Annotated in this window: 52 protein-coding genes, 4 tRNA genes and 2 pseudogenes (1 of these 58 cut by a window edge); 33 read left to right on the forward strand and 25 right to left on the reverse strand. The window is 62.6% G+C overall.

The window, feature by feature from the left end:
- The 3 genes from CQW31_RS31485 to CQW31_RS31735 all read left to right on the forward strand — a co-directional run.
- A partial coding sequence (locus tag CQW31_RS31485) for a hypothetical protein (protein ID WP_218254803.1) occupies positions 1–309 on the forward strand: 309 nt, incomplete at its 5' end.
- Positions 285–638, forward strand: coding sequence for a hypothetical protein (locus CQW31_RS20795; protein WP_054883516.1), 354 nt, complete (start codon positions 285–287; stop codon positions 636–638). The genes CQW31_RS31485 and CQW31_RS20795, both read left to right, overlap by 25 nt.
- Positions 639–839: 201 nt before the next feature.
- Positions 840–1307 (forward strand): hypothetical protein, encoded by a 468-nt coding sequence (locus CQW31_RS31735; protein ID WP_249342004.1) that lies wholly within the window; start codon positions 840–842, stop codon positions 1305–1307.
- Positions 1308–1527: 220 nt separating this feature from the next.
- Here the strand turns inward: CQW31_RS31735 and CQW31_RS20805 are convergent, their stop codons facing one another.
- The 4 genes from CQW31_RS20805 to CQW31_RS20820 all read right to left on the reverse strand — a co-directional run bounded on the left by CQW31_RS20805 (position 1528) and on the right by CQW31_RS20820 (position 3457).
- Complete coding sequence (locus tag CQW31_RS20805) at positions 1528–1983, reverse strand: hypothetical protein (RefSeq protein ID WP_099815292.1); 456 nt, start codon at positions 1981–1983, stop codon at positions 1528–1530.
- Positions 1984–2199: 216 nt separating this feature from the next.
- Positions 2200–2649, reverse strand: a complete 450-nt coding sequence (locus tag CQW31_RS20810; RefSeq protein WP_054883518.1) for a hypothetical protein — start codon at positions 2647–2649, stop codon at positions 2200–2202.
- Positions 2650–2753: 104 nt separating this feature from the next.
- Positions 2754–2996: a hypothetical protein gene (locus tag CQW31_RS20815; RefSeq protein WP_082433381.1), complete on the reverse strand. Its 243-nt coding sequence runs from the start codon at positions 2994–2996 to the stop codon at positions 2754–2756.
- Positions 2997–3181: 185 nt separating this feature from the next.
- Entirely contained in the window at positions 3182–3457 is a 276-nt protein-coding gene (locus CQW31_RS20820; protein WP_054883519.1) for a pyocin activator PrtN family protein, read from the reverse strand.
- Between the two features lie 159 nt (positions 3458–3616).
- On the opposite strand from CQW31_RS20820, the pseudogene CQW31_RS20825 reads away from it, so the two are divergent.
- Positions 3617–3823: pseudogene (locus tag CQW31_RS20825) on the forward strand (phage portal protein); the annotation flags it as partial.
- 117 nt (positions 3824–3940) lie between these two features.
- Here the strand turns inward: CQW31_RS20825 and CQW31_RS20830 are convergent.
- The gene (locus tag CQW31_RS20830; RefSeq protein WP_099815293.1) at positions 3941–5695 is read right to left on the reverse strand and encodes a phosphoethanolamine transferase CptA; all 1755 of its coding nucleotides are present in this window, start codon (positions 5693–5695) and stop codon (positions 3941–3943) included.
- Positions 5696–6053: 358 nt separating this feature from the next.
- Between CQW31_RS20830 and CQW31_RS20835 the strand changes: the two genes are divergently transcribed.
- The 9 genes from CQW31_RS20835 (at position 6054) to CQW31_RS20875 (ending at position 16304) form a co-directional block, all read left to right on the forward strand.
- Entirely contained in the window at positions 6054–6653 is a 600-nt protein-coding gene (locus tag CQW31_RS20835) for a DUF2491 family protein (protein WP_099815294.1), read from the forward strand.
- 12 nt (positions 6654–6665) lie between these two features.
- Positions 6666–7091, forward strand: coding sequence for a DUF350 domain-containing protein (locus tag CQW31_RS20840; protein WP_054883523.1), 426 nt, complete (start codon positions 6666–6668; stop codon positions 7089–7091).
- Between the two features lie 16 nt (positions 7092–7107).
- On the forward strand, positions 7108–7842 hold the full coding sequence (locus CQW31_RS20845; protein WP_099815295.1) for a DUF1190 domain-containing protein: 735 nt from the start codon (positions 7108–7110) through the stop codon (positions 7840–7842).
- 2 nt (positions 7843–7844) lie between these two features.
- A complete protein-coding gene (locus CQW31_RS20850; RefSeq protein WP_099815296.1) occupies positions 7845–9002 on the forward strand; it encodes a glutathionylspermidine synthase family protein in 1158 nt (385 codons plus the stop codon).
- Between the two features lie 256 nt (positions 9003–9258).
- Entirely contained in the window at positions 9259–9741 is a 483-nt protein-coding gene (locus CQW31_RS20855) for a formate dehydrogenase subunit gamma (RefSeq protein WP_054883526.1), read from the forward strand.
- Positions 9735–11294, forward strand: a complete 1560-nt coding sequence (locus CQW31_RS20860) for an NADH-quinone oxidoreductase subunit NuoF (protein WP_099815297.1) — start codon at positions 9735–9737, stop codon at positions 11292–11294. Before CQW31_RS20855 ends, CQW31_RS20860 begins: the two co-directional genes overlap by 7 nt.
- Complete coding sequence (gene fdhF / locus CQW31_RS20865) at positions 11291–14161, forward strand: formate dehydrogenase subunit alpha (RefSeq protein WP_099815298.1); 2871 nt, start codon at positions 11291–11293, stop codon at positions 14159–14161. The genes CQW31_RS20860 and fdhF overlap by 4 nt, the downstream gene beginning before the upstream one ends.
- On the forward strand, positions 14158–14361 hold the full coding sequence (locus CQW31_RS20870; protein ID WP_054883529.1) for a formate dehydrogenase subunit delta: 204 nt from the start codon (positions 14158–14160) through the stop codon (positions 14359–14361). The genes fdhF and CQW31_RS20870 overlap by 4 nt, the downstream gene beginning before the upstream one ends.
- A gap of 137 nt (positions 14362–14498) precedes the next feature.
- Complete coding sequence (locus tag CQW31_RS20875; RefSeq protein ID WP_099815299.1) at positions 14499–16304, forward strand: ABC transporter ATP-binding protein/permease; 1806 nt, start codon at positions 14499–14501, stop codon at positions 16302–16304.
- Positions 16305–16425: 121 nt separating this feature from the next.
- On the opposite strand, the gene CQW31_RS20885 is transcribed toward CQW31_RS20875, so the two are convergent.
- The gene (locus CQW31_RS20885; RefSeq protein WP_099815300.1) at positions 16426–17130 is read right to left on the reverse strand and encodes an SOS response-associated peptidase family protein; all 705 of its coding nucleotides are present in this window, start codon (positions 17128–17130) and stop codon (positions 16426–16428) included.
- Between the two features lie 143 nt (positions 17131–17273).
- Here CQW31_RS20885 and CQW31_RS20890 point away from each other — a divergent pair, with 143 nt between their 5' ends.
- Positions 17274–17660: a LexA family protein gene (locus tag CQW31_RS20890; protein WP_371858389.1), complete on the forward strand. Its 387-nt coding sequence runs from the start codon at positions 17274–17276 to the stop codon at positions 17658–17660.
- Here CQW31_RS20890 and CQW31_RS20895 read toward each other — a convergent pair.
- The 3 genes from CQW31_RS20895 to CQW31_RS20905 form a co-directional block, all read right to left on the reverse strand.
- Positions 17657–18859 carry an MFS transporter gene (locus CQW31_RS20895; protein ID WP_099815302.1) on the reverse strand — a complete coding sequence of 401 codons (1203 nt, stop codon included), beginning with the start codon at positions 18857–18859 and terminating at the stop codon, positions 17657–17659. The genes CQW31_RS20890 and CQW31_RS20895 overlap by 4 nt on opposite strands.
- A gap of 229 nt (positions 18860–19088) precedes the next feature.
- Positions 19089–20372: an arsenic transporter gene (locus tag CQW31_RS20900; RefSeq protein ID WP_054883534.1), complete on the reverse strand. Its 1284-nt coding sequence runs from the start codon at positions 20370–20372 to the stop codon at positions 19089–19091.
- A 155-nt stretch (positions 20373–20527) separates the two neighbouring features.
- A complete protein-coding gene (locus CQW31_RS20905; RefSeq protein ID WP_099815303.1) occupies positions 20528–21103 on the reverse strand; it encodes a biliverdin-producing heme oxygenase in 576 nt (191 codons plus the stop codon).
- Positions 21104–21243: 140 nt separating this feature from the next.
- Here CQW31_RS20905 and CQW31_RS20910 point away from each other — a divergent pair, with 140 nt between their 5' ends.
- Complete coding sequence (locus CQW31_RS20910) at positions 21244–21783, forward strand: histidine phosphatase family protein (protein ID WP_054883663.1); 540 nt, start codon at positions 21244–21246, stop codon at positions 21781–21783.
- A 19-nt stretch (positions 21784–21802) separates the two neighbouring features.
- On the opposite strand, the gene CQW31_RS20915 is transcribed toward CQW31_RS20910, so the two are convergent.
- The 4 genes and pseudogenes from CQW31_RS20915 to CQW31_RS20925 form a co-directional block, all read right to left on the reverse strand.
- Complete coding sequence (locus tag CQW31_RS20915) at positions 21803–22588, reverse strand: sulfite exporter TauE/SafE family protein (RefSeq protein WP_099815304.1); 786 nt, start codon at positions 22586–22588, stop codon at positions 21803–21805.
- A 172-nt stretch (positions 22589–22760) separates the two neighbouring features.
- Entirely contained in the window at positions 22761–23501 is a 741-nt protein-coding gene (locus CQW31_RS32195; RefSeq protein ID WP_371263233.1) for a methyl-accepting chemotaxis protein, read from the reverse strand.
- 117 nt (positions 23502–23618) lie between these two features.
- Positions 23619–24647 (reverse strand): annotated as a pseudogene (gene mcpA, locus CQW31_RS32200) (methyl-accepting chemotaxis protein McpA); the annotation flags it as partial.
- A gap of 144 nt (positions 24648–24791) precedes the next feature.
- Entirely contained in the window at positions 24792–25670 is an 879-nt protein-coding gene (locus tag CQW31_RS20925; protein WP_099815305.1) for a LysR family transcriptional regulator, read from the reverse strand.
- A 98-nt stretch (positions 25671–25768) separates the two neighbouring features.
- Here CQW31_RS20925 and CQW31_RS20930 point away from each other — a divergent pair, with 98 nt between their 5' ends.
- Positions 25769–26197, forward strand: a complete 429-nt coding sequence (locus CQW31_RS20930; protein WP_054883539.1) for a PACE efflux transporter — start codon at positions 25769–25771, stop codon at positions 26195–26197.
- 118 nt (positions 26198–26315) lie between these two features.
- Here CQW31_RS20930 and CQW31_RS20935 read toward each other — a convergent pair whose 3' ends face one another.
- From CQW31_RS20935 to folD, 8 genes are all read right to left on the reverse strand, one after another.
- On the reverse strand, positions 26316–27380 hold the full coding sequence (locus CQW31_RS20935; protein WP_099815306.1) for a hypothetical protein: 1065 nt from the start codon (positions 27378–27380) through the stop codon (positions 26316–26318).
- A gap of 87 nt (positions 27381–27467) precedes the next feature.
- Complete coding sequence (locus CQW31_RS20940; RefSeq protein ID WP_054883541.1) at positions 27468–28148, reverse strand: GntR family transcriptional regulator; 681 nt, start codon at positions 28146–28148, stop codon at positions 27468–27470.
- 16 nt (positions 28149–28164) lie between these two features.
- Positions 28165–28869: a FadR/GntR family transcriptional regulator gene (locus CQW31_RS20945; protein ID WP_099815307.1), complete on the reverse strand. Its 705-nt coding sequence runs from the start codon at positions 28867–28869 to the stop codon at positions 28165–28167.
- Positions 28870–28913: 44 nt separating this feature from the next.
- Positions 28914–30224: a C4-dicarboxylate transporter DctA gene (locus CQW31_RS20950; protein WP_099815308.1), complete on the reverse strand. Its 1311-nt coding sequence runs from the start codon at positions 30222–30224 to the stop codon at positions 28914–28916.
- 302 nt (positions 30225–30526) lie between these two features.
- On the reverse strand, positions 30527–35329 hold the full coding sequence (locus CQW31_RS20955) for a dermonecrotic toxin domain-containing protein (protein WP_099815309.1): 4803 nt from the start codon (positions 35327–35329) through the stop codon (positions 30527–30529).
- A gap of 66 nt (positions 35330–35395) precedes the next feature.
- Positions 35396–35887: an Lrp/AsnC family transcriptional regulator gene (locus tag CQW31_RS20960; RefSeq protein ID WP_054883545.1), complete on the reverse strand. Its 492-nt coding sequence runs from the start codon at positions 35885–35887 to the stop codon at positions 35396–35398.
- Positions 35888–35962: 75 nt separating this feature from the next.
- On the reverse strand, positions 35963–37027 hold the full coding sequence (locus CQW31_RS20965) for an ornithine cyclodeaminase (protein ID WP_054883546.1): 1065 nt from the start codon (positions 37025–37027) through the stop codon (positions 35963–35965).
- A 203-nt stretch (positions 37028–37230) separates the two neighbouring features.
- Entirely contained in the window at positions 37231–38085 is an 855-nt protein-coding gene (folD, locus tag CQW31_RS20970; protein WP_054883547.1) for a bifunctional methylenetetrahydrofolate dehydrogenase/methenyltetrahydrofolate cyclohydrolase FolD, read from the reverse strand.
- Between the two features lie 270 nt (positions 38086–38355).
- Here folD and CQW31_RS20975 point away from each other — a divergent pair.
- The 11 genes from CQW31_RS20975 to CQW31_RS21025 all read left to right on the forward strand — a co-directional run bounded on the left by CQW31_RS20975 (position 38356) and on the right by CQW31_RS21025 (position 48092).
- A tRNA-Arg gene (locus CQW31_RS20975) sits at positions 38356–38432 on the forward strand.
- Between the two features lie 43 nt (positions 38433–38475).
- Positions 38476–38551, forward strand: a tRNA-His gene (locus CQW31_RS20980).
- A 57-nt stretch (positions 38552–38608) separates the two neighbouring features.
- A tRNA-Leu gene (locus CQW31_RS20985) sits at positions 38609–38693 on the forward strand.
- Positions 38694–38729: 36 nt separating this feature from the next.
- A tRNA-His gene (locus CQW31_RS20990) sits at positions 38730–38805 on the forward strand.
- 258 nt (positions 38806–39063) lie between these two features.
- A complete protein-coding gene (locus CQW31_RS20995) occupies positions 39064–39363 on the forward strand; it encodes a DUF6388 family protein (protein WP_054883548.1) in 300 nt (99 codons plus the stop codon).
- Positions 39364–39611: 248 nt separating this feature from the next.
- On the forward strand, positions 39612–40925 hold the full coding sequence (gene tig, locus CQW31_RS21000; RefSeq protein WP_054883549.1) for a trigger factor: 1314 nt from the start codon (positions 39612–39614) through the stop codon (positions 40923–40925).
- A gap of 91 nt (positions 40926–41016) precedes the next feature.
- Complete coding sequence (clpP, locus tag CQW31_RS21005) at positions 41017–41658, forward strand: ATP-dependent Clp endopeptidase proteolytic subunit ClpP (protein WP_003259400.1); 642 nt, start codon at positions 41017–41019, stop codon at positions 41656–41658.
- Positions 41659–41766: 108 nt separating this feature from the next.
- The gene (gene clpX, locus CQW31_RS21010; RefSeq protein ID WP_054883550.1) at positions 41767–43050 is read left to right on the forward strand and encodes an ATP-dependent Clp protease ATP-binding subunit ClpX; all 1284 of its coding nucleotides are present in this window, start codon (positions 41767–41769) and stop codon (positions 43048–43050) included.
- Between the two features lie 165 nt (positions 43051–43215).
- Complete coding sequence (lon, locus tag CQW31_RS21015; protein ID WP_099815310.1) at positions 43216–45612, forward strand: endopeptidase La; 2397 nt, start codon at positions 43216–43218, stop codon at positions 45610–45612.
- A gap of 152 nt (positions 45613–45764) precedes the next feature.
- On the forward strand, positions 45765–46037 hold the full coding sequence (gene hupB / locus CQW31_RS21020) for a nucleoid-associated protein HU-beta (RefSeq protein ID WP_054883552.1): 273 nt from the start codon (positions 45765–45767) through the stop codon (positions 46035–46037).
- Positions 46038–46220: 183 nt separating this feature from the next.
- Positions 46221–48092, forward strand: coding sequence for a SurA N-terminal domain-containing protein (locus tag CQW31_RS21025; RefSeq protein WP_099815311.1), 1872 nt, complete (start codon positions 46221–46223; stop codon positions 48090–48092).
- Between the two features lie 167 nt (positions 48093–48259).
- On the opposite strand, the gene CQW31_RS21030 is transcribed toward CQW31_RS21025, so the two are convergent.
- Complete coding sequence (locus CQW31_RS21030) at positions 48260–49300, reverse strand: patatin-like phospholipase family protein (RefSeq protein ID WP_099815312.1); 1041 nt, start codon at positions 49298–49300, stop codon at positions 48260–48262.
- Positions 49301–49467: 167 nt separating this feature from the next.
- Between CQW31_RS21030 and CQW31_RS21035 the strand changes: the two genes are divergently transcribed.
- The 3 genes from CQW31_RS21035 (at position 49468) to CQW31_RS21045 (ending at position 51413) form a co-directional block, all read left to right on the forward strand.
- The gene (locus CQW31_RS21035) at positions 49468–49746 is read left to right on the forward strand and encodes a hypothetical protein (RefSeq protein ID WP_054883555.1); all 279 of its coding nucleotides are present in this window, start codon (positions 49468–49470) and stop codon (positions 49744–49746) included.
- 14 nt (positions 49747–49760) lie between these two features.
- The gene (locus tag CQW31_RS21040) at positions 49761–50540 is read left to right on the forward strand and encodes a CHAD domain-containing protein (RefSeq protein ID WP_099815313.1); all 780 of its coding nucleotides are present in this window, start codon (positions 49761–49763) and stop codon (positions 50538–50540) included.
- Positions 50541–50615: 75 nt separating this feature from the next.
- Positions 50616–51413 (forward strand): acyl-CoA thioesterase II, encoded by a 798-nt coding sequence (locus CQW31_RS21045; protein WP_099815314.1) that lies wholly within the window; start codon positions 50616–50618, stop codon positions 51411–51413.
- A gap of 3 nt (positions 51414–51416) precedes the next feature.
- On the opposite strand, the gene CQW31_RS21050 is transcribed toward CQW31_RS21045, so the two are convergent.
- The 3 genes from CQW31_RS21050 to CQW31_RS21060 all read right to left on the reverse strand — a co-directional run bounded on the left by CQW31_RS21050 (position 51417) and on the right by CQW31_RS21060 (position 54237).
- Complete coding sequence (locus tag CQW31_RS21050) at positions 51417–51785, reverse strand: Mpo1-like protein (RefSeq protein ID WP_099815315.1); 369 nt, start codon at positions 51783–51785, stop codon at positions 51417–51419.
- Positions 51786–51872: 87 nt separating this feature from the next.
- Positions 51873–53351: a methyl-accepting chemotaxis protein gene (locus tag CQW31_RS21055; protein ID WP_054883559.1), complete on the reverse strand. Its 1479-nt coding sequence runs from the start codon at positions 53349–53351 to the stop codon at positions 51873–51875.
- Between the two features lie 88 nt (positions 53352–53439).
- Positions 53440–54237 carry a TatD family hydrolase gene (locus CQW31_RS21060; protein WP_099815316.1) on the reverse strand — a complete coding sequence of 266 codons (798 nt, stop codon included), beginning with the start codon at positions 54235–54237 and terminating at the stop codon, positions 53440–53442.
- 158 nt (positions 54238–54395) lie between these two features.
- Here CQW31_RS21060 and CQW31_RS21065 point away from each other — a divergent pair, with 158 nt between their 5' ends.
- From CQW31_RS21065 to greB, 3 genes are all read left to right on the forward strand, one after another.
- Positions 54396–55802, forward strand: coding sequence for a transglycosylase SLT domain-containing protein (locus tag CQW31_RS21065; RefSeq protein ID WP_099815317.1), 1407 nt, complete (start codon positions 54396–54398; stop codon positions 55800–55802).
- A 205-nt stretch (positions 55803–56007) separates the two neighbouring features.
- Positions 56008–56316: a hypothetical protein gene (locus tag CQW31_RS21070; RefSeq protein ID WP_054883562.1), complete on the forward strand. Its 309-nt coding sequence runs from the start codon at positions 56008–56010 to the stop codon at positions 56314–56316.
- Between the two features lie 11 nt (positions 56317–56327).
- Positions 56328–56716: the 5' portion of a transcription elongation factor GreB gene (gene greB, locus CQW31_RS21075; protein WP_054883563.1), read on the forward strand. It continues 85 nt past the right edge of the window; 389 of the gene's 474 nt are visible here — the first part of the coding sequence; it begins with the start codon at positions 56328–56330; its stop codon lies off the right edge, out of view.

Genomic DNA, 56716 nt, shown 5'->3' on the forward strand with positions numbered 1-56716 from the left:
CAGGCACTCCGGCAGCAACGTGACTTGCGTCCGAGCCTCACCTTCGATGAATCGCTTCATGACCGTCCCCGCCAGGATCTCGACGGTCAGAAGGTTAGACAATCGCAGGCGTTTTCACACAGCCTGGACCCGAAGCTGCCGTTCACGAAGGGCAGAAATCGGCAAGGAGCGGCCACACAATTCGCAGCCATCCCGGTAATGACTCTGCGCGGCCACCTCAATGTAGGTATGCTTGCGATCCAGTCCGAACTCATCGGCTCGGCACGTACACAGGAGGAGATGAGATGTACGGCTTTGCCAAGGATCTGAAGATCGAAGGTATCCTAGGAGAGGAAATACGGCAGATTCGCATGGGGCGATACGACGTTCAGTTTCTATTTGGCTCAGGCAGCTGCATCGCTGTCCAGAGCCTGATAGAGGTATTTCATGGCGACGAGCTAATTGCAACTTGGTATGAAGACGTCAATTGGACTAGCAGTAATTTCCAAAGGCTCCTGAACGTCTCCGTGACCAGCTACAGCGTGATTGATGAGAGGGTGTTGGAGATCTGCCTAAGTGAAGAGTTCAGACTACGTCTGCACGATAACTCAGAGCAATTCGAAAGCGTGCAAATTTACCCTCAGCACATCGTTATCTAAATAGACCCACCATCAGGGTGGATAGCGCCAGCCCAAAAGGCAAGGCGTAGCGACGGTCCGCTTCGGGTAGAAAGTGGTCTAAGTGACCGGCTGCTTTCGACCCAAAGCGGCCCTTCACGCGGAGGGCCACTATCCGCCAAAAGCAGACATGCGCACCTGGCAAAAGTAAGCTCTACAGACTTCAGGGATTCGAGAGCTGGCATGAGTAATTTGCTATCCATCACAAGCCACAAATCCAACTACAGTCTCGGCTTCTACCCGACGTTTGCCGTTGACGGAGTACCTTTAGAGGTTTGGCTATCTCAGCACAATCGGGAAGCTGAGTTACACCTCGTATCAGCGCATTCAGGCTTGAGCGACGATGACGACACCTATTTGGTATGGGATCGGACCTATTCCACAGCGCCGGGCTGGGAAGCCTTGGTCCCCCTGCTTGTTTGCTCTGATGACTTGGACCTGACATGTACCGTCATTGTTGCTGAGCAGCACGCCGATGAGCACCATGTCCATTGGCGCCGATTTGGTTTGCTGAGGGAATTAATAACTTTGCAATGCCCTGCCGTTGATTGGTATGACTCGATACCGAGCCTGACTTTCGAGCGCTCCCGTTTCGAGAGTGTGCTGGATGCGTTCAGGAAACAAGAGAGCATCAAAATGGACTGGGACTAACGCGGGTTGCTGTCTGCGCGAGCGACCACACTCGACCTTAGCTGCCATCGCCGAGGGCAGCAAGCGGCCAGAAGCGACCGGCCTCGAGTGAACAGACTATCCTAGAGGCTTGTAGGCGTATACGAAACTAGGGAGCGATTCTGGTAGCCATTCGCAAGTGGTCGCCTCGCCCAAGATCGGGTATGTAAGACCAAGTGGCAGCTTACTAACACGGCCCAAATCAAATCTCAGACGCGGCTTTAACGGCGCGCTCATAGGAAGCAGAGCCGAATAAAAAAGGCCCAACACCAAGGATTATGCGAGGCTCTTCATATCCGTTTTCGTAAGCGAACTCCTCCCAGATGATCTCGTCACCAGAGCTGCGAATGTGCACTGAATATGCTCCGCACTCGATGTCTCCACATTCAGGGCAAATGTAGATGATTACCCGATTGGACCTTGTCTCGGGCAGGCCGCTTCGGATCAAGCTATTGGCAAAGCGAAGATTTTGTTCTGGATATCCCGATACAAAACCACTCATATAGTCAGAGTGCCCACCGTCAGCGCTTACTAAAATTTCCAATAGAGAACGCTCGTCGATTCTAAAGTCGGCAAAATAACGCTCAACGCTAGTACAACCGTTCGATGCGCCTCCAGAGCGAATCGCATCCTGAAAAGTTATGGTGTTGCGGTGCATGCCTTGTTCCTTACTTCAATATGGTCACGATTACACACATTGGGCGTGACTCACGCAAGTGCAGAGGGCACCGACGACTGTCCGCTTGGACGTTTTTTACCTGCCGCGACGGGCTGCTATGGGTTGATAGCAGTCGTTCGCGACTGGTCTCTTTCGACCCTTAGCGGTCATAGCAGCAGGCTTGGCCAAGTCTTCAGAAAGCTTAGCTATCCCAGCCTAATCGCTGCTACTGCCCATCAAAATCCATCTTTTCCCACCCTGCTGAATATCAAAAGCGAAGTCCCAGAACACTGGGTATGCCGGATGGCCCTTGGTTAGCCAAAATGAAGTGAGGGTGCTGGCCTGGTCTAGGCGCACATGCGTGAATAGGTCCTCAAGAAGGCATAGGATTTCGGAGCGTTTTGCATCCAGATCCAGTGGGCCGTAACCGCCATCCCCGGCGTGTAGCAGTTGCTCGGTAACCTCACTGCGAGCCTCGCTTGCGGTCACGCAGGACTGCCCGCAGATGATCACTTGGTTACCGGTGGAAAAAGCGAGTTGCTCTTCAAGCGTTCTATCCAAGTCAAAGGGCCCATAGGTGTTGACCCAGACCGAATAGTTAAAACCCTTCAAGAGATGCTCAAGTCTGAGGATTTCGTTTGCACGTAAATCTTGGGTGATACGCATACTGGCTCCTTTAATAAAAGCTTTGAAGGCTACCTGAGAGCTTTCAAGGCGTTCTGGCTCCAGGCCACTCGCAAACACACAACAGAAGCCGAATTGCTCTTCAGTTACTCGTAAATTTTTCCGCAGTAAAGAAATGTAGCGAACTGCGCCCACGGGTTGGAAGGTGAAAGCCCTTGGCGAATACCAAATTCACTGACTTCGGCCCAAGCTATTGCGGCATCCAGGAAAGCTTCAACATTGGTATTCTCCCAAGCATTGTTTGCGCGCTTATCAGCTGCTAGGGCGTGGACAAAAGCCAAGAAGGTCGTCGCGTCCATAACCTCGGCCAATTGTTCATGAAGGTCCACGAGTTTCTCCCTCGCTAAGGTATACGTAGGTAGGCATTGTCTTTCATACAATGAGTAACCGCTATGGGTTGTTAGCTGCCCTCGCCAAATGCCGGTCCGGATTGATCGTCGACGATGTCGACCGGCACCGGCACCGGCACCGGCACCGGCACCGGCACCTGGCCAGGCGAGGTGCAATCTCCCGGTTAGCCGGCCCGCAGTGTCTTGTTCAATTGCGCACACTCCTTGCGGGCAGCCTCCCGCTGCTGATCCAAGTAATGCGCCAGGTCGGCAATATGAATGCCTCGTGCGCTCTTCTGGCTTGCCTCGAGCCTGGTGATAGGAAGCTTGATTTGTCCGGCAAGAACCTTCCGCTGAAACATGTCAGGGGTCAGGTGGGTGAAGTAGTCGGTGCACACTTGGTCGATTGGGATGATGGCGAGTCCGTTGTATTGCGCCATTAGCATGAATGCAGTGTTCATGGCTTGCGCCCTCGCATGATGATGAAGCCAGCTGCTTGACGGGTTTTAGAGCATTGGTCGTGATTGCCCTTCACGCGAGCCTTACCGCAGATGTCGCAAATGAACGACATGGCTGACTCGCCTCTACCATGGGGGCAAGGGACTGTGAGCGGACGTTATATGTCCCTCGGCCGTTCGGGCATCTTGGTGCCCGAACGGATCAAGGCCAGCTATGAAGGCGCCGCCGAGGGACGGCGCTCGTCGGGGTGGGATGCGCCGGATACCGGTGTGAACAGCCTGATCATGCCGGCCTTGCGCAACCTGCGTTCCCGCTCCCGCAGCGCGGTGCGCAATGACCCATATTCGGTTTACGTTTCCTCGGTTAGAGGCGAATAAGGTTCTGGCTGAGGCCAACAAGCCCGTTGAGTCGTTTTGAGGAAAGGCCGATGGCGTGATCTGGGACCTCGCCATCAGCCTTCAGAACGGTGGATACCCGTCCGCTCGCTACGGCCGGGAATTGGCCGCAGTCTGTTGAGCCTGGCCCGCCGTGTCCTGCGGCAGCTGGTCGAACTCATGCAACCCATCCTTGCGGTACGGGTCGCCAATCCAGCGCGGCATTGGCGTGAACTGCGTGCTCACCAGGCTCTTGGCCGGCTCGTACCGGTCGTAGCTCAACCCTGCCAGGTCCGACAGCGTATGAATCAGGTGCGAGCTGCTGTAGGCACGGTTGGCCATCGACTCCAGGTCACGCGGGTGCTCGGCCTGCCAGCTCGGTGAGGTCCACAGCAGGAACGGCACGGTGTACATCGGCCGGGTCGGCGCGCCTTCGTTGCGGCCCAGGCGGTCGTGGTTGCCGGAGCTGTAGACGTCTTCGCCGTGGTCGGACAGGTACAGCAAGAAGCCGTTGGGCGTGGTCGCCGAATACTGTTTGATCAGGCTCGACACCACGAAATCGTTATAGCGCACGGCATTGTCGTAGAAGTTGTAGGTTTCTACCTGGTCATCGGTCAGTGCAGCCGGCGCACCTTTGCGATCAGTGAAGTGCTGGTAGGCATCCGGGTACCGGTAGCGGTAGTCCATGTGCGTGCCCAGCAGGTGGACGATGATGAACTTCTTCGGCGCCGGGTCTTTGAGGGCCTTATCGAACGGTGGCAGTACCACTTCGTCGTACTGGCTGGCGTTCTGGTTGCGCTGGTTGTTCAGGTACACCTGCTCGTCCGTCTGCTGCGAGAACGTGGTGAGCATGGTGTTGCGCTTGGTCATGGTCTGCTGGTTGGTGATCCAGAAGGTCTTGTAGCCTGCCTGTTTCATCAGGTTGATCAGCGACGGGTCGGTGAGGAAGCGGTCGGGGTGTTCCTCGTCGCCAAAGGTGAGGATTTGCTGCATCACCTCGATGGTGTAGGGGCGCGGGGTCACCACGTTGCGGAATACGGTCAGGCTCTTGTCGGCGGCCAGGGCATCCAGGTTGGGGGTGGTGTCGCGGTTGTAGCCGTACAGGTGCATGTGTTCGCGGGTAGTCGACTCGCCAAGTACCAGCACCAGGGTGCGCGGGGCGTCGCCGCTGCTGTCCTGCAGGTTCTGCAGGGGCGGCAGGGCAGCGTTCTGCGCCAGCAGTTTCTGCATGTTGTTCAGCTGCTGCAGGTACTGACGGTAACCGACCACCAGCTGCCAGGGCACGGCAGGCTCCATGCGTTGCTGCACTTTTTCCACGGCGTCGGCGAAATTGCGTTCCTGGGTGACCATCTGCTTGTAGAACGGCAGCACCAGGTTGACGACCAGCAACAGCACCACCACCGGGATGCGGCTGCGCAGGCGCAGGGTGACCGGGCGCACGCGGGTCCACAGCAGCACGGCGCCCACGGTGTAGGCCAGCAGGCCGAGCATCAGGCCAATGCTGAAGTACTGGCTGAAGTATTCGCCCGCTTCGGCGGTGTTCGACTCGAACATCACGAAGATGACGCTTTGCGAGAATTCCTGGTGGTAGATGCCGAAGTAGCTCAAACCCACCAGCGAGGCGGCCCACAACACCACGCCGATCACGGCGGCGAGGGTGCGGGTGAGGCGTGGCAGCAGCAGGACCGGGACGAACCACAGGGTGCTGAGGAACAGGGCATCGCGGAAGCCAGCGAAACCGGTGGTACCGCTGAACAGCAGCAACGCCTGGGTGACGCCGGAGAAATACCAGAAGAACAGCAGGAGCCAGCCCAGGCCGGCCCAGTCCACGCGCTTGGGCGTGGATGGGGATGCGGTGTTTGCCACGTGTGCCTCGTAACCATGGCGGCAGCCAGAAAAGGGGGCTGCCGGAAAGGCAGAGACGCTAGAGGGCGGATCGTGAAAATTACGTTAACGGAGTATGGAAAAAGTCTTAACGAATCGTTGCTCAAGACCTACTCCCACCGGCATCGTGAATGGTCTGAAGCGCTGTGCAAGGCTCAGGGCGCTGTCGCTTGGGCTGCGCAGCACGCTGGGGCATCGCCGGCAAACCGGCGCCCAGGCCAGTAGTTACACCACATTTCCAGCGAAAAGAATGCTCACACCGTCAGTATTGGCCCAGGTATTGAAACCCGTTAAGGTGTCGCCCCCAGCAAGGAACGCCGCGACCCCCAGGGAGTAATTGATGTCGCTTTTCAATCGGGCCAGCCCGCCTTTCGACCTGCGTTTTGGCAGTACCTTCACGCCTGCTCCAACGCTTGAGCCGTTGCTCGACGGTTACTCTGAAATTCAGCTCCCCGGCCCGGAAACGGTATGGGCCTGCGGCGAGGTCGACCTTGGCCAGTCCGTACGCCTTTTGCGTTATTATCTGGACGACGAAGATTACTGGCTGCAAGTGCTGATGCACGGCAGCCAGCCGGGCGATACCGTGCTGTTCGGCTACCACAGCGCCATTGCCGTGCGCGACGATGCGCACCGGCAGGCGCTGGTTGGCTGCCTGTCCAAGGTCGGCCTGCCGATCTACACGCACGAAGGCTGCCTCTACTCCCGCCAATGGGGCCAGGCTCAAGGGCAGGCTGAACTGGTCCCGTTCCATGAGCAGGTGGTCAGCCCGCAGGCGCGCTATGGCGTCCAGCACCTGTCGATGCTTTATGCCCGCGACACGGGCCTGCCCGACCGTCGCGAATTTCTGCTGTTTTCCCTCGAAGAAGATGAGCACGGTGCGCTCACCTTCACCACCTCGCTGGGTGTCACCCTGTTCCCCACGGACTTCAACGTAACCTGACAAGGATTCACCATGCTCGACGCGCTTCGCCTGTCACTCAATGCTTCGGCGGTGACCGGTTTCATTCTCTATATCAGTGTGGCGCTGCTGCTGTTCTGGCTGTTCCAGTTCATCTACACGCGCATTACGCCCCACCGTGAGTTTTCGCTGATCCGCGAAAACAATCCGGCGGCGGCCATCGCCCTCGGGGGCTCGCTGATCGGTTTCTCGCTGCCAGCCAGCAACATCATCGCCTACAGCGTGAGCATCCTTGACTTCGTCGCCTGGGTGGTGATCGCAGCCGTGGTGCAGTTGCTCGCCTTCGGCCTCACCAGCCTGGTGCTGCGCGACCTGTCCAGGCGCATCGCCAAGGGTGAACTGGCTGCGGCCATATACGCGGCCAGCGTGGCAATCAGCGTGGGCTTCCTCAACTCGGCCTGCATGACGCCGGCGGCCTGACATGCAAGGAGCCCCCATGAAGCCCCCTGTTCGACGCAGCTCCGTCAAGCTGGTGCTGGCCGGCTCGCTGCCACTGGCGCTGACCGCTTGCGGCCCGCAGGAAGAGCTGTACACGGTCACCCAGCAAAGCAATTACGACAGCGTTGCCGCCTGCGTCGCCGACCAGGTGCCGGAACCCGCCTGCAACGATGCCTTCAAGCGGGCGCTGGCGGATTACAAGCGCAATGCACCGACATTTTTCACCCAGGCGGAGTGCGAGGCGCAGTTCACCCCGGACGGTTGCCAGATCACCGTTGGTGGGCGCTACATGCCGCGCATGAGTGGCTTCGAGCTGCAGACCAGCGCTGAGGTGACGCAGTCTCAGCTCGACGCGGGCTATGCCCAGGGCGGTGGCTATGGCCATGTGGCCACCGCCGCAGTGGCTGGCATGCTGCTTGCGCAGATGGGCAACAGCGCCAGCCGTCACTACAACGCGCAACCGTTGTATGCCTACCGCGACGGTACAGGCCAGCGGCACGGCTTGCTTGGGCAGCATTACGGTGCCACGGGTGGCGGTATTCAGCGGGTGAAGCAGGACGAAGAGAGCAACAGCTCATCGAGTGGCGGAGGGGGTGGTGGCGGCTACGGCGGCTCAAGCCGCAACGAGTCGCGTTCGGCGACTTCAGCCTCGGTCACGCGTGGTGGCTTTGGCAGCCAGGCCACTGCGCGCAGTGGCTGGGGCGGCAGATCCGGCAGTTTCTTCGGGGGCTAGGCATGCGCAAGGTCGAACTGGCGGAGCGTCCCGACTGGCGCACGACAGCCCTGCGCGAGGGCTTTGCCTTTCACACGATCGACGGTGAGCGTTACTGGGACGAGCGTGGGTACTATCAATTCAGCGAGGCCCAGGTGATGCATGACCTGCACGCCCCGACCGCAGAGCTGCACGCGATGTGTCTGGACGCGGTAGGGCGCATCGTCGAAAGCGAAGCGCTGATGGCGCGCCTGGCAATCCCGCCAGCCTTCTTCGACCTGGTACGCCGCTCATGGCTGGAGGGGCAGGCGCACCTCTACGGGCGCTTCGACTTCAGCTACGACGGCAAAGGCCCGGCGAAGTTGATCGAGGCCAATTACGACACGCCCACCTCGCTGTACGAAGCCGCAGCATTTCAGTTGATCTGGCTGGAGGAGCAGCTTCAGCGCGGCGTTCTGCCCGCCGAGGCGAGCCAGTTCAATACCCTGGCCGAAGACCTGGTCCAGGCATTTGCAGCGATGCCTGGGCATGCAGATTTCTATTTTTCGACCATCTCCGGTTCGCTGGAGGACCGTGGTACCACCGACTTCCTGCGCAAGATGGCCGAGCATGCCGGCATCCGTACCCGGCATATCGACCTGGAAGACATCGGCCTGGACGGCGATGGCCGCTTCGTCGACCTGCAGGGGCGGGCAATTGCACGGCTGTTCAAGCTGCATGCCTGGGAGCACATGTTCCACGAGGACTTCGGCCAGGCGATTGGCGGGTGCGACACGCAGTTCGTCGAGCCGCCCTGGAAGGCGTTGATTTCCAACAAAGGCATTCTGCCGTTGCTTTGGCAATGGCATGAAGGCCACCCGAACCTGCTCCCGGCGTTTGTCGACCACAGCCCGCACCTGCCGGTGCCCAAGGGCTGGGTACGCAAACCGTATTTCTCGCGGGAAGGGGCCAACGTGGATATCCGCACTGCCGAGGGGGAGCGGGTTTTCGAGGACGGCCCATACGATGATGCGCCTTACATCCTGCAGGGTTTTGCTCCGCTGCCGAAGTTTGGCGACAGCTATACCCTGATCGGGTCCTGGGTGGTTGGGGGCAGGGCTTCGGGGATCGGCATCCGCGAGGATGATTCGTTGATAACCAAGGACAGTTCACGGTTCCTGCCTCATGTGGTGATTGGCTGAGAGGCCAGCAAACACCTGCAAGAATCCTGAGGTCGGTTTCAGGATGCGCCTGGTCGCTCGCACGCAACCTAACGGCGTCACAACTGCCATGCTAGTGGGATGCCCATGAGCCCAGTGCGCGCAGACGCACGGCCATCGGCAAGGAGGCCACCGCGCCCACGCCACCGTGACGTGGCCGGTGTGCCGCAGCAGAACACGCCGGATACCTGCCCTTCACAATAATTCAGGCAGGGTCCGTGATGCCGAGGTCCGCTGTATGCCTGATGAACTGCTTCACCTGCCGGTAATCCAGAACATCCTGACCCGCGAGAAGGACGCTCCCGGCGCGCTGTTGCCGATCCTTCACGCCATCCAGGACGCTGTCGGTTTCATCCCCGAAGCTGCTGTTCCTGAAATCGCCCATGCCCTTAACCTCAGCCTCGCCGAGGTGCGCGGGGTGATCAGCTTCTATCACGACTTCCGCACCTCACCGCCTGCCCGTCACACCCTGCGCCTGTGCCGCGCCGAATCGTGCCAGAGCCGTGGCAGCGAAGCCCTGGCTGCGCAGCTGCGCGAACAGCTGGCGCTGGATGACCATGGCACCAGCGCCGACGGTGCCATCAGCCTGCGCCCGGTGTACTGCCTGGGCGCTTGCGCCTGCTCGCCGGCGCTGGAGCTGGATGGCCAGGTGCATGCAAGGCTTACCCCTGAGCGCCTGCGGGCGTTGGTGAACGGTTGCCTGGAGGGTGAAACATGCTGAAGTTGTGCATTCCCTGTGACTCGGTCGCCCGCGCAGTCGGTGCCGATGAGGTCGCCGATGCAATCCAGGCCGAGGCCGCGCGCCGCCAGTTGCCCGTCGATGTTCAACGCACCAGTTCGCGTGGCCTGTATTGGCTGGAGCCGCTGCTGGAGTACGAAAGCAGCGAAGGGCGCCAGGGCTTCGGCCCGGTCAGCCCGGCAGACGTGCCGTCGCTGCTTGACGCCCTGGCGGGTGAACCCGGCGGCCATTCGCTGGCGCTGGGCCCGGTCGAAGCAATCCCTTACCTGAAAACCCAGCAGCGCCTGCTGTTCGCCCGCGCGGGCATCACCCGCCCGTTGTCGCTGGACGACTACCGTGCCCACGGCGGTTTCAAGGGCCTGGAAACGGCGGTGGCGATGGACGGCGCCGCCGTGGTCGCCACCGTGCTCGACTCCGGCCTGCGCGGCCGTGGCGGCGCGGCGTTCCCGGCCGGCATCAAGTGGCGCACCGTGCGCGAGGCCAGTGCAGCGCAAAAGTACGTGGTGTGTAACGCCGATGAAGGCGATTCTGGCACCTTCGCTGACCGCATGCTGATGGAGGGCGACCCCTTCCTGCTGATCGAAGGCATGATCATCGCCGGCCTTGCCGTCGGGGCCGACAAAGGCTACATCTATGTGCGCTCGGAGTATCCCGACGCCATCCGCGTGCTCAACCAGGCCTTCGCCATCGCCCGCGACGCTGGTTATCTGGGCAGCGACGTGGCCGGCAGCGGCCAGGCTTTCGACCTGGAAGTACGGGTGGGTGCCGGTGCCTATATCTGCGGCGAGGAAACCGCGCTGCTCGAATCCATCGAAGGCAAACGCGGCATCGTCCGCGCCAAGCCGCCGTTGCCCGCGCTCGAAGGCCTGTTCGGCCTGCCGACACTGGTGCACAACGTGCTTACCCTGGCCTCGGTGCCGACCATCCTGGCCGAGGGCGCGGCGTTCTACCGTGATTTCGGCATGGGCCGCTCGCTGGGCACCATGCCGTTCCAGCTGGCCGGCAACATCCGCAACGGTGGCCTGGTGGAGCGCGCTTTCGGCCTGACCCTGCGCGAACTGGTGGAAGGCTACGGCGGCGGCACCGCCAGCGGCCGGCCGCTCAAGGCCGCCCAGGTCGGCGGCCCGCTCGGCGCCTGGGTACCGCCCAGCCACTTCGATACGCCGCTGGACTACGAGGCCTTCGCCGCCATGGGCGCGATGCTCGGCCATGGTGGCGTGGTGGTGGCCGACGATACACTGAACATGGCCAGCATGGCGCGCTTTGCCCTGCAGTTCTGCGCCGAGGAATCCTGCGGAAAATGCACCCCGTGCCGGATCGGCTCGACCCGTGGCATGGAGGTGGTCGACCGGCTGATTGCGAGCAGCGACTTCACCGAGCGCCATGACCAGGCGCTGCTGCTGCGCGACCTCTGCGACACCATGCAGTACGGCTCGCTGTGCGCCATGGGCGGCATGACCGCCTACCCGGTGGCCAGCGCCCTCAAGTACTTCCCCGCCGATTTCGGGCTGACCACCACGGAGGCCGCACAGTGATCAACTATTTCGATCCAGAGACCGACCTGGGCACGCCAGCCCGTGACAGCGACGTGCAGGTCAGCCTGAACATCGATGGCCGCAGCATCAGCGTGCCGGCCGGCACCTCGGTGATGCGCGCCGCCGCCATGCTTGGCACCAGCATCCCCAAGCTGTGCGCCACCGACAGCCTCGAAGCCTTCGGCTCGTGCCGCATGTGCATGGTGGAAATCGACGGCATGCGTGGCTACCCGGCCTCGTGCACCACGCCGGTCAGCGAGGGCATGGTCGTGCGCACGCAAACCCCGCGCCTGGCCGACCTGCGCCGCAATGTGATGGAGCTGTACATCTCCGACCACCCGCTGGATTGCCTGACCTGCTCGGCCAACGGCAACTGCGAACTGCAGACCGTTGCCGGCCAGGTCGGTCTGCGCGAGGTGCGCTACGGCTATGACGGCGCCAACCACCTGGCGGAGAAGAAGGACACCTCCAACCCGTATTTCGACTACGAACCCAGCAAGTGCATCGTCTGCAGCCGCTGCGTGCGTGCCTGCGAAGACATCCAGGGCACCTTCGCCCTGACCATCACCGGGCGCGGTTTCGAGTCGCGGGTAGCGGCAGCCGGTGGCGACAACTTCCTGGCCTCCGAATGCGTGTCGTGTGGCGCCTGCGTGCAGGCGTGCCCGACGGCGACCCTCACTGAGAAGAGCCTGGTCCAGCTTGGCCAGCCCGAGCGTGCGGTGATCACCACCTGTGCCTATTGCGGTGTTGGCTGCTCGTTCCGCGCCGAGATGAAGGGCGACCAGCTGGTGCGTATGGTCCCGGACAAGAATGGCGGCGCCAACCACGGCCACGCCTGCGTCAAGGGTCGCTTCGCCTGGGGCTATGCCACCCACCCCGATCGCATCACCAGGCCGATGATCCGCAAGCGCCTGGAAGACCCATGGCAGGAAGTCAGCTGGGATGAGGCGGTCACCTACGCCGCCAGCGAGTTCCGCCGCATCCAGCTCAAGTACGGGCGGGATTCCATCGGCGGCATCACCTCCAGCCGCTGCACCAACGAAGAAGCCTACCTGGTGCAAAAGCTGGTGCGCACGGCGTTCGGCAACAACAATGTCGATACCTGCGCCCGGGTTTGCCATTCGCCGACCGGCTATGGCCTGAAGCAGACCCTGGGTGAGTCGGCTGGCACCCAGAGCTTCGATTCGGTGATGCAGGCCGATGTGATCCTGGTGATCGGCGCCAACCCAACCGACGCCCACCCGGTATTTGGCTCGCAGCTCAAGCGCCGCCTGCGCCAAGGCGCACGGCTGATCGTCATCGACCCAAGGCGCATCGACCTGGTCGACTCGCCCCACGCCCGCGCCGAACTGCACCTGCAGCTGCGCCCCGGTACCAACGTGGCCATGCTCAATGCCCTGGCCCATGTGATCGTCAGCGAGGGGCTGCTGGCCCAGACGTTCATCGACGCCCGCTGCGAAACCGAGGACTTTGCCCGCTGGCGTGACTTCGTCAGCCTGCCGGAAAACGCCCCGGAAGCCCTGGGGCCCGTATGCGGTGTGCCCGCCGAGCAGATCCGCCGCGCCGCCCGGTTGTACGCCACCGGTGGCAACGCGGCGATCTACTACGGCCTGGGGGTGACCGAACACAGCCAGGGCAGCACCGCAGTCATGGGCATCGCCAACCTGGCCATGGCCACCGGCAACATCGGCCGTGAAGGGGTAGGGGTGAACCCGCTGCGTGGGCAGAACAATGTGCAGGGCTCGTGCGACATGGGGTCGTTCCCCCACGAGCTGCCGGGCTACCGGCATATCTCCAACGAGGGGGTGCGGGCCGAGTTCGAGCAGGCGTGGGGCGTGACCTTGCAGCCCGATCCGGGCCTGCGTATTCCCAACATGTTCGAAGCGGCGCTCGATGGCAGTTTCAAGGCGCTGTACTGCCAGGGCGAGGACATCGCCCAGAGCGACCCCAACACCCAGCATGTCACCGCTGCCCTGCGCGCCATGGAATGTGTGGTGGTGCAGGACATCTTCCTCAACGAGACGGCCAAGTTTGCCCATGTGTTCCTGCCGGGCAGCTCGTTCCTCGAGAAGGACGGCACCTTCACCAACGCCGAGCGGCGCATCTCGCGGGTGCGCAAGGTCATGGAACCGCTCGCCGGCAAGGCCGACTGGGAGGCTACCGTGGCCTTGGCCAATGCCCTGGGCTATCCGATGGACTACCGCCATCCATCCGAGATCATGGACGAGATCGCCCGCCTGACCCCGAGCTTCCACCGCGTCAGTTATGCCGAGATCGACCGCCACGGCAGCCTGCAATGGCCGTGCAACGACGCCGCCCCGGACGGCACCCCGACCATGCACATCGAGCAGTTCGTGCGCGGCAAGGGGCGTTTCATGCTTACCGGTTATGTGCCCACCGACGAGAGGGTCAACAGCCGTTACCCGTTGCTGCTGACCACCGGACGCATCCTCAGCCAGTACAACGTCGGCGCCCAGACCCGGCGCACCAGCAACACCGCGTGGCACGATGCCGACCGGCTGGAGATCCACCCCGACGACGCTGAAAGCCGCGGCATCCATGACGGCGATTGGGTCGGCATCGGCAGCCGTGCAGGGCAGACTGTGCTGCGTGCCAAGGTCAGCACGCGGGTGGCCCCGGGGGTGGTGTACACCACCTTCCATTTCCCCGAGTCCGGTGCCAACGTGATCACCACCGACAACTCCGACTGGGCCACCAACTGCCCGGAATACAAGGTCACGGCGGTGGAAGTGGTGAAGGTGTTCCACCCATCGGAATGGCAGAAGCGCTATCAGGACTTCAATGACCAACAGCGGCGTCTGCTCAAGGAGCGCCGCACACAGGAACAAGCCGAGGTGCGCCGATGAGCAGTGACAACCTGGTCAAGATGGCCAACCAGATTGCCCACTACTTCGACAGCGAGCCAAACCGGGCGCAGGCGGTGCAGGGCGTGAGGCAGCATCTGCACAGCTTCTGGACGCCGGCGATGCGCCGGCAGCTGGGGGAGTGGATTGCCGAGCATGGCCAGGAAGGGCTGGATGCCAAGGTGGTAGAGGCCCTGGCCTAGCGCCTGTCTGTTCCGGCCTCTTCGCGGGCAAGCCCGCGAAGAGGCCGGCACAGGCAAAATGAAATGTCCGTCATTTATGCAAGACGAATCCCGCCGCAATGCTACGCTCGCGGAAACCCTCGTCACGGATATCTTCTATGGACATGAACTGGCACCAGGCCCTGCAAGAGAGCCTGAGCTGGCTTGCAATCGCCTCGTTCATCACCCTCATCGGCTTCACCGCTGCTGCTTTCCTGGCCGTGCGCTACACGCGCTGGGGCAGCCAGTTCTGGCAGCTGGCGGGGCCTTACTTCACCTTCCGCCGCAGCTGGCGCCCGCTGCTGGTGTTCGGCCTGCTGCTGGTGCTGACGCTGTTCTCGGTGCGCCTGAACGTGCTGTTCTCGTTCTGGTACAACGGTTTCTACAGCGCCCTGCAGGCTCTCGACCAGACGGCCTTCTGGTACCTGCTGGGGGTGTTCGCGGTGCTCGCCACCATCCATGTGCTGCGTTCGCTGTTCACCTTCTACGTGACCCAGGCGTTCAGCATTCAATGGCGGATGTGGCTGACCGAGCGCCTGACCGGCGACTGGATGAAAGGCGATGCCTATTACCGCGGCCGTTTCCTCGCCGAGCCGGTGGACAACCCCGACCAGCGTATCGAACTGGACGTCAGCGCGTTCGTCACCCATTCTGTTTCGCTGGCCCTGGGCGCGGTCAGCGCGCTGGTTTCGCTGGTGGCCTTTACCGGCATCCTCTGGGGCCTGTCGGCGCCGCTGACAGTGGCGGGGTACGAGATACCCCGGGCGATGGTGTTTGCGGTGTATATCTATGTGCTGATCGCCACCTGGATTGCCTTCCGCCTCGGCCGGCCGTTGATCCGCCTGAATTTCCTCAATGAAAAACTCACGGCGAACTTCCGTTATGCGCTGATGCGCCTGCGCGAGAACGCCGAGAACATTGCCTTCTACCAGGGCGCTGCGGTCGAACGGGCAACCTTGCTCGGGCGCTTCGGCGCACTGATCGGCAACGTCTGGGCGCTGGTGTTCCGAAACCTGAAGTTCAGCGGTTTCAACCTCGGCGTCAGCCAGGTGGCGGTGGTGTTCCCGTTCATCCTGCAGGCGCCACGTTTTTTCAGCGGGGCGATCAAGCTCGGTGACGTGATGCAGACCTCCCAGGCGTTCGGCCAGGTGCAGGATTCGCTGTCATTCTTCCGTGAGTCCTACGACACCTTTGCCCAGTACCGCGCCACCCTCGACCGTTTGACCGGCTTCCTCAATGCCAACGACCAGGCCAGTGCGCTGCCACGGGTGCTGACCGAAGACCAGCCACGCGCCCTGGATATCATTGGCCTGCAGGTGCTGCGCCCGGACGGGCATGCGCTGATTGCCGACCTCGACCTGCGCCTGCAGGGCGGCCAGGCGCTGCTGATCAAAGGGCCGTCGGGCAGCGGCAAGACCACCTTGCTGCGCGCCCTGGCAGGCCTGTGGCCGTATGCCAAGGGCGAAGTCCGGCGGCCGTTGGGGACCCAGGCGTTGTTCCTGTCGCAGCGGCCTTACCTGCCGCTGGGCGACTTGCGTGCCGCCATTGCCTACCCGGCCGACAGCCAGCCGGAGGATGAAGCGCGCATGCAGCAGGCCCTGCGCGAGGTCAACCTGGCGCACCTGGCCGAGCGGCTGGCGGTGAGTTGCGACTGGTCGAACATTCTCTCGGTCGGTGAGCAGCAACGCCTGGCGTTTGCCCGGGTGCTGTTCAACCGGCCGCAGGTGGTGTTCCTCGACGAATCCACCTCGGCGATGGACGAAGGGCTGGAGCATGCGATGTATGCGCTGTTGCGTAAGGAGATGCCCGAGACCTTGCTGGTGAGCGTGGGGCATCGCAGCACCTTGGCCGACTTCCATACCCACCGGCTGGAAGTGGATGGGCAAGGCGGCTGGTCGCTGCGCCAGCAGGAGGTTCTGGTTTAGCCAGTGCTGGCCTCTTCGCGGGCATGCCCGCTCCCGCAGGTGGTGCACAGATCTGGAGTTCTGCGCTGTATCTGTGGGAGCGGGCGCGCCCGCGAAGAGGCCATCACAGGCATCAAAAACTTCAAGGCTGATGCTCGGCATCCAGCATGACGATCAGCTCAGCCCCTTCACTGCGCACATTCCCCACCTCCTTGCCCACCGCAAACCACTCGAACGCCGCCACCGGCAAGCACTGCTCCCGCGCCAGGCGCTCGGCCTTCTCGGCAGGTACCTCGGGGTCAATCCAGGCTCGCGCATGCTCCGGGCTCAGCACCAGGGGCCGGCGGTCTTGGATATCGACCATCCCCGCATCGCTGGCGGCGGTGATGATCACGAAGCCATCGCCTTCGTTAGGCTCCTGCCCGGCACGCACCTCGGCCAGTGCCGCCATGAACATCGGGGCCTGGTTTTTCAGGCGAATGAAATAGGGTTGTTTACGCTCGGGGTCATGCGGGTCAGCCACCCACTCGTACCAGCCGTCAGCCATCACCAAAGCCCGCCCTTGCGGCCAAAGGGCCTTGAAGAACTTGCCGGAGGTCACCGTCTCGCCCCGCGCGTTGATCGGTGCCGGCCGCTTGCCCGTGGCCCAGAACGGCGCCCAACCCCAATGGCAGGGGGCGATGCGCAGGCCATCGGTGGCCTGATGCAGGATCAGCACGCGGCTGCCGGGGGCGACGTTGTAGCGGCCGATCGGCACGTTGTCGTACCCGCTGATCACGTCCTGTTCGGCGTCCAGTTCACGCAGGTAGTCGGCCAGGCCCTGGTACTGGGCGAAGCGTCCACACATGGCATCTACCCCCACTTGTCGAAATATCCTGCGGCGAAATTGACCGGATACCTGCTACGGCGTTTACTGTATATGCATACAGATAAACATCAAGGCCGTCGCATGACTTTCATCCTGGCTCCCATCACGGGCGCCAGTGTGCCGTGCCGCGCTATCTGTTCCGTGTTCCGGCGGGCTTTGCGTCACCTGCCGCCGACCACATGGAGCAGCCCATCTCGCTGGACGAGCTGCCCAACCTGCGGGCACCGCACATTTATCTGGTCAGGATAGACGGCGACAGCCTGCAAGGTGCCGGCATATTTGATTGCGACCTGGTGCTCGTCGACCGTTCGATCGAGGCGCGCCATGGCCATATCGTGATTGCCGCAGTCAACGGCGAGCCGCCGTGCAAGCGGCTGCAGTACGTCGCCGGGCAATTGCTGCTGCGCTCGGAAAACCTGCGCTGTGCGCCACGCTACCTCATGGAGGGTGACGACTTCATGATTTGGGGCGTGGGGACGTTCAGTTTGCGCAGCCATGACCCGGCTTAGCGCAGCAGCATCACTCCGACGAGGGTGGCGCCGGCAAAACCCGCCCCGACCAGGAAGGTCGCCTGGAACCCGGCGCCATCCCACAGCAGCCCGGCCACCACACTGGCGCCCAGCAGTGCCACCCCAGTCAGCAAGTTGAACAGGCCGAACGCGGTGCCACGCAGGCTGGCCGGTGCACGGTCGGCAATCAGCGCGGCGAAGATGCCCTGAGTGAACCCCAGGTGCAGGCCCCAGGCGGCAACCCCGAGCGCCAGCCCGGCCCAGCCTGGCAACAGGGCCAGCAACAGGTCAGCGGTGATCAGCAGGCCCAGCCCTGTCATCAGCACGCCACGGCGGCCGACGCGGTCTGACAGCGCGCCGGCCGGGTAGGCCGACAGCGAATAGGCCAGGGCCATGAGCACCAGCACCGCGGGCGCCCACAACGGCGCCAGGCCCATATCCTGGGCGCGCAGCAGCAGGAAAGCCTCGCTGAACCGGGCCAGGGTGAACAGCATGGCCAGGCCGCTCAGGCGCCAGTAGGCCGGGCCCAGGCGCGCCAGTTCATGCCATGCCAGCGGCGAGCGCACCGGCCGCGCGCTGGGTGCTGTCTCGGGCTCACGGACGAAGGCAACGAGAATGTACACGGCGACGAACGCCGGGATCACCGCCACCCAGAACACCGTCTGGAAATGGCTCGCCGTCAGCCACATCAGCCCGATCGCCAGCAACGGGCCGAGGAAAGCCCCCACGGTGTCCAGCGCCTGGCGCAGGCCGAATGCCGCGCCACGCAGTTCGGCCGGCGTCACATCGGCGACCAGCGCATCGCGCGGGGCGCCGCGGATACCCTTGCCGATGCGGTCGACGAAGCGCGCCGCAGTCAGCCACTCCAGGCCGGAGGCCAGCGGGAACACTGGCTTGGTCAGCGCGCCCAGGCCATATCCCAGCACCGTCAGCAGCTTGCGCTTGCCGAGGCGGTCGCTGAGTGCGCCTGAGAACACCTTGGTGATCGACGCGGTGGCCTCGGCGATACCCTCGATGAAGCCAACGGCGACCACTGACGTACCGAGCACGGTGACCATGTACAGCGGCAGCAGGGCGTGGATCATTTCCGAGGAGATGTCCATGAACATCGACACGAAACCCAGCGCCCAGACGCTACGAGGGATCTTCGGCAGGGCCTTGGCGGTGCTGCCTTGTTCGGACTTTTCGGCACTGTGCATCGGGAGCCTCGATGGAGTTGTCACAGCTCGAAACTGTAGGACTGCGTGCGCAGGATGCAAATTGGATGAGTGGCTTGAGGCATCGGCAAGGCGTTGTGATTAACTGTATATAGATACAGTATTGATAATATTTGCAATGAAGCCCGCAACGTACGCCCATCGTCGTGCTCAGCAACAATGACGGCTGTGTCGTCGCTCGCGGTGCCGAGGCCAAGCCTGCCCGGCGATCTCAAATGCTCAGCCGCACTGCCAGCGCCGCCAAGGTCACCAGCAGCACCGGCACTGTAAGCAGCACGCCAACCTTGAAGTAATACCCCCAGCCAATCGTCACTCCCTTGCGCGCCAGCACATGCAGCCAGAGCAAGGTCGCCAGGCTGCCGATCGGCGTAATCTTCGGCCCCAGGTCGCAGCCGATCACGTTGGCGTAGATCATTGCCTCGCGTACCACGCCGTGCGCCTCGCTGGCGTGGATCGACAGTGCGCCGATCAGCACGCTGGGCAGGTTGTTCATCACCGAGGACAGCAGCGCGGCAATCAGCCCGGTTCCCAGTGATGCCGCCCACAGGCCATGCCCGGCCAGGCCATTGAGCACGTGGGTCAGCGAGTCGGTCAGGCCGGCATTGCGCAGCCCGTAGACCACCAGGTACATGCCCAGTGAGAACACCACGATGTGCCACGGCGCCTCACGCAGCACGCGGCGGGTCATGATGACGTGGCCGCGCGCAGCCACCGCGAACAGCACCAGCGCCCCCGCAGTGGACACGGCGCTGACCGGAATGCCGAGCGGCTCCAGCACGAACAACCCGGCCAGCAGGCCCACAAGCACTACCCAGCCGACGCGGAAGGTAGCGCGATCGCGGATGGCCAGGGCCGGTAGCTTGAGGTCCTCGGCAGTGTATCGGGCCGGGATGTCACGGCGAAAATACAACCCCAGCACCAGCAGCGTGGCCGCCACCGCCACCAGGTTCACCGGCACCATCACCGACGCGTAGGCATTGAAACCGAGGCCGAAGTAGTCAGCTGAAACAATGTTCACCAGGTTCGACACGACCAACGGCAGGCTGGCGGTGTCGGCAATGAAACCGGCACCCATGACGAAGGCGAGGGTCGCTGCGGGGGAGAAACGCAGGGCCAGCAGCATCGACATGACGATCGGGGTGAGGATCAGCGCTGCCCCGTCATTGGCGAACAATGCCGACACCGCAGCCCCCAGCAGCACCATGAAGGCGAACAGCCTGCGCCCGTCGCCGCGCGCCCAACGTGCCACGTGCAGCGCTGTCCATTCGAAGAAACCCGCCTCATCCAGCAACAGGCTGATGACGATCAGGGCGATGAAGGTGCCGGTGGCGTTCCAGATGATCGCCCATACGGTGGGGATGTCCTGCACTGAGACCACCCCGAACAACAGCGCCAGCACGGCGCCAAGGCTGGCGCTCCAGCCGACGCCGAGGCCCTTGGGCTGCCAGATGACCAGGGTCAGGGTGAACAGGAAGATCAGTGCGGCTGGGAGCATGGGCAAGGGATTCGTTGAGGGAGAGGGTCGACGTGAAGCGTCTGTGGGTTGTACCTGAAATCGTACCTTTCAACTACAAGGATCTGACCGGCCAATGGATGGCCAGGGTCGCTCGCGAGCATGCTGAAGACACCGGTCAGGGCAAGCGGCAGTCGCTAGTGCAAGACACCGCGATGGTCCAGCCACGCTTCGAAGCGGGTAAAGGTGTCGATGGCGGCCTGCATGGTAGCGGCCTGTTCTGCAGCCGGTGCCCGGCCAAGCCGCTCCAGGAAGCTTCGCCAGTAGCTGCCGGTCCGTTCGCCATACACGTCGAGAAAGGCTGCACCGCTGTCGTGGCCGATGCCCAGGCGCTCGGCCATCGCCCGCTTGAGCACCTGGCCACCCAGGGTCGAACCCTCCAGCACGTACATAACACCCAGCGCGCTGGCCTCGTCGTGGATGGCCGGCAGTGCCTGGCACAGCGGCAGGGCGCCGATGTCGGCTTCGCTCAGGCCCAAGGCCAGCAGGTCGCGGGCCAAGGTTGGGGCCTTGTGGCGCTCTCGTCCCTGGTAATCGCTCAAGCGATGTTCCAGGGGAAAGTGAAAACCGTAGTAGGCCTGCAGCAGGCGCCGATAGTCAGCGCTATCGAAGCTGGGACTGAAGAACGGCAGGCGCGCCTCCAGCATCTTGTGGCAGTCACGGGTGCCTTGGCGCAGGGCAAGTAGCAAAGGGCTGGGCGTAGTGGTGGGCATCGATCTGGCTCTGGTGGCATTTCGCCTAGGTAGGAGTGGCGATGCTAACTCGACGTTCCGCCCTGGCGTGACTTTGTTGCGGTAAAAAAATGGCTGGCATGTTAAACCAGTCGGCCTGACTTTTAATGAAGAACGCCTTGGTGAAAGCCGTACGCCTGACCTTGCTCTGCCATGCCCTGACCCCGGCCCAGAAAAGCGGGCGCCTGGCGCAGCCCGACGACGGCATTTTGCCTTCGGCCCTCGAGTCCTTGGCGTCTACTCCCGGCATGCAGCTGCTGGCTGCGCCTGAGCGGCGCGCGCAGGAGACGGCGCTGTGCCTCTCGTCGCAGGTGCAGTGCGTACCGGCATTGGCCGATTGCGCCCTTGGCCATTGGCAGGGTTTGCCACTCAAACAGTTGCAGGCCGAGCAGCCTCAGGCGTTGGCGCTGTGGCTCGCCGACCCGCTCAGTGCGCCCCCTGGCGGTGAATCGTTTGCGCAGGTGTGCGAACGTGTAAAGGCATGGTTGACGGCCTTCGACGGGCCGGGTGAGTGGCTGGCGGTCACTCACCCCTGGGTGATCCGCGCCGCACTGGTGGCGGTGCTGGAATGCCCGCTGGCTGCCGCGCAGCGGATCGATGTGCTGCCGTTGTCGCGGGTCGAGTTGAGCTTTGCCGGGCAGTGGCGCTTGCGTCTGGGTTGAGCAAGCGCCGGTTGCCAGGTCAGAACACCAGCTTGTAGCCGATCAGCAGCAACATGGTCGCCAGGCAAGGGCGCAGGACGCGATCAGAGATGCGCCCAGTGAGGTGGCTGCCAAGGTAGATGCCCGGCAGCGAGCCCAGCAGCAGGTAACCCAGCAGCGGCCAGTCCATGTTGCCCATGCCGGCGTGGCCGATACCGGCAACCAAGGTCAGGGGGACGGCATGGGCGATTTCGGTGCCAACCAGGCGACGGGTGGCCAGGAAGGGGTAGAGCAGGAACAGCGCCACGGTACCCAGGGCGCCGGCACCGATCGAGGTCAGGGTGACCATGACGCCCAGCAGTACGCCGGTCAGCACAGTGAGAACGTTCAGGCTGCGGTCGCTGAGGTGATAGTGGTCACCCGCATGACGGCTGGCGAACGCTTGCAGGCGCGACTTGAACAGGATTGCCAGGGCGGTGAGGATCAGCACCACCGCCAGGCCCTGCTTGATAATGGCGTTCAGCGCCGTGGTGTCGGTGTGCAGGCTGCTGAGGAACCACAGGGTCAGGGCTGCCGCCGGTACGCTACCGAGGCTGAGCAGGCCGGTGATCTTCCAGTCGATGTTCTTCTGCCGGGCATGCACCCAGACGCCACTGCCCTTGGTGATCGCCGCATACAACAAGTCGGTGCCCACGGCAGTCGCCGGGTTGATGCCGAACCACAGCAGGATCGGGGTCATCAGTGAGCCACCACCGACGCCGGTCATGCCGACGATGAAACCCACAACCAGTCCGGCAATGGTGAAACCGAAAGAACCTACATCCATACGCTACTCGACTGCCCAGCTTTGCCCGTTATCGGATGCGTGCCAGCATATAGGGAGTTTTTATAGCCAAATAGACTTGTTCGTTATTAGGTTATAACCGGTTCTTGGGTTGATGCAGGCGTGCGCTGGCGAAAGCCCTCGTCGGCAAGCGCCGACGAGGGGTTACACGTCATCAGATGCGGAAGCTGCCTACCAGCTGCTTCAGGCGCCCGGCCTGTTGAGCGAGCGCATCGCAATGCTGCAGGGTCTGGTTGAGGTTTTGCACCCCTTGCTGGTTCAGCGCGTTGATCTGGGTGATGTCCAGGTTCAGGCTCTCGACCACTGCGGTCTGCTCCTCGGTAGCGGTGGCCACCGATTGGTTCATGCCATCGATTTCACCGATGCGCTCGGTGACACTGGCCAGGCGTTCACCGGCCTGGTTGGCCACCTGCACGGTCTGTTCGCTCGATACCTGGCTGGTATTCATGGTGTGCACCGCCTCACGCGAGCCCACCTGCAGGCTGGTGATCATGCGGTGGATTTCCTCGGCCGATTCCTGGGTGCGGTGGGCCAGGTTGCGCACCTCGTCGGCGACCACGGCAAAGCCGCGTCCGGCCTCACCGGCGCGGGCGGCTTCGATGGCGGCGTTGAGCGCCAGCAGGTTGGTCTGCTGGGAAATGCCCTTGATCACGTCGAGAATCTTGCCGATCTCATCGGTGCTGGCATTGAGGGTTTCGATCTGCTGGCACGATTCGCTGATGCGCTGGGAAAGCGCAGTCATGGCGCTGATCGCCTGCTCGACCACTTCACGGCCGCCGTGGGCCTGCTCACTGGCACCGCTGGCGTGTTGCGAGGCGTCGGCCGCATTGCGGGCGATTTCCTGGGTCGCGGCGCCCAGCTGGTTGATGGCCGCGGCCACGCTGTTGGTGCGCATGCTCTGTTCTTCGGAACCGATGATCGAGGCGTTGGAGGCGTCGACGACTTTTTCCGACAGATCGTGCACCAGGCGGGTGGCCGAAGAGACTTCGCTGATCGAGGTGTGGATACGCTCGACGAAGCGGTTGAACGAGCTGGCCAGCTCGCCGAATTCGTCCTTGTGCTGCACCTCGAGCCGGCGGGTCAGGTCGCCTTCACCTTCGGCAATGTCACGCATGGCGCGGCCCATGGTGGTCAGCGGGCGCATCAGCACCGGGATCAGCAGGCCCAGCAGCACGGCGATGGCGACTACGGCGATGAGCATGGCGATGATCGCTGAAGTTCGGAACTGGCTGAGTGCAGCGTAGGCTTTGTCCTTGTCGATCGACAGGCCGATGTACCACTGCGCCGACGGCAGGCCGGCCACCGGGGCGAACGAGATCAGCCGTTCTTCACCGTTGAGGGTGACGTCCTGCATGCCAGCGGCCACCCGCAGGCCGCTGCCGGGGTAGATGTCCTTGAGGTTTTTCATCAGCTGGTCTTTGTCCGGGCTGACGATCACCTGGCCACTGCTGTCGGCGAGGAAGGCGTGGCCGATGCCACCGAAGTCGACCGAGTTGATGATCTCGACCAGGGTGTCAAGGGTCAGGTCACCGCCGACCACGCCGATCAGTTCGCCGTTACGCTTGCTTTTCACCGGTACCGCGATGGTGACCATGAGGCCACCGACTGCGCCCTGGTAAGGGGCGGTGAGCACGGTCTGACCGGCGCTGGCCGCGCTGCTGTACCACGGCCGCTGGCGGGGGTCGTAGCCGGCCGGCATCTGTGTGTCAGGGCGCTGGGTGAATGCGCCGTTGGCCTGGCCCAGATAGGTGAAAAGGAAATTTCGCGTATAGGAAGGCTGCTCGATCAGCCCGCCCAAGGTTTCTCCTGCCCCTTGTTCGGCAATGTCCTGCGCCAGGTTTTCCAGCACCAGGATGCGCCCGCTCATCCAGTTCTGCACGCTGCTGGCAGTCAGCGCGCCAGACTGTTGCACGGACGATTCGATATTCTGGCGAAGGGTGTTGCGTTGCAGGTAATCGTTGTAGAGCGTGAACAGTGCAAAGGCCAGCACCACGACACCGCAGGCGCTGAGAAGGATCTTGTGGCGAAATTTCAGGTTCATGTTTCGAGACCTTGAGCCAAGGATGGGAAGGGCGCCGCGTGCTTGTGGCGAAAAGGCGAGTCCTGTCCTACCTGTTATCGGCGCGCTTGGTAAAAGGTTGAAACAATTAGCTATTTGCCTGGCTCACCGACGACGGACGGTGGGCTAGCCTGCTGCCAGCAGATCGATCAGCAGGCGAGCGCCCTGGTGCAGCGGATGCTGCTTGCGCCAGAGCACATGGATTGGCAGCTGCAGTTCGTTGCGGGTATTGCCAAATTGCAGGCGCACCAGGCGCCCGGCCGCGACCAGCGGCGCGACCCGGGCCAGGGGCAGGTCGCCCCAGCCAAGGCCGGCTTCGACCATCTGCAGGGCCAGGTCGAAACTATCGGTGGACCAGTGCGTGGCGCCGATCAGTGGCCGTGGGTCGAGTAGTGGCAGGTCGCGGCTGCGGACCAGGATCTGGCGCACGTTGACCAGGTCCTCGAGGTAGTGAATACGGCCCTCGAGCAGGGCCGGGTGGGTGGGCGACAAGGTGGCCACCAGCGTTTCCATGCCGATGTGCTGGAAACTGCGCCGGGCATCGACCTGCAAGCCGGCAAAAGCCAGGCACAGATCGACGCGGCCGCTGTCGAGCAGCTGCAGGGCTTCTTCCTGGGGAGCGCTGAGCAACTGGATGTCGAGCAACGGGTAGCGGGCGCCGAGGTTGGCAATGGTGGCGAGCAACGGGCGATGATCGATATCCGGGACCACGGCGAGGGTAAGGCTGCTTTCCAGGCCCTGGGACAGTTCCAGCGCGTGCACCTGCAACAAGCCCAGTTGCTCGGCGATCAGCCGTGCATGGGGCTCGAGTGCCAACGCCTGGGCGGTGGCGCGGACTTCGCGTGAGCCGCGCTCGAACAGGGTGTAGCCCAGTTCGGCTTCGAGGTTGCCAATGGCCATGCTCACCGCCGAAGGCACCCGGTGCAGGGCGCGGGCAGCGGCGGAAAACGAGCCGCGGTCGAGCACGGCAAGAAACAGCTGGATGTTATCGCTGGAAAAGTTCATGGCGGCCTCCTGTCAGCCAATCTGAAGGCTGTTGACTTTTCCTGTCAAGCCAGGTGAATCATCCTTGCGCTCTCGCAATTCGACACATGAGGTAACCCGTGCAGGGCGTCAAACGCAAACTGGTCTACGTGACCGCCTATGAACTCATCGGCCTGTGCATGTCGACGCTGGGGCTGGCCTACCTGTCCGACACCCAGGCTTCGCACACCGGGCCGCTGGCGGTGATGATCACCACCATCGCCATGCTCTGGAACCTGATCTACAACAGCCTCTTCGAGTACTGGGAGAGCCGCCAGGCCAAGCGTGGGCGCAGCGTGGCGCGGCGGGTGGCGCATGCCGTCGGCTTTCAGCTGACCTTGGTGGTGTACCTGATTCCGCTGATTGCCTGGTGGCTGGACATGAGCCTGGTGGAGGCGTTGCTGGTGGATCTGGCGTTCATCGTTCTGATCCCGTGCTACACCTTCGCCTACAACTGGGCGTTCGACCGGATCTTTGGCTTGCCGACTTCGGCGATGGCCGCTGCCTGAGGCAGGCAGGTCAGGCCTCTTCGCGGCTAAAGCCGCTCCCACAGGTATGTCACTGCCCTCGGGAACAGTGGTGTCCCTGTGGGAGCGGCTTTAGCCGCGAAAAGGCCGGAACAGGAACCTAGGGCAAGCGAATCAGAAGAGGCTCCTGTCTTGTGGGTGCCTGGCGCTGTTCGGTCTGCTGCTCCATCGAAGGTTGTGGCATGGTCGCCAGCAGGCTGTCCTCGACCTGCCCAGACAGGTAGTACACCCCCGCCAGGGCGCCGCTCTGGCGGTTTTCCATCAGCTCCTGCCATTCCTGGTTGAGCGCGACGTTGAGGATGACCCGCAGTTGCTCGACCATCTGCGGCTGGTCACGGTTGTGCGACATGATGCCGTAGCCGGTCGCCGCGATCGAGATCATCGCGCCGGCCACCTTGCCCACGGCACTGGCGACGGCACTGGCGATGCCGCGAGGGGCCAGGGTGGCGCCGAGTTTCTCACTGGCATTGGTGGCCACGGACGACAAGCTCACATCGGTTTTCCCCGGGCCTTTGGCGGCCTGCTTGTGCAAGTGCTCGCGCAACGCCAGCCAGGCCGGTTGCTGCTCGAGCGGCTTGGCCCGCAGCAATTGATAGAGCGAGGCATTGCGGGCGGGTGGCGGCCCCAGGTTGATCGCCGGGATGCGATTCAGGCGCTGGCTGAACTGCTCGGGCGGCGCATGGTAGCGCTGGATGATCGCTGGCAGTTGCTGGCCGAACAGTTGCACGTACAGCTCGCAGGCACGATCGCGAATGCCTTCGGGGTTGATCTGTTCGGCCACGGGTTCGATCACCCGCTCGTGGTACTGCTCCTGCAGGTACAACGCCAGGCGCTTCTCTGCAGGCTCGCGGCCTTCGCCGCTGTCGAGCTTGTACCAGGCTACCTTCATGGTCAGCCATTGTTGGGTCCAGTAACCGGTGAACCAAGGGATAAAGTCGTTTTCGGTGCGTTGCTGCACCTGTTCCTTCCATACCCGCATCGAGCGCCGTGCATAGTCGTTGGCCGAGCCGGCCGCGCCGACCGAGGCCTCGATCAGCTCCTGGTCGATGCGCTGCCAGCTGGCGGGGTCGAGTACCACTGGCGGGGGCGGGGCCGGCGAGCGTTTGCCTGCGCAGCCGGCGATAGCCAGCAAGATGCACAGCAGGACCAGCAATCTTCGGCTCACTCGGCTGCCTCCCGGGGGTAGAGGCGGGGTGGTCATCCGAGTATAGGGCGCTGCTCAGGGGGCTGCCGTGCAGCCTATCGGCCGTGGTCAGCCAAGGTCGAGCTTGTCTTCCAGACGGTCGAGATGATCATGCATCAACGCCAGTGCCGCCTCTGCATCACCGGCTTCCACGGCATCGATGATCGCGGCATGTTCCTCCCAGGCGCAGTGGTCGCAGCAAGGCGATTCATAGCGGGCGATGATCAGCGAAGTCATGGGTACCAGGCCGTTGAGGAAGCGCGCCAGCGGCGCATTGGCCGCCACCTGGGCGAGCTTGAGGTGAAATTCGCCACCCAGGCGGATGGCGGCGCAGCGTTCACCGCGTTCGTGGTGCTGGCGCTCGCGTTCGACCAGTTGGCGCAGCTGGCGAACCTGCACCGGCCGTGCGCGTTGTGCGGCCAGGCTGATCAGGGTGGTTTCGGCCAGGCGCCGGGCACTCAGTACCTGGCGCGCCTGCTGCGGGTCGGGCGCAGCCAGGTGGGCAGTGTGGCTGGGGCGCTGCACCACCACTTGCTGGTCCGACAGACGCCCGAGCACCCGGCGGATCACCGTGCGGCTGACGCCAAAGGCATTGCCCAGGGCCTGTTCGGGCAACAGGCTGCCAGGCGGCAGGCGCTGTTCGAGGATCGCGTCGAACAGACGCGGGTAGATCTGCTCGGCCGACAGGCGGGTCTCGCCGGCGGCGAGCAGGGCAGGCAGGCGGGGGGCGGCGTGGGCGCAGGCGGTCATGGTCGCTCTCCAAGGGTCATTGGCCGGGCTGGTCGTCCGGGATATTGAGTTGAATGCCCATGCGCTGGCCTTCGGCGAGAATGTGCTGGCGCATCTGGGCGCTGGCCTGGGCACTGTTGCGTTCGCGGATGGCGCGCACCACCGCTTCATTCTCCTTGAGCCGTGCGGCCAAGTGCTCGGGCGAGTTGCGCAGCATGCTGGCGCTCTGCTTGAGGGCGTTGCCGGTCTGCTGCACCACGCTCTGGAAGATCGGGTTGGTGGTCAGGGCGAATAGCGCCTCGTGGAACGCGATGTAAGCCTTGGCCCCGGCTTCGCTGTCATCGGCTTCCAAGGCTTCGCGCATGTCCATCAGGGTCAGGCGCAGCTGGCCGATGTCCTGGCTGTTGGCCGATTGCGCGACCAGCCCGACGATGAACGGTTCGAGGGTGTAGCGCAGTTCCAGCACATCGGCCAGGCTGGCCGCTGCGGCGCTTTCGCTGGCTGGGTCCTGGGGCACGGCATCGGCATCCAGTACCAGCACACCCTTGCCTGGCAACGCACGCACCAGGCCCAGGGTTTCCAGCACAGTCACCGCTTCGCGCAGGCTGGGGCGGCTGATACCCAGTTGTTCGGCCAGTTCGCGCTGCCCGGGCAGCATGTCGCCGGAGCGCCACTGGCCGCGGGCCAGGGCCTGGCGCAGTTTTTCCACCACTGAGTTGACGACGGTCGATGAGCTGATCACGGTTCGCTCCTGCAAGGGCCGGCGTCAGCGCCGGCCACGTTCGCTCAGAATTGCTGTTGATGGGGGTTGGCTTGCTTGCGTGGCGCAGGGGCGAAGCCGGGTTTGCCATCGAGCACGTTATGCGCACGTTCCAGGTCGATGTCCTTTTCCCAGCGGGCTATGGCGACGGTGGCCACGCAGTTGCCGATCAGGTTGGTCAGCGCCCGGCCAATGCCCATGAACCAGTCCACCGCCAGTACCAGCACCAGGCCCACCACCGGGATCGCCGGCACGGCGGTCAGGGTGGCGGCAAGGATTACCAGCGCCGAGCCTGGGATGCCGTGAGCACCCTTGGAGGTCACCAGCGACACCAGCAAAATGGTCAGCAGGTCTGTCATCTCCAGCGGTGTGCCGGTGGCGTTGGCAATGAACACGATGGCCAGGGTCAGGTAGATGGAAAAACCGTCGAGGTTGAACGAGTAGCCGGTGGGAATGACCAGGCCGACGGTGGAGCTGCCGATGCCCAGGTGTTCCAGCTTGCGCATGATCTGCGGCAGCACGGCGTCGGACGAAGCGGTGCCGAGGACGATGGTCAGCTCTTCACGCAGGTACTTGATGAACGGCAACAGCTTCAGGCCGGACACGCGCATCACGGTACCCAGCACAATCAGCACGAAGCCGGCGCAGGTCAGGTAGAACAATGCCACCAGGCCGCCCAGGTGCTGCAGCGATTCCAGGCCGTACTTGCTGGTGGTGAAGGCGATGGCGCCGAACACGCCGATCGGCGCCAGGCGCACGATCATGCCCATGATGCGGAAGATGACGTGGCTCAGTTCGTTGATCAGCCGCGAGATGCCAGCGGCCGAGTCGCCCACCAGGTTCAAGGCACTGCCGAACAGTACCGAGAACAGCAGCACCTGGAGGATGTTGTTGTCGGCGAAGGCACCCACCACCGACGTCGGGATCAGGTCCATGAAGAATGCCGTGGCCCCATGGATGTGCTGGCCGCGCTCGGCCAGGCTGCTGGCATCGGCGCTGGACAGCTGGTCGAGGTGTATGTTGGCGCCGCTGCCGATGCCGCTGCTGAAGGCGAACACCAGGCCGATGACCAGGGCGATGGTGGTCAGCACTTCGAAATAGATCACCGATTTCAGGCCGATGCGCCCGACCTTCTTCAGGTCGCCGGCGCCGGAAATGCCGCTGACCACCACGCAGAACACGATCAGGCCGATGAGCATCTTGATCAGCTTGATGAAGCCGTCGCCGAGGGGTTTGAGCTGCAGGGAAAGGTCGGGGAAGCTGAGGCCGCAGGCAATGCCGAGAGCAAGGCCGAGCACAACTTGCAGGAAGATCGAACGCGAGCACCATTTGAGCATGGGAGGGATCTCAGATCGGTGTCCTTGCTTCGGTGCCGCACGGGGCGAAAGAGCGCAGGACTTAATTATTGTGGTCTTACCGGTATGTTCAGCGCGGGATCATAAAAGCGCGAAAAATCCAAGTTTGCAAGCGATTTTGGCCTTACCGGTCTGACCAGTTGTAGGGCATTGGCACTGCCTTGGCTCTAGTTCGGTGCATGGGGCGCAGCTCCTGCCCCACGCTGTCCGCTGAAATCAGATCAGGACTGGCCAACGCCTGATCAACTGCTGCAATCAGCTTGCCAAGATGATGGGGCGCGGGTTCAAGGGCTGGCCGCGAAGGTATGCGGGTTGGCGTCGCTCAGGGCTTCAGTCAGTGTCCTCAGCAGCGCTTCCCGCGCCTGTTGTCGACTTTGCAGCAAAAGCTCCGAAGCCCGTAGGTAGAGGGCGTCGTCGTTGGACAGGTCAACGCGTTGCAGCACGCCTGCGCGGCGCCAGGTGATCTGCCCCATGTGCTGTTCCAGGCGGGTGATGTAGGCCTGCGGGACCTCGGGGCCGGTGTAGCTACCGGTCACGCTGGCGCTGTCATTGAGCGTGTCGAAATACTCTGAAGCACCCTCCCATTGCAGGTCGAACTGCTGGAATGCTTGCGGGCGCAAGCGCTGTAGCCAGCGCTGCCAGAAGGGTTGATCGCTGACCCAGGCACTCAGGCGCGCCGCTGTCGCATCCGACCACACAGCCTGCTCCAACCGTTGCAAGGTGGCATCGCTCAGGCGTGCCAGGTACTCGAAACGCATCCCGTCGGGTTGTGGGGGCAGGCGCAGCCGCTGCTGCAGGCGAATGCGCGCGTACAAGGCCATTTCCAGCTCATCCAGCAGGAAGCTCGCCTCGGTCAGCTGCGCATCACTGAGGTCATCATGCCTCGACAAGGCAGGTGCAGCCTCGCGCTCAGCGCTGTTGACGGCGTCGGCCAGTGCACGGCGCCTGGCGCGCCGAGCGTTGAACAACCCGCTAATCTGCTCGTCGAGCAAACGCTGACGCATCAGGCTCGCGGCGCTGTCGATGGCCACTTGTTCGTTGCCTGCACCCGGTTCTGCGCGGGCCACGGACTGCCAAAGCGAGACTTCTGTCTCGACCTGCTGAAACAGCAGGCTGGCCTGGTCGACGCATTCCTGGCCAGCGTCCACCAGAAGGTCATGGATCTGCTGTTGCAGTTGGGCAAAGCCTGTGCCGGCTTGATCTGACTGTGCGCCTTCAACCAGGGTCTGCAGCACTTGGCGCATCCGTTGGTCCATGGCTGCTGTGCTGACCCGGTATGCCTCCGTGTTGGGCAGTCGCTGGTACAAGTCGAACAAGGGCTGCCAGTTCGCGTCCATCCAGAACTCGGCCAGATGCGCCCGCAGGGCGCCAGGCCAGCCGGCGGACCAGTCGTCTTCCTCAAAGTCTTGCTGATCGGCAGGTAATCCAGCCTCTTCGAGGCGCTGCAAGGCCAGATCGTTGAAGGGGTTGTCGTCGAAGGCGTAACTCAGCTCCGGGTCGCGTTCGCGGTATCGGCGGGCGAAGGTGGTGTCGCGCAGGGCGGGTGCATCGCTCAGTTCATTGAGGCTCAAGTCGATGGCGCGGAGGTTGAGCGGTTCATGGCTCATCAAGGTGGTCAGCCCGGCAGGCCATTCGACGATCAGCGTGCGCTCCAGGTCGATTTGCTCAAGTGCAGCCCAGCCAGTCAGGTCGGGCGCCAGCTCCAGCGGGTTGCGACGCAGTGAAAGCAGACGCAGCCGATTCAGCCCGGCCAGTGCCGTGCGGCTTGCTTCGGTCAGCACGATCTGGTTGTGACCCAGTTCAAGGTGGGTGAGGCTCGGCCAGCCCTGCAGTGCCTGGAAGTGCTCTACACCGAAGCTCAAGGCGTTCCGGTCGGCCTGGAAAAACGTCAGCGCTGGCAGATTGGCAAGCCGTTGCAGGGCACTGACCGGCAGGTCCTGCAGGCATTGTGACAGATTCAGGCGCTGGAGGTTGGTCAGCCGCGTGAGGGTTGTGAGGTCGGTTTCCTGAGAGAGATCGAGCTCGTTGTACGAGAGGTCCAGTGATTGCACTTCGCCGAGTTCGCCCAGTGCCGGAGGAAGGCTGCGCAGGGCATTGCCTTCCAGGTCCAGGTAGCGGACCTGGGGGAAAACCCGGAGAAAGGCGTCCAGTTGCGTGTGAACACGTTCGGGAAGCTCGGTGATACGCAAGTCGCGAACGTGTGGCAGGGTCACGCTCAACCTGGGCAAGGTTTGCAGTTGTGCTGCGTTGATGTCGAGAATGATGTGATCGATCGAACCGGTGGGCTCGTCGGGGCTTTCCCTGCGCCAGGCTCGGCGAATGCGCTGGGCCTGGGTGTCTCGTGCGGTACGCTGCGCACCCTGGCCATATTCGACCCAGCTCTGCAGCTCGCTATCCAGCTGCCGATAATCACTGCGCAGGCCATCCAGCAAGCGCATGAAGGCGCCCGGCCCATGGCCTGCCTGGTGGCGCAGGCGTTGACGCAGGAGCTGGCGCTCTTCCAGATTGCCGGCAGGGTAAAGCTGGTCGAACAATTGGTCGGCGGTCAGCACGCCGCGGCCGTGACCACTGAGCTGATAGCCAACCCGGTGGCTGCCCGGTAGCGAGCTGGGCGGGTTGTACAGCGGGCGCACGGGTGCCATGCCCAGGTCGCGTGCGGTTGCTTCGCGGTCTCTGTGGGCCAGTTCGAACAAGGCATCTCGCAGGGCTGGTGCGTCGTAAATGGCCAGCCCGAGTGCGTCGCGTTCGCTGTCTGGCAGGGCATGCAGGATGGCATGAGCAAGCGACTCCCGGTTCTCCAGGGTCTGGCCAGACGCGTCGACTGCCTGGTAGCCATGATTGCTGCGCAAGACGCGCTTGACCGTTGAGCCTGGCGCGCCAACAGCTTCGATGACTTGACCTTGCTCGACAAGTTCAAGGCGGATGTTGCCGGTCCACCCCGGCAAGCGTGGCAAGTTGGCAAACACCAGGGCATCGCGATCACTGCTGTTGGCCGAAGCTTGCCGGAGTTGGCCCAGTGCTCGATTGAGTCGCGCTTCGCGCAGGTACAGCCGGGCTTGTTCGGCCATGGCCAGCGGCAGTCGGCCGGTTTGCCTGAGCCGTGCCACGTCACCCGGCGATGCCGCAGCCAGGATTTCGTTGCGTGCTCGTGGGCTGAGCGAAGGAAAGTCCCTTGCCAGCACGGCGCTATCGCCCCTTTCAATGAGCGGCAGCGGCGTGGAACCAAAGGCTTCAAGTCCGTCCAGCAACAGCGCGGGCAGTGGCCGGTGATCGAGCAGCAGTCGCCTCAGCGCGGCGTCATCGTAGCCGCAGCTGCGCAAGGCGTTGGCCAGGGCGGCGTCGTCCAGGCCCGCGCACGCGCGGCCAAGGCGGCGCGGCAGTTCTGGGCTGCGCCAGGCCAGTGGCCGCTCATGCTCCAGTAGCCAGCTGCCGTCACCGTTGCCGAGCAGCCTGGGTTGATGGCGATGGCCTTCACCTGGCGCCAGGCGCCAGCCACCCTCTGCTTCTGGCGCCAGCGCCAATGCCTTGCCTTCGTGTTGCCACCAGTGCTGACCTTGCCATGCCTGCAGGCCATCGGCGGTCACTGGTGTATCCGCAGGCCATGGGCGAGACCGGGCGAACGCTGAAAGGTCGCCATGCCACAGGCGCTCGGTGTCGCCATGGCCAATGCGGTGCCATTGGTGCAATGGCCCTGGCGATTCGACATAGTGCCCGGCGGTACCCAGTGCGGCGAATAGCGCCAGGTTTTCGAAGACGCCGAACAAATGGGCGACAGCGGCGTCGGTATCGCTTTCATCGGCGGGATGGACACCTTCGAGGAATTCGTCGACCAGCTGCGCCCCGCCCACCACCAACATCACTTCTGCCAGGCCGGGTACGAAGAAGCTGGCAACATTGAGCAGGTTCAGGCCGGTCTGCAGCCAGCCTTCAATTCGCTCGAGCAGTGCCGCCGCGTCGCGTTTTTCGGTGGGCACTACAATGCTGGCGGCATCCTGTCGCTTGCGTTCGATCTGAGTGCGCACGCGTTCTGCAAAGCAGTCCCTGCGCCAGCGCGAAGCGCTCCAGGGTAACCGTGCATTCTTGTCCAGGGTTTCTTGCCACGGATGGTGAGGGTCAGGGAAAAGCCGGGTGATCCAGCTGACGTGCTGGCCTTTCTCCAATATCGGTGTGCCGGGTTGCACTGTGGCGTAGGGGTAGTGGGGGAACAAGGTCTCGCGCAGCCTCATGGCGAAGCGGGGCTGCTGGTCATGGCTGACGTAGCGCAAGAAAAACCGTCGTTCATCGTCGTCCCAGAGCATGCGGGTGAGGCTCTGACCCAGTGCTGCGAGGGAGGCGTACTGACGCAGGGGCCTGCTTGGGTGCCCGGGGAGGTAAAGCAGGCAGGGTTCAGTGTCGGCGTGAGCTTGCAGGGTGATGAGCAATGGCCCGTTCAGCGGGCAGTCGAGCAGGCTCAGATAACTGCACTGCAGATCGCGCTGGCTGGCATCGGGGCGAGTGAGCTGTGTAGCCCCCGCCAGTGCCGCTTCGCCCAATAACTCGCCACGGCTGTCGATATGACCGCGCAGCAGCGCCAGGCTCAACTCGGCGGCGAAGGCTGCGCGGTCCTGGTCTTGCTGCAGTTGCGCGGTCAGTTCGGAATCGAGCAGGGCGGCCAGGTGATCTTGGTAACGGCGGCCGAGGTCGAGGTTGCGGACCATCTTCACGAAACGCTCGGTATCGATGTTGGTGGCTGCCGGCGCGTCCTTGCGCAGGTACAGCTGTACCTTGTCGGTTTCATCGAAGTTCAGCATGGCGGCTTCCAGCCAGGACATGCCGCGCCGCAGCGCTGCATGCCACAGCCAGCCCTGGCCGACGTCGGGTAGCTCGCGCTCGGCAAACCAGTATGCAAGTGCGTCGTTCAGGTGGGCGCGGCAAAATGCTTCTGGGGCTTGCAGCGTTGCCAGATGTTTGCGCAGCCGGTGGCTGGCGCGATGGCTGCTGCGCACGCGCAGTTCAAGCTGTTTGCGTTGCCGGGGCGTAGACGATTTCAGCCACTGGGGCATGCGCCGCTGGATAAATGCCAGGTGAGGTGAAGGGGCTTGAGGCATGGGCCGTACTCCATTGCAAGGAGACGGCGAGGCTATTCAAGCTGACAAGGGCTTGGGGGTACAGGGTTAGCGCCCGATCTGCGGCGCCATGCACTTGATCGACGCCAGCTCAGGGTGTGCCACCAGCTTGTCGATGTGCAGTGCATCATTGTTCATCCAGCTTTCGCTCAGCACCCGATAGTGCTCCATGTCGCGGCAGCGCAGGCGCAGGCTGTAGTCGAAGTGGCCGCTGATCAGCTGGCATTCGTAGACGTCCGGGCAGGCCAGCATGGTGGCCTCGAAGGCCTTCTGCGCGGCGCGCCCGCTCTGGTTGGACAGGGCCACCAGCACCAGCAAAGACAAGCCAGGGGCGAGTTTCTGCAAGTCGATGATCGCGCCATAGCCGCGGATCACACCCCGGCGTTCAAGCTTGCGCACGCGCTCCAGGCAGGGGCGCGGGGTGAGGTGCACCAGGGTCGAGAGCTTTTCGAAGGTGATGCGACCGTCGTGGCGCAGCACCTCGATAATGGCCTCATCGATCCGGTCCAGAGGTTGGGCATTGGCGTCCTTGGTGTCCATGCGCAGGGCTTCTTTCGAAAGTGGGCACGAACAGGGTAGGCGTAATCCGGGGCTGCTGCTCGGCCCCGGGGTTGATCAGGCGCAGGCGGTATCTTCCTTGCGCATCGCGCGTACGCCAACCACGCGCGGCTGCAGCAGTGAATACAAGTCCTTCGGGTTCTCCAGCTTCGGTACCAGCGCGATGTCCTGGCCAATGCCCAGCATACGTGCGGTGTCCAGCACGTAGCGCAAGGCCGAGTAGTCTTCCAGGGCAAATCCGACCGAGTCGAACAGGGTCACTTGCCCTGCGTTCTCGCGGCCTTGAACAAGCCCCGCGACGACCTTCCACAATTCGACCACCGGCGAATCTTCAGGCATCTGCTGGATCTCGCCCTCGACACGGCTCTGCGGTTCGTACTCGACGATCACCCGCGCCTGTTCGACGATGTCGCGGTGTAGTTCGGTCTTGCCCGGGCAGTCGCCCCCCACCGCATTCAGGTGCATGCCCGGTTCGATCATGTCCGGCGTGAGGATGGTTGCATAGGCCTTGTCGGCAGTCACTGTGGTGACGATATCGGCACCGCGGATCGCTTCGGTCACGGAGCTGGCGACGCTCAACTTCAGGCCAGGGCGGCCGGCCAGGTTCGCCACCAGCTTGGCCGTGGCAGCAGGGTCGATGTCGTACAGGCGGATCTCGTCGATGCCCAACAGGGTATTGAAGGCGATGGCCTGGAACTCGCTTTGCGAGCCGTTGCCGATCAGGGCCATGCAGCGGCTGTTCTCCCGCGCCAGGTAGCGAGCTGCCAGTGCCGAGGTGGCGGCGGTACGGATCGCCGTGGTCAGGGTCATCTCGCTGAGCAGCAAGGGGGTGCCGGTGTCGACATCGGCCAGGGTACCGAAGGCCATCACTGTGGGCAGGCCATGGTGGGTGTTCTTCGGGTGGCCGTTGACGTACTTGAAAGCGTAAAGGCTCGCATCGGACACCGGCATCAGCTCGATCACCCCGTCGGGCGAATGGTTGGCCACCCGGGCGCACTTCTCGAAGGCCGGCCAGCGCAGGTAGTCCTGGCGAATGTACTCGGCCATCTCTACCAGGCAAGTGGCCAGGCCTTTGCGGTTGACCAGGCGGGCGAGGTCTTGCACATCGATATAGCGGGTCATGACGGGTCTCCTTGCGGCGACGCTTCCAGTGAGGTCTCTGGAAATATTGTCGGGCGCGGAGCGTGGCGATGCTGGCTGAAGCAGGGGATGCTGGCAGCGGGAGCGGCTGATCTTGCGCGCCCCTGCAGCCGAATCGGCTGCGCTGTGGCGCAAGCAAAAAAAAACGGCACCTGCCAGAGGTGCCGTCTTCATGTCACGCGCTGTTACTTGTGCAGTTCTTCCGCCGCATACAGCGTATTCTCCAGCAGGCAGGCGCGGGTCATCGGCCCGACGCCACCCGGCACCGGCGTGATCCAGCCGGCGCGTGGCAGGGCGGTCTCGTAGACCACGTCGCCGACCAGCTTGCCATCTTCCTGGCGGTTGATGCCGACGTCGATGACGATGGCGCCTTCCTTGATCCATTCACCCTTGACCAGGCCCGGCTTGCCGGCGGCCACGACCACCAGGTCGGCGCGGCCGACGTGGCCGGCCAAATCCTTGGTGAAGCGGTGGCAGACAGTCACGGTGCAACCGCCCAGCAGCAGTTCCATGGCCATCGGGCGGCCAACGATGTTGGAAGCGCCGACGATGACCGCGTTCATGCCGTACAGGTCCTGCCCGGTGCTTTCCAGCAGGGTCATGATGCCTTTTGGCGTGCACGGGCGCAGCAGCGGGATACGCTGGGCCAGGCGGCCGATGTTGTAAGGGTGGAAGCCATCGACGTCTTTGTCGGGGCGGATGCGTTCGAGCAGCAGCGAGGCGTCCAGGTGCGCCGGCAGCGGCAGTTGCAGCAGGATGCCGTCGACGGCCGGGTCGTCATTGAGGCGGTCGATCAGCTCGGTCAGCGCTTGCTGCGTAGTCTCGCTGGGCAGGTCGAATGCCTGGGAGATGAAGCCGACCTCTTCGCAGTCCTTGCGCTTGTGCGAGACATAGACTTGGGAGGCGGGGTCGGTGCCGACCAGGATCACCGCCAGGCCCGGCGTGCGCAGGCCTTGCTGGCGACGCTCCTCGACACGTTGAGCGATCTGCTTGCGCAGGTTGGCGGCGATCGCCTTGCCATCGATTAGGTGTGCAGTCATAGACGCGTGATTAACCATCGAGAAAGGAACAATAAAGAGGGCGCATTCTCGCACGAGTCCGCCCAAGGGCAAAGGCGGGTGGTCGGGCAAATCCTCTAACCCCTTAAATAATTTAAATTTTTCCGAGAAAGGTGTTGACGACCTGTAGGGTCGCCTATAAGATTCGCCGCACTTGTCGGGCACAGCCTAGCACTGGTTGGCGAGGTCGGGCAGAATGAGTGGTTTGGCAGTTATCTGTTAACGGCTTGTTCGGTTAGGCTTCAAGCTTAAGCGCCCGTAGCTCAGCTGGATAGAGCATCCGCCTTCTAAGCGGATGGTCGCAGGTTCGAGTCCTGCCGGGTGCGCCATTTAGGCAGCTTGGGCAAGCAAGTAAGGCTGTAATGCAATATGGTGGGCGTAGCTCAGTTGGTAGAGCGCCGGATTGTGATTCCGGTTGTCGTGGGTTCGATTCCCATCGTCCACCCCATATTCGACGAAGGCGCCGCTGATTGAATGGTCTGGCGCCTTTGTTTTTAAGCGTTACGCGGACGTGGTGAAATTGGTAGACACACTGGATTTAGGTTCCAGCGGCGCAAGCTGTAAGAGTTCGAGTCTCTTCGTCCGCACCATGCTTCTGTAAGGTTGTATCGCAACACCGCAATATGGTGGGCGTAGCTCAGTTGGTAGAGCGCTGGATTGTGATTCCAGTTGTCGTGGGTTCGATTCCCATCGTCCACCCCATATTTTCGAAGGCGCCTTGATCGTTAGATCGGGCGCCTTTGTCGTTTTCGGGGTGCCTGCCTTGAGGGGTTTGGCGTCTGTGGGTTCGAGCGCCGCCCGCGCGGCGCTCGATATGGCAGGCGCCACAACTCTCAGGGCAGGACTTCGCAGTCATTACTCAATCCCCCCTTGCAATCCTCTGGTGGCACCCCAATAAAAGCTGTTAGATTTCAGCCGGTTGAAACACCGGTCCATTTGGCCGGCAGAGGAATACCCCTGATGATTGCAAAAGAAGCCCGCCAGGCCATGGCGTTGCAGCGCTTTGCCGAAGCCAATCCGCAACTGCTCGAAGAAATTCGCGAGCTGGATGCGCGTGAGCAGGCCCAGCAGATCGAGTGGGCATTCGAGGATGCTGCCGATGAGCAGGGCCTTCAGCCTTGGGAGCTGGCGTTGCAGCTGATTGCCGAAAGCCCCGAGCAACTGCAGGCCATGCGCCTGGAGACCCATCGCGAAGTGGCCGAGGCGTTAGGCATGGAGTGGGAGGAGTACTGCCAGTTCAACGAGATTGATCCTGAATAAACGGGTCGCTCTCAAGCTGGTGGATGTTTGACAAGGTATTTCGGTCGTGTGCCGGCGTTGGCTGGTATGCGGCCTTCTATATAAAGAGGCTCGGCACTTCACCGTGCGGGCCATGCAAGTTAATCGACCGGCGTGGCTTCCCGTCGTCCCGGGTGGGGTGACTTCTGGTGCGTGACTCACTAGAATGTTCGCCCTTGATTCTGGAGTCGGGCTATCGCCGGCTAACGTCTGTGCAACGAGGAATATCCATGCAAGTTTCTGTTGAAAACACTTCCGCTCTCGAGCGCCGCATGACCATCGCCGTTCCGGCCGAGCGCGTCGAGAACGAAGTCAACAAGCGTCTGCAACAGACTGCCAAGCGCGCCAAGGTCGCGGGCTTCCGCCCAGGCAAGGTGCCGATGAGCGTGATCCGTCAGCGTTTCGAAGCCGATGCCCGTCAAGAGGCCTTCGGTGACCTGGTCCAGGCTTCGTTCTACGAAGCCATCGTCGAGCAGAAGCTGAACCCTGCTGGCGCTCCGGCCGTCGAGCCGAAGTCCTTCGAGAAGGGCAAGGACCTGGAATTCGTTGCTGTCTTCGAAGTATTCCCGGAGTTCACCGTTGCCGGCTTCGAGTCGATCAGCGTCGAGCGCCTGAGCGCCGAAGTGGCTGACGCCGACCTGGACAACATGCTGGAAGTGCTGCGCAAGCAGAATACCCGTTTCGAGGCTGTCGAGCGCGCTGCGCAGAACGACGACCAGGTCAACATCGATTTCGTCGGCAAGGTCGACGGTGAAGTGTTCGCTGGCGGTTCCGCCAAAGGCACTCAGCTGGTACTCGGTTCCGGCCGCATGATCCCTGGCTTCGAAGACGGCCTGGTTGGCGCCAAGGCGGGTGAAGAGCGCGTTGTCAACGTGACCTTCCCTGAGGATTACCAGAACCTGGACCTGGCTGGCAAGGCCGCCGAGTTCACCATCACCGTCAACAGCGTCTCGGCGCCTGTGCTGCCAGAGCTGAACGAAGAGTTCTTCGCCCAGTTCGGCATCAAAGAGTCGACTCTGGAAGGCTTCCGCAGTGAAGTTCGCAAGAACATGGAGCGTGAGCTGCGCCAGGCGATCAAGACCAAGGTCAAGAACCAGGTCATGGACGGTCTGCTGGCCGCCAACCCGATCGAAGTGCCAAAGGCCCTGCTGGAAAATGAAGTCAACCGTCTGCGCGTGCAGGCTGTTCAGCAGTTCGGTGGCAACATCAAGCCTGAGCAACTGCCGGCCGAGCTGTTCGAAGAGCAAGCCAAGCGCCGCGTGGTGCTGGGCCTGATCGTCGCCGAAGTGGTCAAGCAGTTCGAGCTGAAGCCGGACGAAGGCAAGGTTCGCGAAATGATCGAAGAAATGGCCTCGGCTTACCAAGAGCCTGAGCAGGTCATTTCCTGGTACTACAAGAACGACCAGCAACTGAACGAAGTTCGTTCGGTTGTGCTGGAAGAACAAGTTGTAGATACTGTTCTGCAGAAAGCGACTGTGACCGACAAGTCGGTCTCGTACGAAGATGCCGTAAAGCCAGCACAGGCCCCTGCCGCCGCTGAGTAACAGGCTTCTCTCGTAGGAAACCCCCACAAGCCAGCCTTCGAGCTGGCTTGTGCGTTATCAAGCCATGACTATTTGGGAGTGAGCGCAGGACATGTCCCGCAATTCTTATATTCAGCAGAGCTCTGACATCCAGGCCGCAGGCGGCCTGGTCCCGATGGTTATCGAGCAGTCCGCCCGTGGCGAACGTGCCTACGACATCTACTCGCGCCTGTTGAAGGAGCGAGTGATCTTCCTGGTTGGCCCGGTAGAGGATTACATGGCCAACCTGGTTGTGGCGCAGCTGCTGTTCCTTGAAGCGGAAAACCCGGACAAGGATATCCATCTGTACATCAACTCCCCAGGCGGTTCGGTGACTGCTGGCATGTCGATCTATGACACCATGCAATTCATCAAGCCAGACGTCTCGACCATCTGCATCGGCCAGGCCTGCAGCATGGGTGCGTTCCTGCTGGCCGCAGGAGCCAAGGGCAAGCGTCACTGCCTGCCTAACTCGCGCGTGATGATCCACCAGCCACTGGGCGGTTTCCAGGGGCAGGCCACCGATATCGAGATTCACGCCCAGGAAATCCTCAATATCAAGGCGCGCCTGAACGAGCTGCTGGCCTACCACACTGGCCAGGACCTCGAGACCATCAAGCGCGACACCGAGCGTGACAATTTCATGAGCGCCTCGCGCGCGGCCGAGTACGGCCTGATCGACTCGGTATACGACAAGCGGCAACTGGCCTCCTGAACCCAGGTGCCAGGGCAGGTAGGTGCGCAAAGCGCCTACCTGCGGACTTGAAAAAGCCCGCAATTGCCTTCATCTTGTGTTGCAAGCCTACCGGATTGGATCGATCGAATGACTGACACCCGTAACGGCGAGGACAGCGGCAAATTGCTTTATTGCTCCTTCTGCGGCAAAAGCCAGCACGAAGTGCGCAAACTGATTGCCGGGCCCTCGGTATTTATCTGCGACGAGTGCGTCGACCTGTGCAACGACATCATCCGTGAGGAGGTGCAGGAAGCCCAGGCCGAGAGCAGCGCGCACAAATTGCCTTCGCCGAAAGAAATCAGCGGCATCCTGGACCAGTACGTCATCGGTCAGGAGCGCGCGAAGAAGGTGCTCTCGGTAGCGGTGTACAACCACTACAAGCGCCTGAACCAGCGTGACAAGAAGGGCGACGAAGTCGAACTCGGCAAAAGCAACATCCTGCTCATCGGGCCTACCGGCTCGGGCAAGACCCTGCTCGCCGAAACCCTTGCGCGACTGTTGAACGTACCGTTCACCATCGCTGACGCCACCACCCTGACCGAAGCCGGTTATGTGGGTGAGGACGTCGAGAACATCATTCAGAAACTGCTGCAGAAGTGCGACTACGACGTGGAAAAGGCCCAGATGGGCATTGTCTACATCGACGAGATCGACAAGATCTCGCGCAAGTCGGACAACCCGTCCATTACCCGCGACGTTTCGGGTGAAGGCGTGCAGCAGGCACTGCTGAAGCTGATTGAGGGCACCGTTGCTTCGGTACCGCCGCAGGGCGGCCGCAAGCACCCGCAACAGGAATTCCTGCAGGTTGATACCCGCAACATCCTGTTCATCTGCGGTGGCGCCTTCTCCGGCCTGGAAAAGGTCATCCAGAACCGCTCCACCAAGGGTGGCATCGGTTTTGGCGCCGAAGTACGCAGCAAGGAAGAGGGCAAGAAGGTCGGCGAATCGCTGCGCGAGGTCGAGCCGGACGATCTGGTCAAGTTTGGCCTGATCCCCGAGTTCGTGGGTCGCCTGCCGGTTCTGGCGACTCTCGACGAGCTTGACGAGGCTGCACTGATGCAGATTCTCACCGAGCCGAAGAATGCCCTGACCAAGCAGTACGCCAAGCTGTTCGAGATGGAAAGCGTGGACCTCGAGTTCCGCACCGACGCCCTCAAGGCCGTCGCACGCAAGGCCCTGGAGCGCAAGACGGGCGCCCGTGGCCTGCGTTCGATCCTCGAAGGCGTGCTGCTCGACACCATGTACGAGATTCCTTCGCAGAAGGATGTCAGCAAGGTGGTGATCGACGAGAGCGTCATCGAAGGCACCTCGCAGCCGCTGATGATCTACGAAAACAGCGAGCCGCAAGCCAAGGCCGCGCCCGACGCCTGATTCCAGGCGAACACCGGGTGATGGCAGCAAAGCTAGAAGGGGCCTACGGGCCCCTTTCTGCTTTTCCTATGCAAGCGCTTGTAATTTCCCAAGCGTGCCCCCACATTAGGTCCAAGCATCATTTCCACCGGTTTCCGGCCATAAGGCCGCTGTAGAGGCGAAATCATGAAGACCACCCTCGACTTGCCTCTTTTGCCATTGCGCGATGTCGTCGTCTATCCGCACATGGTCATCCCACTGTTCGTGGGGCGTGAGAAGTCTATCGAAGCCCTTGAGGCGGCGATGACGGGCGAGAAGCAGATCCTGCTGCTGGCCCAGAAAAACCCTGCCGATGACGATCCAGGCGAAGACGCCCTGTATCGGGTCGGTACCGTCGCTACCGTATTGCAATTGCTGAAGCTGCCCGATGGCACTGTCAAGGTGTTGGTCGAGGGCGAGCAGCGCGGTGCGGTCGAGCGCTTCACCGAAGTAGAAGGGCACATCCGTGCCGAAGTTTCCCTGATCGATGAAACCGACGCCGCCGAGCGCGAGTCGGAAGTCTTCGTGCGCACGCTGCTCTCGCAATTCGAGCAGTACGTGCAATTGGGCAAGAAAGTGCCCGCCGAAGTGTTGTCGTCGCTGAACAGCATCGAAGAGCCTGGTCGCCTGGTCGATACCATGGCCGCGCACATGGCGTTGAAGATCGAGCAAAAGCAGGAAATCCTCGAGATCGTCGACCTGGCGACCCGAGTCGAGCACGTGCTGGCCCTGCTCGATGCCGAAATCGACCTTCTGCAGGTCGAGAAGCGAATCCGCGGCCGGGTCAAGAAACAGATGGAGCGCAGCCAGCGCGAGTACTACCTGAATGAGCAGATGAAGGCCATTCAGAAGGAACTTGGCGACGGTGACGAAGGCCATAACGAAGTCGAAGAGCTGAAAAAGCGCATCGAAGGCGCTGGCCTGCCGAAAGACGCCCTGGCCAAGGCCCAGGCCGAGCTGAACAAGCTCAAGCAGATGTCGCCGATGTCCGCCGAGGCCACCGTGGTGCGCTCGTACCTCGACTGGCTCGTGCAGGTGCCGTGGAAGGCCCAGAGCAAGGTGCGCCTGGACCTGGCCAAGGCCGAAGAGATCCTCGACGCCGACCACTATGGCCTGGAAGAGGTCAAGGAGCGGATCCTCGAGTACCTCGCCGTGCAGAAACGGGTGAAGAAGATCCGCGGCCCGGTGCTGTGCCTGGTCGGCCCGCCTGGCGTGGGCAAGACCTCGCTGGCCGAGTCGATCGCTGCCGCGACCAACCGCAAGTTCGTGCGCATGGCCCTGGGCGGCGTGCGTGACGAGGCCGAGATTCGGGGGCACCGTCGTACCTACATCGGTTCGATGCCTGGCCGCCTGATCCAGAAGATGACCAAGGTGGGTGTACGCAACCCGCTGTTCCTGCTCGACGAGATCGACAAGATGGGCAGCGACATGCGTGGCGACCCGGCCTCGGCGCTGCTGGAAGTGCTCGACCCAGAGCAGAACCACAATTTCAACGACCACTACCTGGAAGTCGACTACGACCTCTCGGACGTGATGTTCCTGTGCACCTCGAACTCGATGAACATTCCGCCGGCGCTGCTGGACCGGATGGAAGTCATCCGCCTGCCGGGTTACACCGAAGACGAGAAGATCAACATCGCGGTCAAGTACCTGACGCCCAAGCAGGTCAAGGCCAACGGCCTGAAGGTCGAAGAGCTGGAGATCGACGTCTCGGCGATTCGCGACATCATCCGTTACTACACCCGCGAAGCAGGTGTGCGTGGCCTGGAGCGCCAGATTGCCAAGGTCTGCCGCAAGGTGGTCAAGGAACATACCGGGCAGAAGCAGGTCAAGGTCAAGGTCACCGGTGAGCAGCTCGAGCACCTGCTCGGCGTGCGCAAGTTCCGCTACGGCCTGGCCGAGCAGCAGGACCAGATCGGTCAGGTCACCGGCCTTGCCTGGACCCAGGTGGGCGGCGAATTGCTGACCATCGAGTCGGTGGTCATCCCCGGCAAGGGCCAGCTGATCAAGACCGGCTCGCTGGGCGATGTCATGGTCGAGTCGATCACTGCCGCGCAAACCGTGGTCCGCAGCCGTGCCCGCAGCCTGGGTATTGCCGCCGATTTCCACGAGAAGCACGACGTGCATATCCACATGCCCGAGGGCGCCACGCCGAAGGACGGCCCGAGCGCGGGTATCGGCATGTGTACCGCGCTGGTGTCGGCGCTGACGCAGATTCCGGTGCGTGCCGACGTGGCAATGACCGGTGAAATCACCCTGCGTGGTCAGGTATTGGCCATCGGCGGTTTGAAGGAAAAACTGCTGGCTGCACACCGTGGCGGGATCAAGACGGTGATCATTCCTGAGGAAAATGTTCGCGATCTGAAGGAAATTCCGGAAAATATCAAACAGGATCTGCAGATCAAACCGGTCAAATGGATTGACGAAGTCCTCCAAATTGCGCTGCAATACGCCCCGGAGCCCTTGCCAGATGTGGCTCCGGAGATTGTCGCGAAAGATGACAAACGCGACGGCGATGCCAAGGAAAGAATTAGCACGCATTAGTAGTTTTTGGCCGGGGGGCTTTCCTTGACAGTTTTTTCGGGGCCTTGCTATAAAGCGGCACGCTATTGTCAAGCTGCCACCCGGCGCACGTTTCATAAGCTTTTCATTACATACTTAGAAACAAACTCAATAGAGAAATAAGGGGACTTAGAGTGAACAAGTCGGAACTGATTGACGCTATCGCTGTATCGGCTGACATTTCCAAGGCTGCCGCCGGCAAAGCTCTGGACGCTGTGATCGACTCCGTGACTGGCGCCCTGAAAGCAGGCGACGACGTCGTTCTGGTTGGCTTCGGTACCTTCTCGGTCAAAGAGCGCGCCGAGCGCACCGGCCGCAACCCGCAAACCGGCAAGGCGATCAAGATCGCAGCTGCCAAGGTTCCAGGCTTCAAGGCTGGCAAAGGCCTGAAAGACGCCGTCAACTAAGTCGTCTCTTTCAGCCGGGCCCGGCTTGGCCAGGTCCGAGCACGCTGATGGCGGGCCGCAAACGTTCCCGCCTGACACGTTTGCTAAGAAAAGGCGCATCCTCGGATGCGCCTTTCTTTTATCAGGATTCTACCCACGCTCCGCGGTTGTCGACGCAGTGGTACAGCCGTTTCTGGGGGACGCATGCTGCAAAATATCAGGGACAATTCACAAGGTTGGATTGCCAAGACCATCATCGGCCTCATCGTCGTGTTGATGGCGTTGACCGGTTTCGAAGCCATTTTCAAGGCCGCCACCCACAGCCAGGACGCGGCTAAGGTGAACGGCGACACCATCAGCCAGAATGAGCTGAGCCAGGCTGCCGACATGCAGCGCCGTCAGCTGATGCAACAGTTGGGCAAGGATTTCGACCCAGCGGTGCTGGATGACAAGCGCCTGCGCGACGCTGCGCTCAAAGGTCTGATCGATCGCAAACTGCTGCTGCAGGGTGCCAAAGACGCCAAGTTCGCCTTCTCTGAGGCCGCGCTGGACCAAGTGATTTTGCAGACGCCGGAATTTCAGGTCGATGGCAAGTTCAGTGCCGATCGTTTCGATCAGGTTATCCGCCAGCTGGGTTATGGCCGCATGCAGTTCCGCGACATGCTCGCGGAAGAGATGCTGATCGGCCAGCTGCGTACCGGTATCGCTGGCAGCAGCTTCGTCACCGACCAGCAGGTTGACGCCTTTGCCCGTTTGGAAAACCAGACCCGCGATTTCGCTTCCCTGACCTTCAAGGCCGACCCGGCCGCAGTCAAGGTCAGCGATGACGAGGTCAAGGCGCATTACGACCAGCACGCCAAAGAGTTCATGACCCCTGACCAGGTGGTCATCGACTACATCGAGCTGAAGAAGTCGGCGTTCTTCGACCAGGTCAAGGTCACCGACGACGAGCTCAAGGCCCAATACGAGAAGGAAGTTGCCAACCTCGCCGAACAGCGTCGTGCCGCGCATATCCTCATCGAGGTCAACGACAAGGTCACCGACGCCCAGGCCAAGGCCAAGGCCGAAGAGATCGAACAGCGCCTGGCCAAGGGCGAAGACTTCGCCAAGCTGGCCAAGGAGTTCTCCCAGGACCCAGGTTCTGCCAGCAATGGCGGTGATCTCGGCTTCGCAGGCCCAGGCGTGTATGACCCGGCCTTCGAAGACGCGCTGTACAAGCTCAACGACGGTCAGGTATCGGCCCCGGTACGTACCGAGTTCGGCTACCACCTGATCAAGCTGCTGGGCAAGCAAGCGCCGGAAATACCGAGTTTCGCCAGCCTGAAGGACAAGCTGACCCGCGACTTGAAGACCCCTCTGGTCGAGCAGCGTTACGTCGACGCCAGCAAGCAGCTGCAGGATGCTGCCTACGAGGCTTCCGACCTGGCCCAGCCGGCTCAGGACCTGAACCTCAAGGTGCAGACTTCCGCGCCGTTCGGCCGCGAAGGCGGCGAGGGCATCACCGCCAACCGTGGCGTGATTCAGGCGGCGTTCTCCGAAGAGGTGATGGATGAAGGTGCCAACAGCACCGCCATCGAACTCGACCCGGAAACCACCGTCGTGCTGCGCGTCAAGGAACACCGCAAGCCGGAGCAACTGCCGCTGGAAGCCGTGGCCAAGAACATCAGCGAACACCTGGCCAAGGAGAAGGCAACTGCCGAACTCAAGGCCAAGGCGGACAAGCTGATTGCCGGCCTGCGTGACGGTTCCATCGCTGCTGCTGGTGCGCACGACGGTCAGCAGTGGAAGGCTCACGAAGCAGTGACCCGTGGTCAGGACGGTATCGATCCGGCCGAGCTGCAGGCGCTGTTCCGCCTGGCCAAGCCGCAAGCCAAGGACAAGCCGGTGTACGGCAGCGTGGTCCTGGCCGACGGCAGCCTGGTCGTGCTGCAGCTCAAGGGCGTCAACGAAGGTGCCGCCGCCAGCGATGACGAGAAGCAGCAGATCCGCCGCTACCTCGCATCGCGTGCAGGGCAGCAAGACTTTGCAGCCTACCGCAAGCAACTGGAAGGCACTGCCGACATCACCCGTTACTGAGTGATGGTTGCATGACAAAACAGGCCGCCTTGTGCGGCCTGTTTCTTTTCTGTCGTCCTGTACCGGCCCTTTCGCGGGCAAGCCCAACAGGTACGGCACCGCTCTTGAAAGCTGTGCCGTACCTGTGGGGCTTGTCCGCGAAGAGGCCCGCACAGGCAACTCAAGGCCTAGCGCTTGACTCCCTCATAGTTGTCCAGCGTATCCCGCGCAATCTCCCGCCCCAGCGCAATGAGTTCCGGCGCCTTGTAGAACTCGAAGAAGCGGCACACCCGCTTTGGCACGTTGATCAGCACATCCGGCGGATACCCGGCGATCTTGTACTGCGCCAGTGACGTCTGCATCACCTCGAAGCTCTGGTTGATCAGGTCGAGCAGCGAGGCCGGCCCGACGTTGTCGATGATGAACGAGCCGGTTGCTGACTTGGGCGCGCCTTCACCCTCGGGCGCTGCGGCGGGTTGCTGGGCCTCGGGGGCGGCCGTGTCGGCCAGCCACGGGTTGGGCGGTGCCAGCCCTTCGGCGACGATCTCCTGCTCGATGCGAATCAGCTCTTCGGCAGGCTTGCGCCGAAACGGCAGGCGCGAGCCCAGTGAGCTGAGCAGGGCATCGAAGCGCATCTTGAAAGCTGCCGGCCGCTCGATCACCGGCAGCTGGTATTGCTTCTGGTTGGTCGCGTTAAGGTTGACCGCGATGATCAAGTCACAGTGGCTGGACACCACCGGTACGATCGGCAGAGGGTTGAGAATGCCACCGTCGACCAGCATGCGATTGCCCTGCATCACCGGGGTGAAAAGGCTCGGTATCGCCGCCGAGGCACGCATGGCCTGATGCAGGCAGCCTTCCTGGAACCAGATTTCCTGCTGGTTGGTCAGGTCGGCCGCCACTGCCGTATAAGGGATGCGCAGCTGCTCGATGTTCATGTCGCCGACGATCTTGCGGATCTGGCCGAACACCTTGTCACCGCGGATGGCGCCAAGGCGGAAACTGACATCGACCAGGCGCAGTACGTCCAGGTAGTCCAGGCTTTCGATCCAGTTGCGGTATTCCTCCAGTTTGCCTGCCGCGTAGATACCGCCAATCACTGCGCCCATGGAGCAGCCAGCAATGCAGGCGATGTCGTAGCCGCGCCGTTCGATTTCCTCGATAACGCCGATATGGGCATACCCACGAGCGCCTCCCGATCCCAACACCAATGCCACGCGTTTGCTCATGAGCGATCCCCGGCTTGTGCCACCATGGTTCTACAATGCACTCATCGCTGCCTGTGCTTCAATCCAGACGGCGCTGAACTACGCTAAGCAAAGCATATCGAGCCGGGCACTTTTCAGTTGCACAGGCGTCGAACAGCCACTGTTTTTTGACCTTTGAGGTACTACCGATGAAAGCCTGGATCTGCCTTCCACTGATTGCCCTGGCCCTTGCAGGCTGCGCGGGCAAGACGGCCTACCGCGAAAGCTGCGCGACTCAGCTCGATGCCGCCTGGAAGGAGCTGGACCTGGCCAAGGCCGAGGGCTTCGCCGGCACTGTCAGCTATTCCAAGGCGCTGTCGTTGCTGACGGGTGCCAAGACGCAGCAGCAGTTCGAGGGGTACGAAGGGTGCACCCACAAGTCCGAGAAGGCCCGCTTCTACATTCGTGAGTCGCGCGCCGGGCGTTGATCAAGGAGTGTCACATGTCAGCCTTGCTCGATCATATCGTTGCCCAGTTGCTGACCTTGCAGGTGCGTCTGCTGGCCTGCCGTGAGCGCCTGGCTGCCAATACTGACAGCGAGGCGCTGCACGACTTGCGGACCAGCCTGCGGCGCCTGCGCAGCCTGTTGCGGCCGCTGCGGGGGCTGCCAGGAGTGGAGCAGCTGGAGGAGGCGGCGCGGTCGCTGGGGGCGCTGACCACGCCCCTGCGGGATCGAGAGGTGCTGGCTGCCGAGCTCATCGGGTGCGGCCATGCCGAAGCCGGGCAACGGCGCCTGGCAAGGTGGGACAGTGCATTCGCCAGTGTTGCCGCCAGCCCGCAGTTGACCCGGGTGCTGGCGATAGTCGATGTGTTCCCGCTGTTTCTGCGGGCAGCGGAGCGCGAGGGGCTGGCCAAGTCGCTGGTCAAGCGGGTCGACAAGCGCCTGGTCAAGCAATGGCACAAGCTGCATGAAGCCCTGCAGGACCCCGGCCATGATCGCCATCGTTTGCGCCTGCTGATCAAGCGGGTACGGTACGGCGACGAGGCTTATCCGCAGCTCGACCATGCCGGCAAGAAGCTGCAGCGTCTGTTGAAGAAGGCCCAGGGCGATCTGGGTGATTGGCATGACCGCCTGCAGTGGTTGCTGCAAGCCAAGGATCACCCGGACCTGGCGCCATGCAAGGAAAGCTGGGAGCGGCAACTGCGCGACGCAGAACGCAACGCCGACCTCACCCTCGATGCGCTGCAGGCCTCGCTCAAGCGACGTCAGCCCGGCAAATGACCGATATGCGGGCTGATCGGTCGGCGTTTGCTGGCTAGTATTGGCAAACCTTTCGCTGTAGGCAGGAGCCGGCCGATGAATTTCAACCAATTGCTCGACGCGGTGCGGGAAGAACCCGAGGCGCTCAGCATTCCGCCCAGCTGGGCCCAGGGGCGTGCCGTGTTCGGCGGCCTGATGGCGGCCATGGTTTATGAGCGTATGCGTCTGAAGCTCGCCGATGATCGCCCGGTGCGTTCGCTGGCCATCAGCTTCGTCAGCCCGGCGGCAGCGGATGTGCCCATCCGTTTCGAGGTAGAAGTGCTGCGTGAGGGCAAGGCAGTCAGCACCTTGCTGGGCCGCGCCATTCAGAATGGCCAGGTGGTGACGCTGGTGCAGGGCAATTTTGGTGCGGGCCGACCGTCGGTGATCAATGTTGCCGCTGCGCCCGCCGTGGCGATGACACCGCTCGAGCAAGCGGCTCCGGAGTTACCCTACATCAAGGGCGTCACTCCGGAGTTCATGCGCCATGTTGCGTTGCGCTGGACGGTCGGAGGCCTGCCGTTCAGTGGCAACCCGTCGCGCCACATGGGCGGCTGGGTGCGCCTGCGCGATGTTGCTGAAGAGCAGATCAACGAGGCGCACCTGTTGGCGCTGGTGGACGCCTGGCCACCGAGCCTGATGCCGTTTCTCAAGCAACCAGCCGCGGGCAGTACCTTGACCTGGACCATCGAATTCATCCAGCCGACGGCGAAACTGTCAACGCTGGACTGGTGCTATTACCGTGTCGAGACCGAACATGCGCGCGATGGCTACGGCCACGCGGCGGCAGCGTTGTGGAGTGCCGAAGGGGAGTTGCTGGCGCTGAGCCGGCAGACGGTCACGGTGTTCGCCTGATCATCAGTGCCGGTGCTTGTGCCGCTCGCGCCAGGCTCTCCACCAGGCGCCGCTGAGCACGAAGCGTGGAAAGGTGACGAACTGCTCGGTCAGCAGCCGCTGCACCGCGTCCTTGCGATTGGCGAACGGTTCAGGCTGCTCGGCTTCCAGGCGATGCCCTTGGCGCTGCAGGCCCAGGCCGGCAAACACGGCTATGACGCCGACGGCGATCTGGCCCAGGTCCAGGCCGAACAGGCCTGACAACACCAGTAGCGCACCGAGGATGAACAGCGGCACGGCAATCAGGTGCAACACCAGATTGGTCGGGTGCCGGTGATTGTGGTGGTAGCCACGCCATTGCCAGGCGTGCAGGTTGGGCAGTCGTTTGCTCATGGGCAGCTCCTCGCGCTTTTTCTTGCAGGCATGCCCAAAGCTTAGTGTGGCCCCGGTTACGGGGCCAATCGAGGCTGGCTATGGCGACTATAGCTTGAGCTGGCCAATGGCCTTGCTCAGCTCACCGGCCAGGGTCGCCAGGTGGCTGCTGGTGGTGGCCGAGTCGACGGTCTGCTGCACGGTCTCTTCGGTGACATCGCGGATGCTCACCACCGCGCGGTTCATCTCTTCGGCCACTTGGCTTTGCTGCTCCGCAGCGACGGCAATCTGTGTATTGCTCTCGCGCATCTGGGCAACCGCGCCGGTAATTTCGGCCAACGCCGCGCCAGCCTCCTGCGCCTGGCGGACGCAGTCGTCGGCCTTGTACGAACTCTCCTGCATGAACTCCACGGCGTCACGGGTGCCAGCCTGCAGGTCGGCGACCATGCGGGTGATTTCGTCAGTGGAGGTCTGCACGCGCTTGGCCAGGTTGCGCACCTCGTCGGCAACCACGGCAAATCCACGGCCCAGGTCACCTGCGCGGGCGGCTTCGATGGCGGCGTTGAGTGCCAGCAGGTTGGTCTGCTCGGCGATACTGTGAATGACCCCGACCACGCTGTTGATCTTCTGGCTGTCGTCGGCGAGCTGACGAATCATCTCGGCGGTTTGCTGAACGCCACTGGAGAGCCCGGAGATCGAGTCCTGCACCCGGCTGACCACGTCCTTGCCACTGCCGGCCAGGGTGTCGGCGGTCTGCGACAAGTCACGGGTGGCGCCTGCATGCTGGGCAATGTGGTGCACAGTGGCCGACATTTCATTGATTGCCGTGGCCGCCTGGTCGGTCTCACTCTGTTGGCCGAGCATGCCATGGCGCACTTCGCTCATGCTTGCGGCCAGGCGCGCGGCACCGGAATCCAGCTGCGCCGCAGTCTGGGCGACGGTGCTGACCACGCGGTGGTAGGTGGCCTGCATGGCATTGAAGGCACCGGCCATCTGGCCGACTTCGTCGCCACAGGCCAGCGGCACGCGGGCCGACAGGTCGCCGGTCTTTTCCACGTGCAGCATCACGTCCTTGAGGGTGTTGAGCTGGCTGAGCAGGAAGCGGATCAGCAGCTGCGATGCGCCGAGCATCGCGAGCATCAGGATAAGTACGCAGAAGGCGTAGTTGCTGAAGCGGTCTAAGAACACCTGGCGAAGGCTTGGCGCTACGGCCAGTACGGCCAGTTGCTGCGAACCATGGCGCAGCACCTGAGCGCCGCGCAGCGGGTTGTCGCCGAGTATCCAGGCCGCCGGCAAGGCTACCCAGCCTTGGGCAGTGGTCAGGGCTTCGAGGCCTTCACCCGCATAAGACGGGGTCTGCCCGGGCTGCCAGGTGATCAGGTTGGCTTGGCGCGGCAGGGCCTGACCGGTAGGCCAGGCCGCCAGCAGTTCGGCCTGGGCTTGCGCCTGGGCTTGCGCAGCCTCGGCACGGGCGCGTTGCTCAAGGTGCACCGCATAGAGCACCAGCAGCAATGTCGTGACAAAGGCCACCGCGTTGACGGCCCAGAATTTGTACTTCAGGGAAATATTGCTAAGCCAGGCACCCATGGGCAGGTCTTCTCTGAGTTGAGCGGAAACATTATTGGCAAGGTGCCATCATTGTGCCCGCGCACTCGAGAAACGTTCATGACATGCGTCAAGGAAGCTGGAAGAAGGCTTTGGCCGTGGCAGTGGTGTGTTGGGCGCAGTGCTCGATGCGCTCGTTGCGATGCAGCGCCACTTCACGCAACACCTCGGTGAGGAATGCCGGCTCATTGCGGCCGTTTTTCGGCTTTGGCCGCAGGCTGCGTGGTAGCAGGTAGGGCGCGTCGCTCTCCAGCATCAGCCGGCCTTCGGCGATGTTGCCCACCAGCGGATGCAGGTGGGTGCCGCGACGCTCGTCGCAGATCCAGCCGGTGATGCCGATGTGCAGGTCCATGTCCAGGTAGGCGAACAAGGCTTCGCGCGCGCCGGTAAAGCAATGCACCACGGCAGCCGGTAGGTGGTCGCGGTAATCCTTGAGGATGGCCAGCAGGCGCTCGCTGGCATCGCGCTCATGCAGAAACACCGGCAAGCGCAGTTCCGCCGCCAGGGCCAGCTGGGCTTCCAGGGCCTTTTCCTGGAGCGGGCGAGGGGAGAAGTCACGGTTGAAATCCAGCCCGCATTCACCCACGGCCCGCACCCGGGATTCAGCCAGCAGCTGGCGCAGATTCCGCTCGCTGTCGCCATCCCATGACTTGGCATCGTGTGGGTGCACGCCAGCCGTGGCGAACAGGTGCTGGCCGTCGCCATCGAGCTGCTGACACAGCTCCAGCGCCTGCTCGCTGACCTCCAGGCTGGTGCCGGTCAGGACCATTTGTAGCACGCCGGCTTCGATGGCGCGCTCGACGATGGCGGCCTGCTGGTCGTGAAAACTGCTGTTGGTCAGGTTGACGCCGATATCGATCAGTTGCATGGTGCTACCTCGTGCCGCGGGGCGGCCAGCATAGCAAAAAGCGTGATATTCGGAAAAAACCAAGAACTTCAGGTAGTTGTCGTGGTCTTCTAGCGTCATTTCTTACGACCGCACGTTCCGCCATGGCTGCTGCCCACCGACCACGGACACGATTTCGCATGCTGCGATACCTGCTGACCCTGATGCTGATGCTCGGGCTGACCGCGGTCGGTCAGGCCTACGCACGGCTGCCAGGGCCACAGCAGCACGTGCCGGTGAACAGTGCCCGAGACTTGCAGCAGATCCGCAGCACCAAGGTGCTGCGGGTGCTGGTCAACCAGAGCCGCAACAGCTCCGGTGAGATCAAGGGTGAACCGGTGGGTATCGAGTATTACCGCCTGCGTGGCCTCGAGCATTACCTCAATGCCCGGGCCGGTGATGGCCAGCAGATCAGCCTGAAGATCATTCCACGGGCCAAGGAGCAGCTGCTGGGTGCCCTGCAGCGCGGTGAAGGTGACCTGGCCGCACCAGGCGAGCTGCTCGACCCGGCCCTGACCGGCGGGGTCAACAGCAGTGCGCCAGTGCTCGACCAGGTGCCGCTGCTGCTGGTCGGGCGCAAGGGGGAGCGCAGCTATACCCGCGCCGAACAGCTCTCCGGCCGTACGGTGGCATTGACCAGCGCCAGCGCGGCAGGGGCGGTGATACAGCAGCTCAATCAGCAGCTGGCGCTGCGTAAACGGGCGCCGATCAAGATCGAATGGGTTGATGCGACGTTGGCGGTGGAAGACGTGCTGGAGATGGTCCAGGCCGGCATCTATCCGTTGACCATGGTGGAGCGCCCGATCGCCCAGCGCTGGGCCAGGGTCATGCCGAACCTGCGCCTGGACACCCGCGTGCAACTGGGGCAGGCGCAGGCCATGCGGTGGTATGTGCGGCGTGATGCGACGATGCTGTTGGCCACGGTTGATCGCTTTCTCCAGGGGTATCATGCGCCGGAAAACCAGGATGCGGCCTTCGAACGCATCTACCGACGCCAGTACCGGGTACACAACCCGTTGGCTGGCAAAGACCGGCAGCGCCTGAACTCACTGCGCCCGGTATTGCAGAAGCATGCCGAGGCGCAGCAGATCGACTGGCTGAACCTGGCGGCCCTGGCCTTCAAGGAATCCACCCTGAACCCTGCGGCACGCGGCAGCGGCGGGGCGCACGGCCTGATGCAGATCACCCCGTCGGCTGCGCAACGGGTGGGGGTCAGCGACACTGGCTCGGTCGATGGCAATGTCCAGGCCAGTGCGCGCTACCTGGCGCTGATCCGCCGCAAGTTCTTCGCCAGCCCGCAGATCAACGAGCGCGAGCGCATGGCGTTTGTGCTGGCGGCCTACAACCTCGGCCCGGAGCGGGTCCAGGCCATGCGCGCCGAGGCCCGCAAGCGCGGCCTCAATGGTAACCAATGGTTCTTCCAGACCGAGCGCATCGCCATGGAGCAGGTCGGCATGGGGCCGGTCAATTTCGTCAACAGCGTCAACAAGTACTTCCTGGCGTTCAGCCGCGAACGCACGGCGCTGGAACGTGTTGTCAGTCGTTGACCAAGCGCCAGCCGAACGCATTTCAGCCTGGGGCTTGCAGCTTGCGGCTGGTCGCTCTAGCATACCGCCTGCGCCGATTTAAACAGCTACTTGCGGGGCGCGGGACTGGCACGCTTTCCGGGTCGTCCGAAATACCGCTAAAGCGCTGGTTCGGTGACGCCTCCCACCGCTGCCCAGCGGGATTCGCGAGGCGGAGAGAAACTCCATGAGTTGTCCACGTACCAGTGTCTGTTTGAGCCCGTTGCCTGCCGGCCAGGCTTCCCGTACACCGCGCATTCTGCTCGGTGGCCAGCATCAACCAACGCTTTTGCGCCAACTTGAAGGCTTGTCGCGCCGCAAGGGGCAGGCCCGCGCTTTTCTCATCCAGTTCGCCGAAGACGCATGCCGCCTGGAGCAGTTCGGCAACGATCGCTTCGACCTGGCGGTGATCCAGGCGCCAACCCGCGAGGACGCGGCCGAAGTGATTGGCCAGCTGACCCGCATCGCGCGCCAGGGCCTGATTACCCGACGCTGAGGAGCGCGCCGTTGAGCACCAACATCATCACCACGGAAGGTCACGAGGCCCTCAAGAAGGAGCTGGATCATCTGTGGCGGGTGTACCGCCCGGAAATCACCCAGAAAGTGGCCTGGGCCGCTTCGCTCGGCGATCGCAGCGAGAACGCCGACTACCAGTACAACAAGAAGTTGCTGCGCGAAATCGACCGTCGGGTCCGCTATCTGCGCAAGCGCCTCGAGGATGTGAAGGTGGTCGCCTACTCGCCGCAGCAGGAAGGCAAGGTCTTCTTCGGTGCCTGGGTCGAAATCGAAAACGATGACGGCGAGACCAAGAAGTTTCGTATTGTCGGGTATGACGAGATCTATGGCCGTAACGACTATATCTCGATCGACTCGCCGATGGCCCGGGCCCTGCTCAA

This window comes from Pseudomonas sp. 382, assembly GCF_002759075.1.
Lineage (GTDB): Bacteria > Pseudomonadota > Gammaproteobacteria > Pseudomonadales > Pseudomonadaceae > Aquipseudomonas > Aquipseudomonas vlassakiae.

Coding starts and splice junctions, on each gene's coding strand:
- CQW31_RS20795 (WP_054883516.1), top strand. CDS start 285: ATGTACGGCTTTGCCAAGGATCTGAAGATCGAAGGTATCCTAGGAGAG.
- CQW31_RS31735 (WP_249342004.1), top strand. CDS start 840: ATGAGTAATTTGCTATCCATCACAAGCCACAAATCCAACTACAGTCTC.
- CQW31_RS20805 (WP_099815292.1), bottom strand. CDS start 1,983: ATGCACCGCAACACCATAACTTTTCAGGATGCGATTCGCTCTGGAGGC.
- CQW31_RS20810 (WP_054883518.1), bottom strand. CDS start 2,649: ATGCGTATCACCCAAGATTTACGTGCAAACGAAATCCTCAGACTTGAG.
- CQW31_RS20820 (WP_054883519.1), bottom strand. CDS start 3,457: ATGAACACTGCATTCATGCTAATGGCGCAATACAACGGACTCGCCATC.
- CQW31_RS20835 (WP_099815294.1), top strand. CDS start 6,054: ATGTCGCTTTTCAATCGGGCCAGCCCGCCTTTCGACCTGCGTTTTGGC.
- CQW31_RS20840 (WP_054883523.1), top strand. CDS start 6,666: ATGCTCGACGCGCTTCGCCTGTCACTCAATGCTTCGGCGGTGACCGGT.
- CQW31_RS20845 (WP_099815295.1), top strand. CDS start 7,108: ATGAAGCCCCCTGTTCGACGCAGCTCCGTCAAGCTGGTGCTGGCCGGC.
- CQW31_RS20850 (WP_099815296.1), top strand. CDS start 7,845: ATGCGCAAGGTCGAACTGGCGGAGCGTCCCGACTGGCGCACGACAGCC.
- CQW31_RS20855 (WP_054883526.1), top strand. CDS start 9,259: ATGCCTGATGAACTGCTTCACCTGCCGGTAATCCAGAACATCCTGACC.
- CQW31_RS20860 (WP_099815297.1), top strand. CDS start 9,735: ATGCTGAAGTTGTGCATTCCCTGTGACTCGGTCGCCCGCGCAGTCGGT.
- CQW31_RS20870 (WP_054883529.1), top strand. CDS start 14,158: ATGAGCAGTGACAACCTGGTCAAGATGGCCAACCAGATTGCCCACTAC.
- CQW31_RS20875 (WP_099815299.1), top strand. CDS start 14,499: ATGGACATGAACTGGCACCAGGCCCTGCAAGAGAGCCTGAGCTGGCTT.
- CQW31_RS20885 (WP_099815300.1), bottom strand. CDS start 17,130: ATGTGTGGACGCTTCGCCCAGTACCAGGGCCTGGCCGACTACCTGCGT.
- CQW31_RS20895 (WP_099815302.1), bottom strand. CDS start 18,859: ATGCACAGTGCCGAAAAGTCCGAACAAGGCAGCACCGCCAAGGCCCTG.
- CQW31_RS20900 (WP_054883534.1), bottom strand. CDS start 20,372: ATGCTCCCAGCCGCACTGATCTTCCTGTTCACCCTGACCCTGGTCATC.
- CQW31_RS20905 (WP_099815303.1), bottom strand. CDS start 21,103: ATGCCCACCACTACGCCCAGCCCTTTGCTACTTGCCCTGCGCCAAGGC.
- CQW31_RS20915 (WP_099815304.1), bottom strand. CDS start 22,588: ATGGATGTAGGTTCTTTCGGTTTCACCATTGCCGGACTGGTTGTGGGT.
- CQW31_RS32195 (WP_371263233.1), bottom strand. CDS start 23,501: ATGCGCACCAACAGCGTGGCCGCGGCCATCAACCAGCTGGGCGCCGCG.
- CQW31_RS20925 (WP_099815305.1), bottom strand. CDS start 25,670: ATGAACTTTTCCAGCGATAACATCCAGCTGTTTCTTGCCGTGCTCGAC.
- CQW31_RS20940 (WP_054883541.1), bottom strand. CDS start 28,148: ATGACCGCCTGCGCCCACGCCGCCCCCCGCCTGCCTGCCCTGCTCGCC.
- CQW31_RS20950 (WP_099815308.1), bottom strand. CDS start 30,224: ATGCTCAAATGGTGCTCGCGTTCGATCTTCCTGCAAGTTGTGCTCGGC.
- CQW31_RS20955 (WP_099815309.1), bottom strand. CDS start 35,329: ATGCCTCAAGCCCCTTCACCTCACCTGGCATTTATCCAGCGGCGCATG.
- CQW31_RS20960 (WP_054883545.1), bottom strand. CDS start 35,887: ATGGACACCAAGGACGCCAATGCCCAACCTCTGGACCGGATCGATGAG.
- CQW31_RS20965 (WP_054883546.1), bottom strand. CDS start 37,027: ATGACCCGCTATATCGATGTGCAAGACCTCGCCCGCCTGGTCAACCGC.
- folD (WP_054883547.1), bottom strand. CDS start 38,085: ATGACTGCACACCTAATCGATGGCAAGGCGATCGCCGCCAACCTGCGC.
- CQW31_RS20995 (WP_054883548.1), top strand. CDS start 39,064: ATGATTGCAAAAGAAGCCCGCCAGGCCATGGCGTTGCAGCGCTTTGCC.
- tig (WP_054883549.1), top strand. CDS start 39,612: ATGCAAGTTTCTGTTGAAAACACTTCCGCTCTCGAGCGCCGCATGACC.
- clpP (WP_003259400.1), top strand. CDS start 41,017: ATGTCCCGCAATTCTTATATTCAGCAGAGCTCTGACATCCAGGCCGCA.
- clpX (WP_054883550.1), top strand. CDS start 41,767: ATGACTGACACCCGTAACGGCGAGGACAGCGGCAAATTGCTTTATTGC.
- lon (WP_099815310.1), top strand. CDS start 43,216: ATGAAGACCACCCTCGACTTGCCTCTTTTGCCATTGCGCGATGTCGTC.
- CQW31_RS21025 (WP_099815311.1), top strand. CDS start 46,221: ATGCTGCAAAATATCAGGGACAATTCACAAGGTTGGATTGCCAAGACC.
- CQW31_RS21030 (WP_099815312.1), bottom strand. CDS start 49,300: ATGAGCAAACGCGTGGCATTGGTGTTGGGATCGGGAGGCGCTCGTGGG.
- CQW31_RS21035 (WP_054883555.1), top strand. CDS start 49,468: ATGAAAGCCTGGATCTGCCTTCCACTGATTGCCCTGGCCCTTGCAGGC.
- CQW31_RS21040 (WP_099815313.1), top strand. CDS start 49,761: ATGTCAGCCTTGCTCGATCATATCGTTGCCCAGTTGCTGACCTTGCAG.
- CQW31_RS21045 (WP_099815314.1), top strand. CDS start 50,616: ATGAATTTCAACCAATTGCTCGACGCGGTGCGGGAAGAACCCGAGGCG.
- CQW31_RS21050 (WP_099815315.1), bottom strand. CDS start 51,785: ATGAGCAAACGACTGCCCAACCTGCACGCCTGGCAATGGCGTGGCTAC.
- CQW31_RS21055 (WP_054883559.1), bottom strand. CDS start 53,351: ATGGGTGCCTGGCTTAGCAATATTTCCCTGAAGTACAAATTCTGGGCC.
- CQW31_RS21060 (WP_099815316.1), bottom strand. CDS start 54,237: ATGCAACTGATCGATATCGGCGTCAACCTGACCAACAGCAGTTTTCAC.
- CQW31_RS21065 (WP_099815317.1), top strand. CDS start 54,396: ATGCTGCGATACCTGCTGACCCTGATGCTGATGCTCGGGCTGACCGCG.
- CQW31_RS21070 (WP_054883562.1), top strand. CDS start 56,008: ATGAGTTGTCCACGTACCAGTGTCTGTTTGAGCCCGTTGCCTGCCGGC.